This is a genomic window from Mycolicibacterium sp. HS_4_1 (genome assembly GCF_054515875.1).
This window is the reverse complement of record NZ_CM137261.1, coordinates 5458395-5514481: the sequence shown is the minus strand read 5'-3', so window position 1 is coordinate 5514481 and position 56087 is coordinate 5458395. Positions and strand designations below refer to the sequence as shown.

The window sequence follows — 56087 nt, the reverse complement described above, 5'->3', positions numbered from 1 at the left end:
TTGGCCGACGTGATTACCCAACCTCAGCTTTCGCTATTGGGTTGCTTATCTGTGTCCTGTTTCTGCTTGTAATAATGGTGCGAGCGCGGATGGGTCGTGCTAGTCGGCATCCGACTCTTGAGGTGGATGGGACTGTTTTCCGGTCACCCCGCACAATGACTCGGTGCCTTGAGCTATCGATCGTCGGTGCAATCGTGAGTGGAACCATTTTTGTTTGCTATGTCCCAAGCGGACGGCTAGCAATCGGAATCGGTGGCGCGAGGCAAATCTACTACCCAATTATTGTTGCCGGGCTGGTGTGTTGGTTTTCCTACCTTCTTCTGAGGGGGCGGTCGAGTGGTTGGGGGTATCTGAAACTGTCTCCCGAGGGCTTTGAGGTCGCAAACTCCGCTACCACGACCGCCAGTGGCGCGTGGGATGACGTGGTGGATGTCATTGACCACGCGCCGAAGGGCGCAGCACCGTACTGTCCGGCAGTGTTGGTGATGAGCGATGGTCCGCCTCAGGTCATCAAGAGCGTAGATGGTTACGGACCTTATGGAAGTGCGATCTACTGGGCGATCCGGCATTACTGGCTGCATCCGGAAAACCGTGGCGAACTCACAGATGGCCGGGCGATCGAACGGCTGCGGGCGCAGGATTTCGAGGTCGAATGATGCGTCGCGACCGGCGCCGCTGGTGGTTCGCGGCAGGCGGCCTGGGTTTGGCTGCCGCGGTGGTGGCTGCCGTGATTGTCGTGGTGCAGCGACCGATAGATGGCAGTCCGCAGGCTTTGCCACCGTTGCCCCCAGCACAGCAGCTGGGATTGCCGCAACAGTTGCTGCTGTCCCAGTCGATGCGGAAGCAACCGGTGGTCGGCTGGCGCGTGACGGCCGCTGAGTTGGGATTGCCGGCGGATTCCATGATCCGGCCGGAGGGCAACCTAGGGGACCGCGGCTTCTTTCTCGGTGTCTCGGGCGATGGGTGGCGAGTCGTCGGGGTCAATGTGGCGGATGGTCACCGGCTGTTTGCCCCAGTTCGGCTGGGTCCCAACGCACGTGCGGCCAGCACCCGGTGCTTCGTGAACGGGCCAGCAATGTTGCTGTGCGTGTGGGAAGCAGCAGAAGGACCGCGCCGAGCGTGGGTCGTCAACACCGAGACTGGGGCCGTGATGTTCGACGGCCCGACTGAGTTACGAGCATACGGATCAGGCCCCGAACCACGCTTGAGCCAGGTAGGTGGCTACGTGGTCGCCGCGGTGCCGGACAGTGGTGTTCATGGGGTTGGCCCGCATGCCGAGCTGACATGGTTTGTCCCGGGCGATGGTCTGCTCGGGGATTCTGCGGGACCCAATTCGGACCTTCAGCCGATGAAGTTTGCATCGCAAGGTGTTTTCAAGGCACCCGACGTCGTTTTCTCGGTCGCCGACGGCGTCTCGGTCAAGCCTTCAGCGGCGCGTGACGCATCAGTCGGAGGTGCCATCGTCTACGCCGGTGGGTTCGGGTTCAGCTACCACGATCAAGACGGCACGGACCGCGTTGCTCTGCTTGATGAATCCGGCCGGTTATTGGCGCAGATGGCCGGAGACCTTGTGAATACCTCGCCCGACGTGCCGATCGTGGAGGATGAGTCGCAGCTTCGAGTTGTCACGATAACTGGGCGGCAACTGCTCGAAATCCCCAAGCCGACGTTGCGGCTCTACGCGCGGCTCATCGGCACGACCCTGTACGTCGCCTCCGACAAGCGGCTTCGAAGTTGGCAGCAATTCGACCTGCGAACGGGTACCGAGGGAAAGGCCTGCGATGCCGAAGGCTTGTCCACCAGCTACATCGGCTCTGATGGCGCGATCGCCATCCTGACGGGCGAACCGTCATCGGTCGCCTATGGCATGGATATGGCGACATGCGAAACCGCGTGGGCCATGCCAGGCACAGGCTCCCCGGACGTGACTGTGCGCGAAGTATGGAGGGTGAACACCACGCTGTTGGGCCGTGGTGTGAATGACTTGTTTTCGCTTGTGCCGCAGCGTAAATGAGTAAATGAACTGAAACTAGTGAGAATCCCTGGACACCCTCGGCACCCTCGGCACGCTCGGTGGGGAACCTACGCCGTGACGGTGAGCTCGACGCGGCCGTCGGTACCCAGACTTTCCCGCTCGGTCAGCGCGGAGGTCTTGGCGACGAGCCGGACGCGGTCGGCGCGGAACAGGTCCTCGGAGTATTCGAAGGGCCGGCCGGTGGCATCCGAGGCGACACGCGTCATTGCCAACAGGGGAGTGCGCGTGGGGATTTCGAGCCAGGCGGCTTCGCGGGGGTTGGCGCTGACGACCTCGATGCTCTCGACCGACGTCACGGGTCTGAGGTCGTAGCGCACGGCGAGAATGTCGTACAGCGAGCCGCCGAGAGGCTGCTCCAGCAGGTCTGGCACCCGGTCGGCGGGGAAGTGCGCGCAGTCGACCGACAGCGGGAAGCCGTCGGCGTAGCGCAGCCGCTGCACGACGACGAGTTCGGTGTCCGGTTGGACCCCCAGGCGCTGTGCCTCGATGGCCGTGGCGCCGCGCAGGGCCGTGGAGAGCACGCGGCTGCGCGTGGTGGAATGCCCGCCCTGCTTGAGCCGGTTCGGCAGCCCGGACAGCTCGGCGACGTTGCGTTCCACGAGCACGGTCTTGATGAACGTGCCGCCCGCGCGCCCGCTGCGTCGCTCGAGGATCCCGGCGCGGCTCAGCGGCACCAGGGCACTGCGCAGCGTTGCACGGGACACTGCGAACTGCTCGGCCATCTCGCGTTCGGAGCCGAGGCGGTCACCCGGGCGAAGCGTGCCGGCGTCGAGCATGCTGACGATGCGGCGCCGCACATCCTCGGCTACCGGGCCGCCCTCGGACTCGTCCATGTGGTTCACCGTACCGACCTACTGTCACCCGGCGAGAGCGTCCAGGGATTCGGGGAGGATTTGCCCGCCGTCGACGACGATGGCCTGCCCGGTGAGATAGCGGGCCTCGTCGGTGGCCAGGAAGGCGGCGAGGTGGCCGATGTCTTCGGGAGTGCCCAGCGTCCCGGCCGGGATGGAGCGCGCCATGCCGGCGATGTAGTCCTCGCCCATCTCCTGCAGTCCCTCGGTGAGGATGTTCCCGGGCAGGATGGCGTTGACGGTGATGCGCTTGGCCGCGAGTTCGATTGCGGCCGTGCGCATGAAGCCCAGCTGGGCGGCCTTGGAGGCACCGTAGTGCGACCAGCCGGGGAAGCCGGTGATCGGACCGGTGATCGACGACGTGATGACGATGCGTCCGGCGCCGCTGCGGGTGAGCGCGTCGAGGCAGGCCTGCACGCTGTAGACGGTGCCCTTGACGTTGACGTCGAGCACTGTGGACAGGTCGTCGGGCGTCATGGTGGCCAGCGGTGCCTCGGGGAAGATGCCGGCGTTGGCGCACAGCACGTCGATACCGCCGAAGGCATCGACGGCGGCCTCGGCCATGGCCTGACAGGACCGGGGATCGGCGACGTCGACGGAGATGCCGATGACCTTGCCGGGCCCGAGCCCGTCGAGGCCGGCGACCGCGGTTTCGAGGTCGTGCAGCGACCGGGCCGCGACGGCGACGTTGGCGCCCGCGGTGGCGAAGACGGCGGCGATGCCGTAACCGATGCCCTTGGTGGCTCCGGTGACGACGACGTTCTTGTTGGCGAGATCGAACATGAGGCGCGTGTCCTGTCAGTCAGTGGGTGAGGGTCGGAGCGGCGGCAGGTCCCTCTACCCGGAACCACGACGGGTCGGTGAGGTAGGCCTGTGCCAATTGTGCAGTGCCAGCGGCGTATCGATGCCCGAGTGTCTGCGCCGGTCCCGATTCTGGATGGCTGCCGATCCAGGCCGTCAGCATCAGACGGCGCAGCATGACGAACGTGGGGATCTCGGCGAGGTCGGCGGCGGGGATGTCCCGGACACTGCGGTAGCCGGTGAGCCATTCGTCGATGATGCGCGCGGCGTCCGGGGTGTCCTCGACGAACGACACCACGGCACCGAGGTCGGCGAGATACCACGACCAGCCGCAGTCGTCGAAGTCGATGACGGTGATCTTGCCTTCGTGGACCATCAGATTCGACATCCGCAGGTCGGCATGGACCAGCCCGAAGCGATCGGGCCCCATGCCGTACTCGGTGAGGCGCTCGATGACCTTGCGCTCGGCCTCTTCGATGATCGTGGTGTCTTCGGCGCTGAGCGCCGGGGCGTCACGCCAGCTGCCCCAGCGACCGGCGGCGCCGAGCATCGTGTCCAGATCCCAGCGGAACCGCGTGAAGGTCTCGGGTCGCTGCCAGCGCTGGACGTGCTCGTGGAGCGTCGCGGTGATGGCGCCCAGCTCACTGAAACTGATGTCCGAGGCGTCGTCCTCGGCGATGGTGCCCTCGACGAACGTGAACATGTCGACCAGGCAGACGTCGTCGCCGATCCGGGCCTCCACCACGCGCCGGCCGTCGGGAGCGGGAATCACCTGAGGCGTCGTGATGGCGGAGTCGGACCGCAGGCTCTCCATCCAGTCGAGTTCGGATTCGATGGCCGCCAGCGAGTGGTAGCCGGGCCGGTGCACGCGCAGGACCTGGCGCTGCGTACCCGTTTCGGTCACGGTCTCGACCAGGAAGGTGCCGTTCTCCGAGTAGCTCAAGAGCGTCACGGTCGCCGACTCGAGCCGGTAATGCGGCAGCGCGACGCGGGCGAAGCGTTCGTAGTCGGCTAGGGCTAGGTCGCGGGCCATGTCGCTCATTGTGGCTCTCCTGAACTGCGGTGTGGGCACGGTCACGTTTTGGTCTGGTCTGTTGTACCCCATGCCGGAACGAAAGTGAACCAAATCTGAAAATTGGTAACACCGGTTTTACGCTGTGGAAATGCTGGGAGCGCGACGGCGGTTCCGTCACGAGTGCGCAGGTAGTGAAGGTATTGACCCGATCGGACCGGTCTGGTAGCAATAGCGCTGTGCCGATGGCCTGGGGGTCCATTGGTCCAATGGATAGCTCAACCACTGCTCGATAGAGCAGACCAAATAAATCAAAAACCGGCCACCGTCGGCCGGGCCCATCTCCCATCAGATCGGATCGGTTAGCACCCATGAGTGAGATCGACGATTACCCACGAACCGCCCCACCGACTTCGGTGCCGCCCGGCAGCGGCCCCGGTGTGCAGCGGCTCAAGCCCAACGCCGTCGGCTTGATCGGTGTGCTGTTCATGGCGGTGGCCACCGCGGCTCCGATCACGGCGATGGTCGGCAATGTGCCCATCGCCGTCGGGTCCGGCAACGGCGCTGCCGCTCCTGCGGGCTACCTCATCGCCACCATCGTGCTGGGGCTCTTCGCCGTCGGCTACGCGGCGATGTCGAAGCACATCACCGCAACCGGAGCGTTCTACGGCTACATCTCCCACGGTCTCGGCAGGGTCGTCGGACTGTCGGCCGGGTTCCTGACCGCGATGGCCTACATGGTGTTCGAAGCCGCGCTGGTCGGCATCTTCTCGTTCTTCTCCAGAGATCTGTTCGTCTCACTGTTCAACGTGCATTTGCCGTGGGTGTTGTTCGCGGTGGTGATGATCGTGGTGAATGCGGTCCTGACCTACTTCGACGTCAACCTGGCGGCGAAAGTGCTTGGCGTGCTGTTGATTACCGAGATCGTCATGCTGACTCTGATGGCCGGCTCGGTCGTCGTCACCGGCGGCGGCCCGGAGGGCTGGTCGTTCGGGTCGCTCAACCCGGTCAACGGGTTGAAGGGACTGGACGCCGTCGTCCCGAATCTGAGCGGTGGCGGCACCGTCGTTGCCGTGGGCTCCGCCGGCGTCGGCTTGTTCTTCGCCTTCTGGTCTTGGGTCGGTTTCGAATCCAGTGCCATGTACGGCGAAGAGTCCAAGAACCCGAAGAAGATCATCCCCATCGCCATCATGTCGTCGGTCCTGGGCATCGGCGCCTTCTACGTCGTGGTGTCGTGGCTGGCGATCGTCGGCACAGGTCCCACCAAATCCATTGCCCTGGCTCAGAATACGAACACCGCCAGCGAGATCTTCATGATCCCGGTGCGCGACCATCTCGGCGGCTGGGCCGTGACGTTGTTCCAGATCCTGTTGGCCACCGGCTCTTACGCCTGTGGCATGGCTTTCCACAACTGCGCAGCCCGCTACATCTACGCGATCGGCCGCGAAGACGTTCTGCCGGGCACCGCGAAGACGGTCGGCCGGTCACACGGCGTCCACGGTTCCCCGCATGTCGCCGGCTTCGTCCAGAGCGCAGTCGCCTTGGTGATCGTGCTCTGGTTCGCGGGCACCGGCCGCGATCCCTACGGTGACCTGTATGGCGTCATCGCGCTCCTGGGCACCGCGGCCATTCTGATCGTGCAGGCCTTGGCCGCGTTCTCCGTCGTCTCGTATTTCCATGTGCGCAAGCAACATCCGGAGACCGCGCACTGGTTCCGCACCTTGGTTGCCCCCGGACTCGGCGGCATCGGCATGCTCTACGTCATCTACCTGCTGATCAAGAACGCGTCGTTCGCGGCAGGTACGGCGAAGGACGACATCGTGTTCGCATCGATCCCCTGGGTCGTCGGCGGTACCGGCCTCGCCGGCATCGTCGTGGCGCTCGTGCTGCGGGCCCGGTCCCCACAGCGCTACGAACGGCTGGGCCGCGTCGTACTCGACGACGAACGTTGACGCCGGAGGCGTCCATCCAGCATCGCCGGCGCGTCGTCATTTAGCGTCGATCGCTTCTATCGCAAGGACAATGAAGATGGCTTTCTCCACAATCATGGACTCCAACAGCTATACCGGTGGGGGAGAACTCGACCCCACCACCGATACCATGGTCGAAAAGCGGCGATCGACGCTGGGCCCGTCCTACCGGCTCTTCTACAACCGGCCCGTCCACCTGGTGCGGGGCACTGGTGCGCACTTGTTTGATGCCGAGGGCAACAAGTACCTCGACGCCTACAACAACGTGGCCAGCGTCGGGCACTGCAACCCCCGCGTCATCGACGCCGTGACGCGCCAGATGGCGGAGCTGAACACCCACACCCGCTATCTGCACGGCGGCATCCTCGACTATTCCGAGCAGCTGCTCGCGACGTTCCCAGCCGAGATCTCGACGATCATGTACACCTGCACGGGATCCGAGGCCAACGACCTCGCCGTGCGGGTTGCCGAGCAGTACAGCGGTGGTACCGGGGTCATCGTCACCGAGGAGGCCTACCACGGCAACAGTGCGCTGATCTCGGCGATGTCACCCTCGCTGGGCGTCGGGGTGCCGCTGGGCACCAACGTCCGCACGGTGCCCGCGCCGGACTCCTACCGCATCGATCCGGCGGACCTGAGCCGCTGGTTCGCCGACCAGATCAGCGCCGCGATCGCCGATCTCGAACGGCACGGACACAAATTCAGTGCGCTGCTGCTGGATTCGATCTTCTCCTCCGACGGCATCTACGTCGACCCGTCGGTGCTGGGGCCGGCTGTCGAGGTGGTGCACCGCGCCGGCGGTGTGTTCATCGCCGACGAGGTCCAGCCGGGCTTCTCCCGCACCGGCGAGGCGATGTGGGGATTCCAGCGGCACGGTGTGGTGCCCGATCTGGTGACCATGGGCAAGCCCATGGGCAACGGCATCCCGGTTGCCGCGATGGCCGCTCGCCCGGAGATTCTCGATGTCTTCGCCCAGGAAGTCCCCTACTTCAACACCTTTGGCGGAAACCCGGTATCGATGGCGGCCGCGCAGGCCGTCCTGGACGTGATCCAGGGCGACGGGCTCGCCGAACATGCCGTTGCCGTGGGCGATCAATGGCGATCGGAGCTGCGGGCCCTGGCCAGGGACTACCCGTTCCTCGGCGACATTCGCGGTACCGGGCTGTATACCGGAATCGAGATCGTCACCGATCCGACGACAAAGGAGCACGACAGGGACGCAGCACAGCGCGTCGTCGACATGATGCGGGAAAACCGCGTTCTGATCTCCGTCTGCGGCGGGCATGGCAACATCCTCAAAGTGCGCCCTCCTCTGGTGTTCTCGATGTCCGACCTGGACTGGTTCATGACGGTGTTCTCGGCCGTCGTCAAGGAGCTCGCGTGAGCGCCTATCGCGAAGCGTTCGACGCCGCAGCCGAGCGGCCCGATGAGTTCTGGCTCACGGCCGCCCGCGCCGTCGACTGGACCGTCCCGCCGACCCGCGCCCTCGACGAATCGGCGGCGCCGCACTACCGCTGGTTTCCCGACGGGCAGCTCAACACCTGCTACAACGCCCTCGACCGGCATGTCGAGGCCGGCAACGGGGACCGTACCGCGCTCATCTACGACTCGGCGATGGTCGGTGTACAACAGTCCTTCACCTATGCCGAACTCCTCGATCGCGTAGCGCGCTTCGCCGGAGTGCTTGTCGCACAAGGGGTCACCAAGGGCGACCGCGTGGTGATCTATCTGCCGATGATCCCCGAAGCGGTCATCGCGATGCTGGCCTGCGCGCGAATCGGCGCCGTGCATTCGGTGGTCTTCGGCGGGTTCGCGGCCAAGGAGCTTGCCGCGCGCATCGACGACGCCCAGCCGGTGGCCCTGCTGACCGCCTCGGGTGGTCTGGAGCCCGGACGCACCGTCGAGTACCTGCCCGCCGTCGCCAAAGCGCTGACGCTGACCAGCGCCGCGCCGGCCACGGTGATCGTGAAGAACCGCGGCGAGATCGCCGGCGACGCCACCGATTATCCGGGCTATCTGGACTGGGATGAGCTGGTGGCGGCTGCCGAACCCGTCGCCGCCGTACCGGTGGCCGCCACCGACCCGCTCTACATCCTCTACACCTCGGGCACCACCGGTAAGCCGAAGGGCGTCGTGCGTGACAACGGTGGGCACGCCGTCGCGCTGTCCTGGTCGATGAAGAATGTGTACGACATCAGCGCCGGCCAGGTGATGTGGACCGCCTCGGACATCGGATGGGTTGTCGGCAGCTCGTACATCGTCTACGGGCCACTGATCGCCGGTGCCACCACGGTGCTCTACGAAGGCAAGCCCGTGGGCACCCCCGACGCCGGTGCCTTCTGGCGGGTCATCGAACAGCACAAGGTCGACGCGCTGTTCACCGCACCGACGGCGCTGCGCGCCATCCGCAAGGCCGACCCGAACGCGACGATGCTTGCCGAACATGACATTTCGACGCTGCGCACCCTGTTCGTCGCCGGTGAACGGCTGGACCCCGACACCTACGAGTGGGCGTCGACCGTCCTGCAGCGCCCCGTCGTCGACCACTGGTGGCAGACCGAAACCGGTTGGGCCATCTGCGCCAACCTGCGTGGGCTCGAACCGATGGCCATCAAGGCCGGTTCGCCGACCGTCCCCGTGCCCGGCTACCGCGTCGGCATCGTCGACGCCTCCGGTAACCCCGTCGCGGCCGGAGTCGAGGGCAACATCGTCATCAAGCTGCCGCTGCCGCCGGGCACCCTGGCGGGGTTGTGGCAGAACGACAAGGGATTCGTGCAGTCCTACCTGTCGGCGTTTCCCGGCTACTACCTGACGGGCGACTTCGGCTACGTCGACGACGACGGATACCTGACGGTGCTGGGCCGCACCGACGACGTGATCAACGTTGCGGGCCATCGGCTTTCGACCGGGAGTATCGAGGCGGTCATCGCCGGGCACCAGGCCATCGCCGAGTGTGCCGTCATCGGCATCCACGACGACCTCAAGGGACAACGCCCCAGTGGCTACGTGGTCCTGAAGTCCGGTGTCGATATCGGCCATGACGTGCTGCAGCAGGAACTCGCCGGGATGGTCCGCGACCAGATCGGCGCCGTCGCCACCTTCCATGACGTCACGGTCGTGGGCGCCCTGCCCAAGACCCGGTCGGGGAAGATCCTGCGAAAGACCATGCGGCAGATCGCCGAAGGGGCCGACTACGCCGTCCCATCGACCATCGAGGACAGCTCGGTGATCGACGCGCTGATCCCGGTGCTGCGGCCGAGCTAGTACCCCGTGGCGCAGCCCCTTGCGCCGAAACGGTATCCCCGCAGGCGGCTACTCGTACTTTTCCTGCTGGAATGCCGTTTCGGCGGGACGGGTAAGTTGGCGGCAATGTGGGGTTCTGTGGCGGTACTGGCGCTGCCGATCGCGTTCGATCCGGTGCGTCTCGGCGTCAATTTGTTGCTGATCTCGCGGCCGCGCCCGGCGCAGAACCTGCTGGTCTACTGGGTCGGCTGCGTGACCGCGAGCGTCGTGCTGCTCTTGCTCCCGCTGCTGGCGCTGCACTTCACCGATCTCGCGTGGGTACACGATCTGGCCAACCCGCGGACCAGCGCGAGCGCCACGATGCGGTACATCCAGGTGATTGCGGGCGCGCTGCTGCTGGCCATCGCGGCCATGGTGGCGGTGCGGACAGTGACGCGCAAGCGTGCGCCGGACGATGACGTTTCGCCCATCTCAAAGTTTTTGCAGCGTGGGCGGGAAGCTCCGCTGGAGGGCGCGTCGGCGGCTCAGCGGCTGCTGGCCCGCGCCCATCACGCGTGGGAGAGCGGCGCGCTGTGGGTTGCCGCGGTGGTCGGCTTCTGGGCCGGCCCGAACCCGTCTCTGGTGCTGTTCGCGCTCACGACCATCCTGGCGTCGGGCGCCGCGATCGGTACGCAGCTCGGTGTCGCGATGGTGTTCATCGTGATGAGCCTCGCCGTGGTCGAGATGGTGCTGGTCTGCAACGTCGTCACTCCGGCGAAAACCCAAGTGGTGCTGCGGAAAGTGCACGACTGGGCACGCGGCTACCAGCAGCAGATCCTTGTGGCGATCATGACGCTCGTCGGCCTGGCGTTCGTGGCCAAGGGCACCGGGTTGCTCTCGTAGTTCCCGCCGCGCGGGTCAAGCGCGACGGGGTGCGGCGAGGCGCTCGCGGCGCAGCAGGTCAACCTCGGGGAGGTCGAGGGGCGGTAGGTCGCCGACCACCTGGGACAGCAGGTAGTCGGCCAGCTCCGGGTTGCGGGCCAGGCATGGGCCGTGGAGGTAGGTGGCGACCACGCTGCCCTGCACGACGCCGTCGTAGCCGGAACCCGCGCGATTGCCGGCGCCCTTCTCGACGCGTGCCAGCGGCTGGGCCAGCGGACCGAGATCGGTTCCGCCACGGTGGTTTTCGAAGCCGGTGAGCTTCTGGGTGAGGCCGTCGATCACCGGCACCGAGGTCACTTCGCCGATGGTGCGCTCGGGCTGTGGAGAGGTTGTGACATCCAGGAGCCCGACGCCGTCGACGCGCTCGCCCGACGACGTCTCATACCAGTGTCCGAGCACCTGGATGGCAGCGCAGATGGCCAGCACCGGGGCGCCGCGTTCGGCCGCGCGCTGAAGCCCCGGGTACTGCAGCAGGTGCCGGGTCGCCAGGCGCTGCGCGTAGTCCTCGGCGCCGCCGAGGGTGTAGAGGTCCATCGAATCCGGCACCGGGTCGTTCAGCGTGATCTCGACGATCTCGGCGTCAATTCCCCTGAGCCGCAGGCGCTGTCGCAGGACGACGGCGTTGCCGCCGTCGCCGTAGGTGCCCATGACGTCGGGTAATACCAGGCCGATCTGGACCGATGCCTTTTTGCTCCTCGCGTCCGCAGTCACGCCAGCTCCCTATTCAGCTGCAGGAACGCCGTGTAGTTCGCGATCACCTCGACGTGGCCGGGCGGGCACGACTTGATGGCGGCCACGGTGTCGTGTACCAGCGTGTGGTCGACGCCCGCATAGCCCAGCCGCACCGCGAGATCGGTACCGCGCTCGCCGGCCGAGACGATGGGCGCCGGGAAGTCCACGAAGTGCTCGAAGTTCACGTCCCACAGCCAGGACAGGTCTTCGCCGTCGGGCACCTGGCCGTTCACCGAAATGACCGCTCCCGCAACATCACTGGAAACCATTGACAGCGCCTCCTGCCAGCCGGCGGGATTCTTGGCCAGCAGCATGCGCACGGTGTGCTCGCCGACCTGCAGGGTGCGGTACCGTCCCGCGACCTCGTCGACCGTCGACACCGCCGCCACCGCGGCGGCGGGCGACGCGCCCAGGGCGACCGCCGCAGCCACGGCCTGCGTGGCGTTGCCGCGGTTCACCGTGCCCGGCAGAGCTAGCATCATCGGCGCGGTAAAGCCTTCCGGCCCATAGATATTCGTTTCGTCGTACCACCACTGCGGGGTCGGCCTGGAGAAGTCGGTCCCGGTGGAGTGCCAGTGCCCGTTCTCCCGGACGATCACCTCGCCGCTGCGCGGGCAGCTCACCGAGTCGCCGGACCAGCCGCCGCCCGCGGCGACCCACACCACGTGGGGACAGTCGTACGCCGCGGAAGTCACCAGGACGTCGTCGCAGTTGGCCACCACGACGGCGTTCGGGTGCCGCGCCAACCCGGCGCGCAACGTGCGTTCGATGTGGTTGATCTCGCCGACGCGGTCCAGCTGGTCGCGGGACAGGTTGAGCAACACGATCACCGAGGGGTCCACCGCGTCGGATACGTGCGGCACGTGCATCTCGTCGACCTCGAGTGCGGCCAGCTCAGCCTTGCGTGAGCCGGCCAGCGCGGCGATCAGCCCGGCGTCCATGTTGGCGCCCTCGCTGTTGGAGGCCACGGGGCCGATGGTCGCCAGCGCGGCGGCCGTCATCCGCGTGGTCGTGGACTTGCCGTTGGTGCCGGTGACGACGACGGAGCGCCGTCCGGAACCGAGCTGTCCGAGGATCGACGGGTCCAGCTTCATGGCGACGAGCCCGCCGATCATGGCGCCGGCTCCGCGGCCCGTCACCCGCGACACCCACCGGGCGGCGGCGCCCGCGCCCAGCGCGACACGTCCTCGTGCGGTGATCATCCCCGGAATTCTAGGAGGACGGCCCCGAATGTGACGACACGTGTGAGGGCGCCCACTTACGGCAGCCGGATACTCGGCCGCTTGCGCACGATGCCGTCGTCGAGCATCTGCTGGAAGTGGTCGGTGACGGTCTGGTCGATGGGCCGGTACACCAAACCAAGCTCGCTCTGGCTGCGGCTGGCGTCGAAGACCAGGGGGTAGCCCACGTTGGTGTCGACGAAATCGCGCGTCAACCCGATGACCGGTGCGACGGCCTTTACCGCGACCTTGGGCACGTTCAGCCACGGGAACGGATAGAGCACGCCGAACTTCGCGCGCAGAATCTGGCCGATCTCCAGCAGGCTCAGCGAGGCGGCGTTGACGAGGTAGCGGCCGTGCGCTTCGGGGGTGTAGCCGGCCCGCAGGTGGGCATCGGCGACATCGCGGACGTCCACCACGCCCATGGTCAACTCGGGCGCACCGGTCAGCATGGTGCCGTCGGCGAACTGCTTCATGGTCGCCAGGCTCGCCGAGTCGCTGGCACTCGTCAGCGACGGGCCGAGCACCAGGCCAGGGTGGATGGTGACCAGGTCCCAGCGGTCCTGCGCCTCCTGATAGCGCCACGCCTCCCGCTCGGCCACGGTCTTGGAGTACGAATACGGCTGGTGGTCGACGCTGCTGGTGGTGTTCCACTGGTCCTCGGTGAACACGCCGCCGGGGACGTCGCGGGATTCGCGGGCGTCGCCGTAGATGGCGACCACGCTGCTGGTCAGCACCACGCGCTTGACGCTCTCGGTGCGGTTCACCGAATCCAGCACGTTGCGGGTGCCTTCCAGCGCCGGCCGGACGAGAGACTCGGCCGGGTCGGTGACGCCCTGCAGCAGGAACGGCGACGCGGTGTGCATGACGAGCTCGCAGCCGGCCATCGCCTCGTCGAAGCTGCCGGTATCGAGCAGGTCCGCTTTGAAGAGCTTGAGCTTGCCGGGATGGTCGGCCGACAACTTATGGAGGTGCTCCAGGCCGGTTGGCTTCTGCGGATTGCGTACCGTGCCGTGCACCGTGTGCCCGGCTTCGAGGAGGTAGCGAACGATCCAGCTGCCGATGTACCCGCTGGCACCCGTGACGAGTACCGGCGCGTTCGGGTCGATCGTGGTCATGCCCGTGACGATAACCGCGACCGCCTCGCCGAGGGCGAGCATCGCCTGATTCGGGCGGCGACACGCTGCGGGGCCCACCAGATATGGCTCGACTTGTCAGCGGTCCGTGCCATCCTTGCCACGTGGGCGAAACCAACCTCGGCTGGGGCCGACCGGCCACCGAGCCGGGCGCGGGTTGGGCTGTCGTCGATGTGGAGACGTCGGGCTTCGATCCCGGCCATGCCCGCGTCATCAGTGTCGCGGCGCTGGCCCTCGGGGATGACGGGAACGTCGAGCATTCCTTCAGCAGCCTGCTGAACCCGGGTGTGGATCCCGGCCCCACCCACGTGCATGGATTGACCTCCGAGATGCTGGCGGGCCAGCCGACCTTCGGTGACGTCGTCGGTGATCTGGTCGAAGTGCTGTCCGGCCGCACGCTGGTGGCCCACAACGCCGGTTTCGACTACTCGTTCCTGGCCGCCGAATGCGAACGCGTCGGCGCCGTGCTGCCCGTCGACAGCGTCATGTGCACCGTCGAGCTGACGCGCCGGCTCAACCTCGGGACCGAGAACCTGCGCCTGGAGACCCTGGCGACCCACTACGGCGCGACGCAAATTCGCCCGCACGATGCGCTGGACGACGCCATGGTGCTGGCCCAGATCCTCAAACCGGCGCTGGCCGCGGCGCGCGAGCACCGGCGCTGGCTGCCGATCCGCAATGTGGGGCGCAAGCGCTGGCCCAGCGGCGCCATCACCCATGACGAACTCCGGCCGCTGAAGGTGCTGGCGTCACGGCTGCCGTGTGCCTATGCCAACCCCGGCCGGTTCATGCCGGGCCAACCCTTGGTGCAGGGCATGCGGGTGGCGCTGTCGGGCGAGATGGTGCGCACCCACGAAGAAGTGATCGAGCGCATCGTGCACGTCGGGCTGTCGTACTCCGACAGCGTCGACGCCCAGACGTCGCTGGTCATCTGCAACGATCCGGTGCCTGCTCAGGGCAAGGGCTACCAGGCCAGGGAACTCGGGGTGCCGCTGGTTTCCGACACGGACTTCATGACGCTGCTCGGCCGCGTCGTCGGCGGGTCGGATGTCGAGGAGTTCGTCGACCGGACGCCGGCCGGCGATCAGTTCATGTTGTTTTAGCCCGCTTTTCCCCACGCTTGGCTCAAGGCCGCTCCGCCGGGGCATCTGACGACTTCGATCTCCCCAAGTCACCGCATTCAGACCCGCAGCGACATACTTCGGTGGTGCGAGAGCCGAGCGACGGCTCTTCGCGACGCTGCAGACACAGACCTGGTGATCGGAGTTACCTCTTGATTTTGCTCCATTCGTCGGCGGTGGAACTCGCAGCGGGTATTCGCCGCGGCGAATACACCTCACGAGAGGTGGTCGACGCGCACATTGACCGGATCCGGGCGGTCAACCCTGTCATCAACGCCGTTGTGGCCGAACGCTTCGACGCCGCGCGCGCTCAAGCTGATCAGGCCGACCGCGAAATACGGGCTGGGACGAGCACCGATGATCGTGCCCTGCTTGGGGTTCCGTTCACCGTGAAGGAGTCATTGGCGGTCGCCGGGATGCCCAACACGGCAGGTGTGGTCGCTCGCTCCGAGTACCGTCCCGATGCGTCGGCGACGGTGGTACAGCGTGTGATCGATGCCGGCGCCATCAATCTGGGTGTCACCAACACGTCCGAAGGGTGCATGTGGATCGAAAGCACCAACCGGGTGTACGGCCGCACCAACAATCCGTACCAACCCGGGCGCACTGCCGGCGGCTCCTCGGGCGGTGAGGGTGCCGTGATCGGGGCGGGAGGTTCCCCGTTCGGCCTCGCGACGGACACGCTGGGTTCGATCCGGGTGCCCGCGGCGTGCAGCGGCGTCTTCGGACACCGCCCATCGACGGGACTGCTGCCGCTCACCGGGGCATGGCCACCTCCGCACGGAGTCGCAAGGATGTGCTCGAACGGTGTGCTGACGCGCCGAGCCAGCGACTTGGTGCCGCTGCTGCGGATCATGGCGGGGCCGGATGGGATCGACCCGCTGACCGACGACATGCCGATCCATGACCCGGTTTCCGACCTGACGGGCCTGCGTGTCGTTCTCCTCGACGGCGGCTTCGCCCCCGGCTGCGGCCGCGATGTCCTGGCGGCCCGGGACCGCGCTGCCCAGGCACTTGAGACTGCCGGGGCGCGGGTCGAGTCCGTACACGTCAAACATCTGCGCCATGCCGGATTCCTCGCGGCGATCCACCTCGCCGAGGAGACCGGGGTGACCTTCCGCGAGACCCTTCACGGGGAAGGGGCTAGCCCGCTGGCACCGCGGGAAATGCTCGCCTACCGCGGAAACCACACCCCAGCAATGCGACTGCTCCTTCTGGGCGAGATGTTCGCGTCGGCATTGCCTCGCCCGGTCATCAGGCGTTTGACCGCGATGACACGGGAACTGATTGACACCGTCACCGAAGTGGTCGGTGATGGCGTCGTGCTGCACCCGACGATGTCGACCGCCGCCCCGCGGCATAGTCGGACGACCGGACGACCGTGGAAAACCAATGCGGTAGCGCCCTTCTGCCTTGCAGGTCTGCCCGTCACCCAGATTCCACTGGGACATTCGCCGCATGGGATTCCCAACGGGGTGCAGGCGATCGGTGGCCCTGGCAACGATCACCTCACCATCGGAACGGCAGTCGTCCTGGAACAAGCCTTCGGGGGGTGGCGGCAGCCGGAATCCCGGTAACGATGGTGTGCCGCTTGCGCGGGTGCCCCTGGCTAGCCCGCCATGCGGCGGCTGAACGTGCCGTGGAACCCGATCGGCAGGTGGTGCTCCAGATGCGCGGTGGCCAGCGGCCCGTCCTCGATGGTGCGGGCGTCGAAGATCACCAGCTGCGAATGATGGCTCCGCAGATCGTGATTGAGCACCAGTAGCCAGCCGTCGTCCTCGGCGGCAGTGCGGGAGCGGGGTACGAACAACGGCTCGCCGGTCTGGGCCAGCCCGAAATCGAAGGTGCTCTGCACGCCGGTGCGGTGGTCGATGCGCGTCACCGCGTTGTAGTGGCCGACGTCCTCGGTGGCCCTGCAGGCGTAGGTGACATTGTGTTCCTGTGTCGAGCGGCGCCAGTCGTACTGCGGGAATTCCATTGGCGCCGTATCTGATAGCACCGTCTCGGTGATGCGTCCGGACGTGCTGATCCGGAACCGCGACAGGTGTCCGCGGGGCCACTCGTCGATGGTCAGATGCGCGCGGGGATCGGTGGGGTCGGCCGGCTCCTGCCAGGCCTGTCCGAGCTTGCGCCAGACATCGGGCTCTTCGAACCGGAAGAACTCCACCACAGTGTCGGAGCCGTCTTCGAAGGCATTGGTGACGTGGACGTGGGTCAGCGCTTCGTGCTCGATGATGCGCGGCTTGGCGCCGTCGCGGGGTACCAGGGCGAAGCGCGTCGACCCGTTGCGGGCCTGATGGTCCAGGGCCTGTGCCAGGGATCGGGTGCGCAACAGCGTCGGGATGTTGGGCCGCAATGGATCCAGGACGAACACCATGTGGTTCTCGGTGAGCGCGAAGTCGTGGTTCCACACCATGTCCCACAGCTTCAGCGAGCTGATCTGGTGGCTGCGGCCGGCACGATCCACCTTGAAGCACCGCAGCCGCGGCGTGGGCAGCAGATCGAGGCCGAAGTTGTAGACCTCGCCGGTGTGCGGATCCCATTTGGGGTGGGCGGAGAAGGAACCGAGGTAGCCCAGCCGGTCGCCGTCAAAATGCTTGTACCCCAACGTGTCCAGCGAGTCGGGATCGATCTTGTAGGGCGGCCCGCCTTCCCACATGGCGAGCAGGTCGCCGCAGATGGTGGCCATGTTGGTGTTGCCGGTGTTGGCCGGCGGGAGCAGATTGCCGCGCAGCGTGGGGGCGTTGGTGGTGATGCCGCGCTGGCTCATCACGTCGCCGCCGCGGTACTGCTTGGTGCGCACGTAGCGGTTGGTGAAGCGGACGGTCTTTCCGTCGAGGACGAACCGGGACACCATGCCGTCGGCATCGAACATGGTCTTCAACACGGTATCGCCGACCTCGAACTTGCCGGGCCCGATGCGGAACAGCGTCCCGGTCAATTCTTCCGGCAGGGCGCCGTCGATGCGGGCGACCTGGTAGTCCATTTCGTCGTACAGGGATGCGAATGCGCGGCCATGGAGCTGCTTGAGTGTCGGTCCCGCGGGCACTGTGGCGGTCATGAATCCCCCATCTGATGACGTGTGTCCTCAGTTTTGATCCGCGGGGTCGTCGCTGTCAAGGGTTCGCGACGAACGGTCGCTCGGCGGGGCGCTGGCGAGTTATCCGCCGAACAGCAGATACAGACCGGTGAACGTGTAGCCGACCATCACCAGCATCATCGCCAGCTGGCCGGTGAGCTGATGCCGCTTGGGCAGCACGCGCAGCGCGCAGTCGTGCGCGGCGACGACGCCGGCGATGTGCCCGGCCACCACGAACAGCACCTTGGTCGTGGCCAGGACCGATGGATGCATGGACAGCAGGTAGTACACGTGCGCGTCGTGCCGGCCGAGCAGCAGGAACACGGTCTGCTGACCTTTCTCGACGAGGTAGGTCAGGTAATGCGCGAACACGTAGCCGATGACGATCGGGATGAGGGAGTGCGCCATCAGGCCGGGCAGCTGCCGGCGCCGGGCCCGGTCCACCCCGCCGGTAGCGCGGGCGGCGAGGCTGAACGACAGTGCCACGGTCGTGACAAACACCGCCAGTCCAACGGTTTTCATCGCGGTGACTTGCCACCCGCCATGCGTATGCGCTTCGACGAAACCCCGCCACGCCGGCGTCGCCGAGAAACTGTCGAAGGCCGTCGAGCCGAGCAGCACCGCAAGCACTGTCACCGTGGCGGGCCGAATCGGCAACGTGGGCAGGTGGTTGAACGGATTGCCGACGGCGATCTGCCCATCGGCGCCCCGCCGCGCCGGAGCGCACCGCGAAGCCACGACGCTGTACACCTCGAACGGGTCGGCGTGCGAGCACCACCGGGTGCCGCACGCCGCGGCCCCGGCCAGCGTCACCCCGAGATAGCTCAGCAGCCAGATTCGCACGGCGACAACCGAACCCGGATCGGGACTGGCCAGCTCGAGCCAGACGAACGCGAACAGGCCGGCCGCCGCGGGCCAGTAGCCCAGCCGCGCGGGATACGCGTCCCGGCTCAGTCGCAGCAGCCGGGTGATGGTCCGCACCGGAGACAGCACGCGCCACACCGGACCGAAAAGCACTGACAGCGCGACGATTCCGACCCACAGCAGCACGTAGAACACACCTGGCAGCGGGTTGCCGGAACCGGGCGGTCCGACGGCCGAGGCCACCGCGACCCAGGCGGCGAACGACAGGGCCAGCAGCCCGACCGTCCACCGGGTGGCGGGAGCGTCCACGGCCGTTGTCACCCACCGCGGCAAGGCCCGGCCTGGCGTTTCCGGATCGAACCGTGGCTTGCGCCAGGCCAGTGCCACCACTGCGAAGGTGAAGGTCAGCGCCCACGCCGCGCCGATGAGGGCGTACGTCAGCGGGATCGGAAGATCACTGGACCCGCCAAGTCCGTGCGCCAGGACAGTTGAGGTCACCGCGTCGGGACGCACAACGTCTACTGCACCGTGATGGTGGCGACAGTCTTGTCCAGGTGGTGCAGTTCGACGTCGACCTTGCCCGGTACGTCCACCGTGAACTGGAACTGCTGGTCCTTCTCCGCCTTGATGTCGAAGGTGTGCTCGGGGTTCGAGTGCACGTGCAGCTGGTCGGGGACGTCACTGTTGACGCGGACGATGATCGGCTGGGAGAGCTTGGCCTGCACCTGCTGGTTGATCGGTGTCGCGGTACCGCCCGCGATGGTCACGTCGATGTAGACGCGCGCCGGCGGGGCCTGCGGATTGCTCAGTTGTGTTGTGCCCGTTGCGGTGGCGCTGGAAGAGCTGCCGGACGCCGACTCGTTCTTGCCGCAGCCGGCGAGCGCCAGCGCCACGACGCCGGCCACGGCGAAGGTCTTCACAAAGGTCACGGGGAACCATCCTCATCAGTCGAACCTGTTGTCTCCGAATCGGTTTCGTCGCCGCCGGAGGTTGAGCTGCCTGATTCGTCCTGGCCTTGGGACCGCCTGTCCCGCATGGCCACCCAGGCCACCACGCCGGCCACGACGAACGCCGGGGCGAACGCCGGCAGTGCCAACAATAGCGAGTGATCGGCCAGATGGGTCACGGCTGTCCGACGGGTTCCCTGGTCTCGGTGGTGCTGAACTGCTCGCGTGAATTGATCCGTCCCGCACCCCAACTCAGCAAGGCGATCAGGATCAGCGAGCACACCAGCACGATCATGGACGCCGCCGGGTACAGCCACGACGGGACGTCGAGGTTGCGTTCGCGCTGCAGAACCTTGATCTCTTCCATGAAGTCACGGGTCGTCGAGATCGCCGGTGTCTCCTCGGCGCCGATACCGGGATCGGCGGGCAGATAGACCGGGACCGCGGCCATGGTCCGGCCGTCCTGCACGCGCAGCACGGTTTTCCAGGTGCCCCACACCGGGATCGGCCGGGTCGACCGGTAATGGCCGGGACCGACCTGCTGGAGGTGGTCGACCACCAGGCCGCGCTCGTGGTCAAGCTTGCCCTGCCAAGCCATCAACGTCACCCATTCCGGGTCGTTGCCGATCAGGTTGGTGGGCGTGATCTGAACATCGGCGTTGACCAGGCGCTGACCCTGCGGGCTCGGCGCGTCGGTGAGGGTGAGCTGCGCGCGGGCGTGTTCGGGAACGGTGATGTGCAGGCCGTTGGCCACGCCACCGGCGATCACCAGCACCGTGGCGACCACGATGCCGATGCCGACCGGGCGTGCGGGCAGGCGCTGGCCGGTGAGCACGAGGGCCAGCAACGCACCACACATGCCCATGCCGATCGCGACTGGCGTCGACATCGTCAGCGCCTCACCCCACATGCTGTTCGGCCACGGGGTGCGGAACATGGCGTCGACCCAGAAGGACTCCAGCCACATGCCGACGGTGCCGACGCCCAGGCCGGCCACCGCGCCGAAGAGGATGGGCCGCTCGGCCAGCGGCGTCAGGCCGATCAGTTCCACCACGATCGCCGAGCCCAGGTAGAGCGCACACCAGCTGTAGGGAGAACCGAGGACGGGCCCGACCATCAAGGCAACCAGGCCGCGGATGAACAGCGCGAAGGCGATGGCGCCGAACGTGGCGTAGCGACCCAGCGTGAGGCGGGTGGCCACCAGCGACATGGCGGCCGCTGCGGCGATCAGCATGGGGTGCAGCACCAGCCGGAACTGTTCGACACCGAAGTCGTATTCGACGGGGAACACCGACAGGCCGATCACCAGACCGCCGAAGGCGAAGTACGGCAACACTTTGTTGCGGGCGGGCGGTGCATCGGCGCCCATCGCGATATCGCCCTCGCGTTCCAGCAGCAACATCGCCACCAGGGACAGTCCGGCACCGCCGATGAGCATCAAATGTGTTGGGCCCCAGAGCGTGACGTCCTGGCCGAAGATGCGGTGCCAGATGTCGTCGAGGGGAAAACCGATCAGCGCGTACAGGCCGCAGCCGGCCATCAGGATGCCGCCGACGGGCGCGTACCAGGTTTTGGTGATCTTGATGGCCGCCGGGCCGGGCTTGTCGTACGGCAGGATGATCGACAGCGATCCGGCGATGAACAGCAGGAACAGCCCGACCAGGATGAAGTAGTGCGCGGGGTTGGCCAGCGGGCCGGCATCGCGGCCCTTACCGATGTGCAGGCTGACATCCCAGATGAAGCCGAACATCGCGCAGATGATCGTGGAGATGAACAGCAGTGAGGGCAGGGCCACCCAGCTGGGCCGGTTCATCTTGCGGCCGGCCGCCTCGGCCAGGTCCTGCAGCCAGGTGATGCGGCGCTGCCGATGCAGATAGCCGATCCACAATAGGCCCGCGGTGATGATGCCCGTTGCCACGGACATCCCGATGACTTGGTCGAGGGCAGCGCCCCCGCCTTCGGTTCCGGCTGCGGCCACCACGGTGACCTGCCCGGCGAGCTGTGCTGCCATGTTCCACCCCACTATGTAGATGAACCCTGAACCTTACTCGTCGGTAATATTGCCAGAAGACCGCGTTTGAAACGGGAGTCCGTCTTCCTTCTCCGGATTTTGACATCATGTGGCAGTCGGAGGGAGGGGTTGCGCCAGATGGCTGACGACGGATCGCGCACCGGTTCGGGCACCGCGTCGCAGCGCAAGTACTCCGGCAGGTCAGCGGAGGAGCGACGGGCGCAGCGGCGTCGGCTGCTGCTGGACGCGGCCGAGGCGCTGTGGCGCGAGGGCGGGCTGTCCGCGCTGAGCGTCCGCGCCGTCTCGGCCCGCGCCAAACTGACCGACCGCTACTTCTACGAGCAGTTTGCCGGCCTCGGTGCGCTGATCGGCGCCGTGATCGACGACGTGCTGGAAGGGCCCTTCGCCGCCATGCTGGGCGCCCTCAATTCACCACCGTCGGTCAGCGTGAGTACTCGGCTGACGCTGGCCCTGGCCGCCTTCATCGAGCACGCCGAGAACGATCCGCTGGCGGTGCGGATCTTCCTGACCGATGCCCGGCACATCGAGTCCGTCGCCGAACACATCCGGGTCGCCCAGCATCGCGTGGCCGCCGCGGTCCTGGCCTTGCTGCAGCCCAACAAGGATGCCGATCAGGAGAGCTTCGATGCGGCACTGTTCTGCGTCGGCGGAGTCGCGATACTGCTCAATGAGCGGCTGCTCGATCCCGCGAAAACCGTTACCGCAGAAGACTTTGCGGGACAGACAGTCCGGTGGTGTGCCCGGATCTTCAGTGCCGTCGAGGATCCGGGCACCCCCGAAAGGTGATCAGGACAGCGCTTTGGCCTTGAGTGCGTCGAACTCGGCCTGGCTGATTGTCCCCGCGTCCAGTAGAGCCTTCGCGTCGGCGATTTCCTGGGCCAGAGAATGGCCCGCCGCCTCCCGGATATAGGCGTCGGTCTCCGACTTGGCCGCGGCGGCCGCTTCACGCGCGCGCTCCGCCATCCCGGGCCCACGCGCGATCAGATAGATCAGAGCCGTCAACCACGGGAACAAGATCAGGAAGACAACCCAGATCGCCTTGGCCCAGCCCGATGTTTTGTGGTCACGCCAGAGCAGATCGCCAAGGATCTGGAACAGCACCAGCAGGTACGCGATCCAGGCGAAGATGATCAGGAAGTGCCACAGAAAATCCCAGCTAGATCCCCAGTTCATGGTTTCCCTCCGTGTCGGCGGCCGCGCAGAAGCTACGCGACCGTCAGTTAATCACGAGCGGCACGGTTCACGGCAGATACCACGGCCCGCAGCGACGCCGTGGTGATCGACGGCGCGATGCCGACACCCCACACCGACTTGCCGCCGATCGAGGCCTCGACGTATGCCGCGGCTTGGGCCTCCTCGCCGGCGGACATGGCGTGCTCGGAGTAGTCCAGTACGTCGACGTCGAACCCGACGGCGCCCAGGGCGTCGATGAAGGCCGCCAGCGGGCCGTTGCCGGCGCCGACGATCTCGCGCTCTTCACCGTCGATCTTGACGATCGCGGTGATGGTGTCGGTGCCGCCGTCCTCTTCGGATGCGTCGACCTTCTGGCGCATGCGCTCCAGCGGGGTGATGGGCGTCAGGTACTCCTCGTTGAAGACGTCCCACATCTCCTTCGGGGAGACCTCGCCGCCCTCGCCGTCGGTGATCTTCTGGATGGCCTGGCTGAACTCCATCTGCAGCCGGCGCGGCAGCACCAGCCCGTGGTCGGCCTTCATGATGTACGCGACCCCGCCCTTGCCGGACTGCGAGTTCACCCGGATGACGGCCTCGTACGTGCGGCCCACGTCTTTGGGATCGATGGGCAGGTACGGCACCTGCCACAGGATGTCGTCGACGTCAGTGTCGGCGGCATCTGCGTCCACCTTCATCTGGTCCAGGCCCTTGTTGATGGCGTCCTGGTGGCTGCCCGAGAAGGCGGTGTACACCAGGTCACCGCCGTAGGGGTGGCGCTCGGCGACGGGCAGCTGGTTGCAGTACTCGACCGTGCGTCGGATCTCGTCGATGTTCGAGAAGTCGATCTGCGGGTCGACACCGCGGCTGAACAGGTTCAGGCCCAGTGTCACCAGGCAGACGTTGCCGGTGCGCTCACCGTTGCCGAACAGGCAGCCCTCGATGCGGTCGGCGCCGGCCAGATAACCCAGCTCGGCGGCCGCGACGCCCTCGCCGCGGTCGTTGTGCGGGTGCAGGCTCAGGATGATCGAGTCGCGCGGGGCCAGGTGCCGGTTCATCCACTCGATCGAGTCGGCGTAGACGTTCGGGGTGGCCATCTCGACGGTCGCCGGCAGATTCACGATCAGCGGCCGGTCGGGGGTGGGCTGGACTACTTCGGCCACCGCGTTGCAGACCTCGACTGCGTATGCCAGCTCGGTGCCGGTGTACGACTCGGGGGAGTACTCGAAGCGCCACAGCGTGCCCGGGTGTTTCTTGGCCTCCTCGACGCACAGCTTCGCGCCGTCGGTGGCGATCTTCTTGACGGCCTCGCGGTCCGCGCGGAAGACCACGCGCCGCTGCAGGATGGACGTCGAGTTGTAGAAGTGCACGATCACGCGCGGGGCGCCGTTGCACGCCTCGAAGGTGCGCTCGATCAGCTCGGGCCGGCACTGCGTCAGGACCTGGATGGTGACGTCGTCGGGGATGGCGCCCTGCTCGATGATCTCGCGGACGAAGTCGAAGTCGGTCTGGCTGGCCGACGGGAAGCCGACCTCGATCTCCTTGTAGCCCATGCGGACCAGCAGGTCGAACATCCGGCGCTTGCGCTCCGGGCTCATCGGGTCGATCAGGGCCTGGTTGCCGTCGCGCAGGTCGACCGCACACCAGCCGGGCGCGGCGGTGGCGACCTTGTCGGGCCAGGTGCGGTCAAACGGAACGTTCGCGGTACCGAATGCCGGGCTCCCGCCCGGCACCTCGTCGGCGAAGCTGCGGTACCGGCTGACGGGCATCGCGGAATTGCGCTGGGTGTTCCAGGCCGGCTGGCCTTCGCGGCGCGGGCCGGCCGGAGTGGTGATGGTGCGTACCGACGAGAAGGAATCGGCAGAAGAATCGGGAGAGTAAGTGGTCACGGTGGTTTGCTCCGGTCTGTCTGGATGGGACCTAGAAGGTCAGGACCGGCGCATCGTCAACCCCCGCGACGGGAGGCCGGTCGGATCAGACCCCGTCGCGGCGTCCGAGGAGGAGCACCCGCGCGTTAAACATCACTGCCGAGTTTACTCCGGTCCAGTAGTTCCCCAAAACCCGGTCGAACCCTCTCGTGCCAAGTTCCTGGCCAGGTGTAATGGCCGCGGCGCCGATTGTGCCGATACAGTTCGTCCGTGTTGACGAGATGGTTGTTGAGCCTGGACCGGAGCTGGAAGATCGGCATCGCGGTCGCGCTCACCGTCGTCGTCGGCCTCGTGGTGTGGCAGACCGAGTTCCGCGGGCCGACACCGGAGTGCAAGCCGGTGCGCGACATGCTCGACTACAACAAGGCGCAGGCCGTGCAGATCGAGTCGAAGATCGACAAGAACGGCAACGGTGTTCCGACCATCGCCGAGGAGACGGCTTACCGGGCCTGGGCGGACGGCATGGCCGAGCGGGCGCAGAAGGTCACCGGTGACAAGGTCGCGGCTCACGCGGTGCAGCTGGCGACGCTGGCGTCGCAATTCGCCTCGGCGCTGGACGCCTACCGGATCGCGGCGCAGGGCCGGGCGCCCGGCGCGCCCGCGCCGACCGAGGCCTACCAGCTGTCAGCGATCAACGCGCAGATCACAGAGCAGATGAAGGCACTGACCGACGCCTGCCCGGCACAGCGGAAACTGACCGACATCTTCTAGACGGGCCAGTTCAGGACGACCTCGTCGAGCGGTAGCCGTTCACGAGGCCGGCCGTCGCGCTCGGCGATGTCGGGACCGGCCTGCGCGTAGTCACCGAGGGTGCCGACGGCGATGACCATCAGTGGGTGCAACGTCCCGGGCAGGCCGAACGCCTCGGCGGCGCCCGGCACGTCGAAGCCGGCCATCGGATGCACGATGAGGCCGCGGGACACTGCCTCGACCGACAGATTCGCCATCGCGGAACCGGCATCCACCGCGCTGTACAGCGCGGTTTTCTCGTCGGGTCCCGCGTCGGCGCACAGCAGGATCAGCGCCGACGCGGCATGGGCGTAGCTGTTGCCGCGTCGCAGCAGTCCGGCGAGAGTGACGAACGTCTCGTCACCCCGAACCCCCACGATGAACCGCACGGGTTGGCGCCCGCCCCAGGTGGCCGCCCACCGCGCCGCCTCCAGCAGTGCCGCCAGATCCTCATGCGGCAGTTCGGCATTGGGGTCGAAAGCACGTGGGCTCCAGCGGGCGGCGATGTCGGGATGGATCGGGACCGACGTCGCGGCGAGTCGATCAGACGCGCGATGCACGTCTGCCAAGCTACCGGGCAACAAAATCGGCTTCGCCCCTCCCTTATCCTTGTGGGCAGCATTGATGCGAATGCAAGCTGGCCAATTCAGAGAAGGAAACGCGAACAGTGGCGCTCGTCGTCCAGAAGTACGGCGGATCTTCGGTGTCGGACGCCGAGCGAATCCGTCGAGTCGCCGAGCGGATCGTCGAAACCAAGAAGGCCGGCAATGACGTCGTCGTCGTGGTCTCGGCCATGGGCGACACCACCGATGATCTGCTGGATCTGGCCCGTCAGGTTTCCCCGGCGCCACCTGCCCGCGAGATGGACATGCTGCTCACCGCGGGTGAGCGCATCTCGAACGCGCTGGTCGCCATGGCCATCGAGTCCCTCGGCGCGCAGGCCCGGTCGTTCACCGGCTCACAGGCCGGCGTGATCACCACCGGCACGCACGGCAACGCCAAGATCATCGACGTCACCCCGACCCGGCTGCGGGAAGCCCTGGACGAGGGATTGATCGTGCTGGTCGCCGGCTTCCAAGGCGTCAGCCAGGACAGCAAGGACGTCACCACGCTGGGCCGCGGCGGCTCGGACACCACCGCCGTGGCGCTGGCCGCCGCCCTGCACGCCGACGTCTGCGAGATCTACACCGATGTTGACGGCATCTTCACCGCCGACCCGCGCATCGTGCCCAATGCCCGCCACCTGGACACCGTCTCCTTCGAGGAGATGCTGGAAATGGCGGCCTGCGGAGCCAAAGTGTTGATGCTGCGCTGCGTGGAATACGCCCGCCGCTACAACGTTCCGATTCACGTCCGGTCCTCGTACTCCAACAAGACCGGCACCATCGTCAAAGGATCGATCGAGGACATCCCCATGGAAGACGCCATCCTCACCGGAGTCGCCCACGACCGCAGCGAGGCGAAAGTCACCGTTGTCGGCGTGCCCGACGTTCCGGGCTATGCCGCCAAGGTGTTCCGCGCGGTCGCTGACGCCGACGTGAACATCGACATGGTGCTGCAGAACATCTCGAAGGTGGAGGACGGCAAGACCGACATCACCTTCACCTGTTCGCGCGAGAACGGCCCGGGCGCCGTCGAGAAGCTGACGTCGCTGAAGGACGAGATCGGTTTCTCGCAGGTGCTGTACGACGACCACATCGGTAAGGTGTCGCTGGTCGGCGCCGGCATGCGCAGCCACCCGGGCGTCACCGCCAAGTTCTGCGAGACGCTGGCCGCGGCCGGCGTCAACATCGATCTCATCTCCACCTCCGAGATCCGAATCTCGGTGCTGGTCAAGGACACTGAGCTGGATACGGCTGTCGCGGCGCTGCACGAGGCCTTCGGCTTCGCCAGCGAAGAGGCCGCGGTGGTCTACGGCGGGACGGGGCGCTGACATGGTCGCGATCGGTGTCGTAGGGGCGACCGGCCAGGTCGGCCAGGTCATGCGCAAACTCCTCGAGGAGCGCGACTTCCCGGCGAGCTCGGTGCGGTTCTTCGCCTCGGCGCGGTCCGAAGGTAAGAAGCTGACGTTCCGCGGCCAGGAGATCGAGGTCGAGAATAGTGAGACCGCCGACCCGTCGGGCCTGGACATCGCGTTGTTCTCCGCCGGCGCGACCATGTCGCGGGTGCAGGCGCCGCGTTTCGCGGCCGCCGGTGCCATCGTCGTCGATAACTCGTCGGCGTGGCGCAAGGATCCCGATGTGCCGCTGGTGGTTTCGGAAGTCAACTTCGACCGGGATGTAGCTGGCCGTGTCCTCCCCAAGGGCATCATCGCCAACCCGAACTGCACCACCATGGCCGCCATGCCGGTGCTCAAGCCGCTGCACGACGAGGCCGGCCTGATCCGGCTGATCGTGTCGAGCTACCAGGCAGTGTCGGGCAGTGGCCTGGCCGGTGTGGACGAGTTGGCCTCGCAAGCCCGCGCGGTGATCTCGGGCGCCGAGCAGCTGGTGCACGACGGATCGGCGCTGGAGTTCCCCGCGCCCGTGAAATACGTTGCGCCCATTGCCTTCAACGTCATTCCGCTGGCCGGCTCGCTGGTTGACGACGGCTCGGGTGAAACCGACGAGGACCAGAAGCTGCGCAACGAGAGTCGCAAGATTCTCGGCATCCCGGAGCTCGCCGTGAGCGGCACGTGCGTGCGCGTGCCGGTGTTCACCGGACACTCGCTGTCGATCAATGCCGAGTTCGCGCAGCCGCTTTCGGCGGAGCGGGCCCGCGAGCTGCTGGCCGACGCGGCCGGTGTCTCGCTGGTCGACGTGCCGACGCCGCTGGCCGCCGCCGGCGCCGACGACTCGCTGGTGGGTCGCATCCGCCAGGACCCGGGTGTGCCCGACGGTCGTGGCCTCGCGCTGTTCGTCTCGGGGGACAACCTGCGAAAAGGTGCGGCACTCAACACTGTTCAGATCGCCGAACTGCTCGCCGCCAAGTAGATATCCGCCAAATCGACGAAATGGTTGCTGCCACCAGGGTGTCAGCAACCATTTCATTGTTTTCGGCCCTGATTGTCGCGGCGCCGATCGCGCGGGCCGATCCGCCTGCGCCCGTGCCCACACCGGTACTCAAACCGCTGACGGTCGGTGAAGTGACGCGCATCGGTCCAGTGGCCGGAACCGGCACGCCGACAGCCGATTACGGCATCGGGGCCACCGATCTCTGTGAGTTCATGGAGTTCCCCAGCGGCATCCTGGAAATCTGCGGCGACAGCTTCGCGGGGCAGGGTGTCGGATTCGGCGGCTGGTACGCGCCCGTCGCGCTGCATGTCGACACCGACTCCGTCAATTCACCCGACGGACTTCGCTACCGCGGCGCCACGGGTATCGACAAGCCACTGCTGGCCGACCCCAAAGTTCCTGGCACGTCCCAACTTCCGGCCGGTGTGGTCAGCATCAACAGGGAAAACTACGTGCTGATCACCACCACCAAGGACCTGGTGCCCGCCAGTTCGCGGCTGGTGAAGGCCGACCCCGCGCGCGGGGCGTGGCCGACCGTGCCGGGGTCCGTGCGGCTGGCCAAATACGCCGGGGGAGCGCAGAGCCAGATCACGGGGTACTACGACCCGGTGCCCACCGCCGACTCGCCGCGTGGCTGGGTGTACATCGTCGCCAACAACTTCGACCGCAGCAGTCCGGCCTTCCTCTACCGCGCGATGCCGCAGTCGTTCACCGACCGGTCCAGCTGGCAGGGCTGGTCCGCTGCCGCGGGCTGGGGTAAGCCGCCAACCCCGTTGTGGGGCGACCGAATCGGTGAGATGAGCATGAAGCAGGTCGACGGCAAGACCGTGCTGTCCTACTTCAACGGCAGCACCGGCAACATGGAGGTCCGGGTCGCGAACACGCCGACCGAGCTGGGTACCGCCCCGGTCACCACCGTGGTGGTCGCCGGCGGCTGGCCTGAGCAGGCCGACGAACTGCCTGCGCCACAGGACAATCAGCTGGCCCAGCCGTACGGCGGCTACATCTCTCCGGGCTCGACGCTCGACGAGCTGCGGATCCTGGTCAGCCAGTGGAACACCACGCCACGCGATACCGCGCCGTACCGCGTCATCCAGTTCGCGGTGAATCCGGTCAAGCCGTAGGTGCCGTCAGCGCAGCACCAAGTCGACCCCGGCGCTGTCGAACACCTCAAGCAGCCCGGTCCAGGTGTGGGAGTCCAAGGCCTTCTTGACTTTTGAGCTGTCGGTCAGCACGAAGCGGAACGGCTCGTCGTCCGGGGTGCCGAAGTCGCCGCCGAGGCAGTCGGCCAGTGCGTCGAGATTGCTGCCGAAATAGCCGCCGGGGCCGCCCACCGCATGGCCCAACTCGGTGAAAAGGTCTGCGCGGGAACGGATGTGCGCGCCACGCACGGTGAAGGTCTTCACGCTCCTCCAATCTGGCAGAACGTCTCGTAGTGATCGCCGGTGTAGAAGAACTCCGGTGGGTTGGCCGGCGGCTCTCCGCCGGTGATGACTCTCCGCGTGCCGCGGGTCTTCGCGCCGGGCGTCGGCACCGTGTACTCGTGGTAGTAACCGCGCTGCTGGTTGGGCAGCCGGTGCTCGAAATTGCCGAACACGATGCCGTCCCGCGAGGAGGGGAACGGCCCGCCGTGGTGGATCAGATTGACGGTGGTGCCGGCCTCGGCAGGCAGCGACGACAGCTGGCAGACGGGCAGCCCGGACGTGCTCTTGGCCGTCGACGACGGCCCTGCCGACGGCGCATGCGACGCGGCCGTCGGACCCGGCCCGGTCAGCGTGGCGGACTGCCTGGCACACGCCGGGATGAGGGGCAGAAGCAACGCGGTGCCGCACGCGAAGACCACGGCGCGCAGGATGGTTCTGGACATCGCACCTTTTCTGCCGCGTTCTCGAAATCGGAGCATCGGCCGGCCCCCAAAGCCCGGCCGATGCTTCCGCTACAGAGGCCACGCTACCGCGCCACGCGCCTCATAGCTGATTCTTACGCGCAACCCAGCCACGGCTGTGGTTGATGGACGGATCATCGATGACATGAGTGACGACACCCCTAAAGCAAACCCCGAGACGCCGGACACCCCGACGGACTCCTTCCCGCCCGTCCCCGCAGCCACCGCGGTGGCCGCGCCGGTCGTCGAGCACAAGCCCAGCAAACTCAACAAGGTGCTGGCCTGGGTCGGCATCGTCGCCGGCATCGTGTTCATCGTTGCGACGATCTTCTTCTCCGGCTTCATCCTCGGCGCGCATTCCGGTGGCGGCCACCACGGTTGGTACAAGCACCACCGGGGACAGGACACCTCGGAATTCCGAGAGGGTCACGGTCCGCGCGGCGGCGGTATGTGGCACCCGATGTTCCCCGGCGGTCCGGGCTGGCAGGGCGGCCCGAACGGTCCCGGCTGGCAGGGCCCCGGCGGACAAGGCCAGGGCGGCCCCGGCATGCAAGCACCCGGCCAGCCCGGTCCGGCCCAGCCCGGACGCTGACCCCACCCAGTCCCGCATCAAGCGACAGGCCGTGCCCGATCAGGGTGCGGCCTGTCGTCTGTTCGGGGAACGTGGCCGGTCACTGGCATTATCGGAGTCATGACTGCGCGCCCGCTCTGGTTCACAGCCTGCGTCATCGCTGCACTGGTCGCTGCGCCCGCTGCGGCTGCCAAACCGTCGGACCCCGGTGTCGTGTCGTACGCAGTCCTCGGCAAGGGGTCGGTGGGCAACGTGGTCGGCGCGCCGATGGGCTGGGAGTCCACCTTCACCTCGCCGTACCAGGGCTTCTTCGTCGACCTCCCGGTGTGCAACAACTGGGGCGACATCGGCTTGCCCGAGGTGTACGACGACCCGGACCTGGCATCGTTCAACGGTGCCGTGACACAGACGTCGGCCACCGACGACAGCCACTCGGCCAAGCAGGCCGTGGGAGTGTTCGCGACCTCGGAGGCTGCGGCACGCGCGTTCCACCGGGTCGTCGACCGCACCGCCGGATGTTCGGGGCAGACCACCGCGATGCACCTCGAGGACGGCCGCACCCAGGTCTGGAGTTTCGCGGGGACGCAAGCCGGCCCGACGGACGAGGCGTGGGTCAAGCAGGAGGCGGACACCGATCGCCGCTGTTTCGTGCAGACCCGGCTGCGCGAGAACGTTCTGCTGCAGGCGAAAGTCTGCCAGTCCGGCAACGCCGGTTTGGCGGTCAACGTGCTGGCCGGAGCCATGCAGAACACCCTGGGGCAATGACGGTGTCCTGGGTGAGCCAGGTATCGCACAAATATGGCGCAGACTTTTGTCGGTGCCCCATGGCATCGTCGGACGAACACGTAATGCTCGGGACGCGTCTGAACTAGGCAATCCAGACTTGGTCCGGGAACACCAACCAACGGATGCGGGGGCCACCCCGATTCTTCGGAAGGGGATGTTCAGATCGGCACCGCTACTGCCGTGCGCCGTCCGCACGCCGAATACCCGCAGTTGTCGAGCGCGTACGGCGCCGCGCTCCTGGTCGGCGGGGTTTGCCTGCGGGACGGGCCGGTGGGGCGCGTCGGTCTCGAACTCGAGGCGCACTGCTTCGATCTGTCGGACTTGTCGCGGCGGCCCGCTTGGACTGAGTTGACCGAAGCGGTCGCGGCGGTGCCGCAGTTGCCCGGCGGCAGCGCGATCACGATGGAACCCGGTGGCGCCATCGAGCTGTCGGGGCCACCACTGGACGGTGCGGGCGCCGCGATCGCGGCGATGCAGGCGGACCAAGAGGTACTGCGGGAATCATTGCGGCGCCACGGGTTGGGCCTGTTGCGGGCGGGGGTGGATCCGCTCCGACCGCAGGCCCGCGTCAACCCCGGCGGCCGGTACCGGGCCATGGAGGAGTTCTTCGCGGCCGGCGGCACGGGTGCGGCCGGGGCGGCGATGATGACCTCGACGGCCTCGCTGCAGATCAACGTGGACGCCGGCCCGCGGGACGGCTGGGCTGACCGGGTTCGGCTGGCCCACGCCCTGGGCCCGACCATGATCGCCGTGTCGGCGAGCTCGCCGATGCTGGGCGGAGAATTCACCGGTTGGCAGAGCACGCGCCAGCGGATCTGGGGCCAGCTGGACACTGCGCGCTGCGGGCCGATCCTCGGCGCCAGCGGTGACGACCCGGCGAGCGACTGGGCGCGGTACGCCCTGAAGGCGCCGGTGATGCTGGTGCACACGCCGGAGGCGCAGCCGATCACCGAATGGGTGCCGTTCGCCGACTGGGCGGACGGGCGGACGCTGCTCGGTGGTCGCCGGCCGACCGAGGCCGACTTGGACTACCACCTCACGACGCTGTTCCCGCCGGTCCGGCCGCGGCGCTGGCTGGAGATCCGCTACCTCGACGCCCTGTCCGACGACCTGTGGCCGGCGGTGGTGTTCACCCTCGTGGCGTTGCTCGACGATGCCCGGTTGTCGCAGACTGCTTGGGAGGCAACAGAATCGGTGGCCACCGCGTGGGATCAGGCGGCCCGGGCGGGGCTGGCCGACCCGCGCTTGCGCGCCTCGGCCGTGCGATGTGTGCAAGCCGCCGCCGAGGTCGCACCGGCCGACGTGGCGGACTCGATGGATCGGCTGCTGCGACAGGTGACGCAAGGGCGTAGCGCGGCCGACGATTTCGCGGACCGGGTCGTCGCGCATGGAATCGATTCGGCCATCACCGGGTTGGCACATGATGACCGGCTGAAAGGTGGGGTGTGAGTACGCGCGAGCTGTTGGCCCGAGGGTTGGCCAGAGCCCGGGACCGGACGCTGGCCCTGGTCGAGTTCGACGACGCCGAACTGCTGCGCCAGTACGACCCGCTGATGAGCCCTCTGGTGTGGGACCTCGCGCATATCGGTCAGCAGGAAGAACTGTGGCTGTTGCGTGGTGGCGACCTGAACCGGCCCGGGCTGCTGCCGCCGGAGGTGGACGGCCTCTACGACGCGTTCGTGCATTCGCGCGCCAGCCGGGTGTCCCTGCCGTTGCTGCCGCCGACCGATGCACGCGCCTTCTGCCGCACCATCCGGTCCAAAGCCCTTGACGCCCTTGACCGCCTGCCTGACGAGCCCGCTGCCGAGTTTCCCTTCGCCCTGGTGATCAGTCACGAGAACCAGCACGACGAGACCATGCTGCAGGCATTGAACCTGCGCAGCGGCCCACCGCTGCTGGGGCCGGGCATGGTGTTGCCGCCCGGGCGCGGCGGGGTGGCGGGCACCTCGGTGCTGGTGCCCGGTGGTCCGTTCGTGCTCGGCGTCGATGCCGCCGATGAGCCGTTCGCACTCGACAACGAGGGACCCGCGCACGTCGTGGACGTGCCGTCGTTCCGGATCGGGAGGGTGCCGGTCACCAACGCCGAGTGGCATGAGTTCATCGCCGACGGCGGTTATCGGCAACCGCGGTGGTGGTCCGCGGCCGGCTGGGAGCATCGGCAGCAGGCGGGCCTGGCGGCACCGCAGTTCTGGAGTGCCGACGGCACCAGCCGGGTGTGGTTCGGCCATGTCGAGGAACTGCCGCCCGACGAACCCGTGCAGCATGTCAGCTTCTATGAAGCCGAGGCCTACGCCGCGTGGGCGGGTGCACGGCTGCCCACCGAGGTGGAGTGGGAGAAGGCCTGCGTCTGGGACCCGGCGACGGGAGCGCGGCGCCGATTCCCTTGGGGGGCAACCGAACCCGACGAGTACCGGGCCAACCTCGGCGGCGGCGCGCTGCGTCCGGCGCCGGTGGGGGCCTACCCCGACGGCGCCTCGGCCTACGGTGCCGAACAGTTGCTCGGCGATGTGTGGGAGTGGACCACGTCGCCGCTGCGACCGTGGCCGGGTTTCACGCCGATGATCTACGACCGCTATTCGCAGCCGTTCTTCGAAGGCGCCGGCAGCGGTGACTACCGGGTGCTGCGCGGCGGCTCCTGGGCGGTGGCAGGTGACATCCTGCGGCCCAGCTTCCGTAACTGGGACCATCCGATCCGTCGGCAGATATTCTCCGGCGTGCGGCTCGCCTGGTCCGTCGAGAGCGAGGGCAGCTGATGTGTCGCCACCTGGGCTGGCTCGGTGCTCCCGTCTCGGTGTCGTCGCTGATCCTGGAACCCGCGAACGGGCTTCTGGTGCAGTCCTATTCGCCCCGGCGGCAAAGGCACGGGTTGCTCAATGCCGATGGCTGGGGCGTCGGCTTCTTCGATGGCGTGACACCGCGACGCTGGCGCAGTGCCGCCCCGTTGTGGGGCGATGCGTCGCTGGCATCGGTGGCACCGGCGCTGCGCAGCGGGTGTGTGGTCGCCGCCGTCCGCTCGGCGACGGTCGGGATGCCCATCGAGCCCTCGGCGTCGGCGCCGTTCACCGATGGTGAGTGGCTGTTGTCGCACAACGGCGTCGTCGACCGCGCGGTGCTGCCCGTGTCCCGGGCGGCGGAATCGACCGTGGACAGCGCGATGCTGGCCGCCCACATCTTTACCCGGGGGCTGGACAGTCTGGCGGACACCGTGCGCGAGGTCGGGGAATCCGACCCGTCGGCGCGGCTGAACATCCTGGTTGCCAACGGTTCCCGAATGCTGGCCACCGTGTGGGGCGACACGTTGTCGGTGCTGCGTCGCCCCGACGGGGTGGTGCTGGCCAGCGAGCCCTACGACGACCACCCGGACTGGCAGGACATCGGCGACCGTCATCTCGTCGAGGTGACGGCCGCCGGGGTCGAGGTAACAGCGCTGCTATGAACTGGAGAAGAGGACCGCAATGACACCGAGTAAGACGGCACCCCTGCTGATCAATCAGCTCGCTGCCGACTGGGCGCCCCGGGCGCTGCGACGCGATGTTCGGGAGGGCCTGTCGCTGTCGCCGAAATCGTTGCCGCCCAAGTGGTTCTATGACGCCGTCGGAAGTGATCTGTTCGACCAGATCACCCGCCTGCCCGAGTACTACCCGACCCGCACCGAGGCGCACATCCTGCACGAGGCCGCCGGCGCCATCGTGGCAGCCTCTGGCGCGGACACGCTGGTCGAGTTGGGCAGCGGTACGTCGGAGAAGACGCGGATCCTGCTCGATGCGTTCCGTGACGCCGCTGCGTTGCGCCGGTTCGTGGCGTTCGACGTCGACGAGAACGTGCTCAGCGCGGCGCTCGCCCAGCTTTCCGACGAGTACGACGGTGTCGAGATCAGTGGGGTACGAGGCGATTTCGAACAGCACCTGGGCGAGCTACCCGTCGCCGGCCGTAGGCTGATCGTGTTCCTCGGGTCGACGATCGGCAACCTGACGGCCGGTCCGCGGGCCGAGTTCCTCGAGAGCTTGGCCGGTGCAATGCGGCCGGGCGACACGCTGTTGCTCGGCACCGACCTGGTGAAGGACATCACCCGGCTGGTGGCGGCGTACGACGACAGCGCCGGAGTTACTGCGCAGTTCAACCGCAACGTCCTGGCGGTGGTGAATCGCGAGCTGGACGCTGATTTCGATCTCGACCGCTTCGAACATGTGGCACGATGGAACACCGAACACGAACGTATCGAGATGTGGCTGAGGTCCGTTGCCGCGCAACGGGTTCAGATACGCGAGTTGGATCTTTCGGCGGAGTTCGAGGCGGGTGAGGAGATGTTGACCGAGGTGTCGTGCAAGTTCCGCCCCGAGGGCGTCGCGGCCGAGTTGGCGGCCGCTGGACTGCGTCAGACCGACTGGTGGACCGATCCGGCAGGGGACTTCGGCCTGTCGCTGGCGGTCAAGCCGGACCTGCGGACGTGAGCGGGGCCGACCCCGCCGTCGCGCACCTGTGGCGCGCTGCCCGGCCCAAGCCGCTGGGTCTGCACTTCGACAACGCTGCCTGTTCGCGGCAGAGCTTCGCCGTCATCGACGCCGCTGCCCAGCACGCCCGGCTGGAGGCGCAGGTCGGCGGTTATGTCGCCGCGGAAGCGGCGGAGCCCGTGCTGGAGGCCGGGCGGGCCGCGGTGGCCACGCTGACCGGGATGTCCGCCGGCGACGTCGTATTCACCACGGGTTCGGCCAACGCGCTCAACCTCCTGCTGAGCAGTTGGGACGGTGAAAAGACCGTCGCCTGCCTGCCGGGCGAGTACGGCCCCAACCTGGTGATCATGGAAGCCAACGGATTCACGGTCCGGGAGCTGCCGGTCGACGATCAAGGGCGGCTCGACGTCGAGGTGGCGGTCGCGGTGATGCAGGACGACCCGCCGGCGCTGGCCCATCTGACGGCGCTCGGCAGCCACCGCGGCGTGGCGCAGCCGTTGTCCGAGTTCGTCGCGGCATGCCACGCGCTCGGCGTGCCGGTGGCGGTAGACGCGGCTCAGGCGCTCGGTCACCTGGACTGCGCCGTGTCGCCCGACGTCATCTACGCGTCGTCGCGCAAATGGCTGGCCGGGCCGCGCGGCGTCGGGGTGCTGGCCATACGTTCGTCGGTGTCGCACCGGCTTCGTCCGCGCATTCCGCTGCCGGAGTGGGGCACACCGTTGCCGGTCTTGAAGCGACTGGACCTGGGTGAGGCCAATATTGCTGCCCGCGTGGCCTTTTCGATGGCGCTCGAGGAGCATCTGGCGGCCGGGCCGGAGCTGGTGCGGACCCGGCTGGCCGAGGTGGGACGGCACACCCGAACTGCGCTGGCGGGCTTGCCCGGCTGGCGGGTGGTCGAGAATCTGGATGAGCCCACGGCCATCACCACGCTGGAGCCGACTCGCGGCGCCGATCCGAACTCCGTGCGCACCAAGCTGATTGCCGAACACCGCGTCGTCACCACCGTGGCGGGGATCGAGCGGGCGCCGTTCGAGATGAAGATTCCGGTGCTGCGGGTCTCGCCTCACGTCGACGTCACCGCCGAAGAATTGGAGTCCTTCGCCGGTGCGCTGACTGCGGCATCGGCCTGAGCGGAGTCGTCAGGCCTTGTGCGCCGTGAGCAGGAACGCCGGCATCTTCAGGCGGCCCTTCTCGTCCAGGGCATGCGGCGGCATTTCGAAGGTGGGCCGGCCGGGACCGGCGGGCAGTCGGGCGGGCATGCTCGCATGGATGAAGGCCGGCCGAATGTCGTCGATAGCCCAGTACTTTCCGACGGCCTCGCGCAACTCGTCTTCGGTGACCTCGTTGGGCTTCTGTTCGGCCCCCGCGGGGAAAGCGCCTTTGGCGAACACCAAAATGAAGTACGTGGCGCCCGGCGCGGCCGCACGGAACACCACCTGCTGGTAGGCGTCGCGGGCTTCCACCGGCAGCGAGTGGAACAACGTCGAATCCATGATGGTGTCGAACCGGCCGTCAAAACCCGTGAAGGTGGTGATGTCGTCCTGGACGAACGTGGCGTTGGGCAGATTCCGTTCGGCGGCAGCCTTTTTCGCAGCGGCGACCGCGGTGGGCGTGAGTTCGATGCCGACCACGCGGTAACCCTCGGCGGCGAGTGCGAGCGACAGTTCGGCGTAGCCGCAGCCGGCGTCGAGCACCTCGCCGGTTACCTTGCCGGCGGCGATCAGTGCCGCCAACTCGGGCTGCGGTTCGCCGATGTTCCACGGCGGTGGCCCGTCGAATCCGCCTTCTTCGCGATAGGCGCTGTCCCAGTCCATCACCTCGTTGGAGTCCGTCATGGCTCCAACGTACGCCGCGGATTCGGCCGCAAATCTAACGTCGGGTGGCGATTGCGATTTGTGGTGTGCACAGGCCGCCGCGCAGTTCGATGTCGACGCCGGCGTGGTCGGCCAGTGCCCGCAGTGCCGCCGGGCTGTAGGCCCGCAGCGAACTGATGACGCCGTCGTGCACGAACGGTACGAACGGAGCCAGCGGCAGCATCGCGGCCAGCCGCATCAGGTGCAGTGGCGCCGGTGGCCGGGGTAGGTCGATGATGAGCAACTTGTCGGCCACGCGGGTGCCCTCTGCGAGGACCCGGGCAGCGGCAGCCGGGGGCAGGTGGTGGAATGACAACGCGAAAACGGCCAGGGCATAAGCACTGTCGGCCGCGTCGATGGCGGTGGCGTCCATGTCCCGCACCGTCACCCGAGGATCGGAACCGAGGTCACCGGCGGTGATGGCCGCGACCGAGTCCGGCTCCAGATCGGTCACCGTCAGAGTGGCCGTGGGGTGCATCTCCAGCACCTTCTTCGACAGCCCGCCATGGCCGGCCCCGAGCTCGAGTATCCGGGGATCGGGGACTTCGGCCACTTCGTCCATGACGATGAGGGCGAACCGTTCATGCAGCCCGAACCAATTGCCGGTGAGCTCCAATGCCCGCACCACACTGCGTTTGATCGCCGGGTTGATGTCGTCGCGGTCGAGATACTCGGGCTGGCCGGTCTGCAATGCGCGGTCCAGGCAGGACGCCTGCGGCCCGCCGCGGGGCATCCGGTCGATGTCGGTACTCACCCGAGTGCCGCTGTCAGGGTCGCCGGCACGTCGATGTCGGCCACGGCGAGGTTCTCCTCCAGATGAGCGACGGACGACGTACCCGGGATCAACAGCATGTTGGGCGCTGCGGCCAGTGTCCAGGCCAGTGCGACCTGTGCGGGTGTCCGGTCGAGTTCGCTTGCTGCCTTGTGGATTTCGGGATGACCGAGGACGGGGTTCTCCGGCACGAATGCCGACCCGAGCGGGAAGAAGGGGACAAACGCGATACCGCGTGCGGTGCAGGCGTCCAGCACCGGCTGCGAGGACCGGTCGAGCAGGTTGTAGGCGTTCTGGACGCACGCGACATCGGTGCGGTCCAGAGCGATCTCGAGGTGCTCGAGGGAAATACTGCTGAGGCCGATTCCGCCGATCAGCCCCTCGTCACGGGCCGCGATCATCGCGTCCAGCTGGCGGTCGAACAGCTCTCGGTCGACCTCGCCGGGCGCGCTGGGATCGCCGTCCGGACCCATCACGCGCAGGTTCACCGCGGCCAGCCGGTCAGTACCAAGGGTTTCCAGATTCTGCTCGATGGCAGCGCGCAGCTCGTCGGGTTGCTGCGCCGGTAGCCAGCTGCCGGTCTGGTCCCGGCGCGCACCAACCTTGCTGACCAGCGCGAGGCCCTGCGGGTACGGGTGCAGGGCCTCGCGGATCAGCTGGTTGGCGACGTCGGGGCCGTAGAACTGCGCGGTGTCGATGTGGTTGACACCGAGCGCGACGGCACGTTGCAGCACGGCGATGGCCTGCTCGTGGTCACGCGGTGGACCGAACACGCCGGGGCCGGGCAGCTGCATGGCGCCGAACCCGACACGGTGGACTTGGTATTCGCCGAGCGTGAACGTCGTCATGTCGCCAGGCTATCTCTAGTCGGACTCTCCGAGAATCTGGTAGATCTCGCGACGGGCGTTGTTCACGATATCCAGGATGCGTTGCTGCTGTTCGTCGTTCGCGGAATGCAGCGACTGGCCGACCGCACCGAACAGCTGGCCGAGCGCGTTGCGCAGGTTCAGGGCGGCCGGGTCGGCGCCTTCGGCGATCTCTTCCCAGGGCGCCATCTCGATCGCGTCGGCGACGGTGCGTCCTTCGGTGGTGAGCTCGAAAGTCTTCTTGCTGCCCCGGCTTTCGGTCGGCGCGATCAGGCCCTCGTCCTCCAGCAACTGAAGGGTCGGGTAGATCGAGCCGGGGCTGGGCTTCCACAGGCCGTCGCTACGTGCGGCGATCTCCTGCGTCATTTCGTAGCCATGCATCGGCCGCTCGGTGAGCAGCTTGAGGATGGCGGCGCGGACGTCGCCACGCCGGCTGCGGCCACTGCTGCGTCCGCGGCCGCCGTGACGTCGACCGCGGGGGCCGCCCGGCCCGAAGGGGCCGGCACCGAAGCCGGGTCCGAATCCTGGGCCGAAACCGAAACCAGGGCCGAAGCCGGGTCCGAAGCCGAAACCGGCGTCGCCGCGGTGTTCCTGCAGGTGGGCGCGGAATTGTTCGCGCATCTCACGACGTCCGTGGCCGCCGGGGCCGGCGAACCCGCGATGCGATGGGGTGAAGCCAAAGCCTGGATCGTCGAACGGGCGGCCGGGCGGGGTGAATGGGGTGTCCATAGATGTTTTCTCTCTTTCGGCGGGAGGCACCTTCCGCGCCTCCGATGCATTAACGATATATCGGTAACTATCGGAAGGCAACAGCTCGCTGAGAGTTGGCTGCGCGCAGCCCGCGCTGGGTGTGGTCGCGATTAAGGTGTGGCGATGGCGGTGAAGTGGCTGGACGGTCCCGAGGATCATGACTACGACGCAGCGGCCGATTACCTGACCATGCTGGCCTCCGAGGGCGAGGTGGCCAACGTGGTGGCGGCGCTGAAAACCGCGAAGACGACGACGCGGAAAGCGAAAGACATCCTGCGCGCGGCGCAGCTGCCGTTGTTGCCGGAGTCCAACGCCCATGTCAGGGCGGACCTGAGCAAGATCAGCGACGGCAAGAAGCTCTCACCAATCCTGTTGGTACGCGGCGATGTTCACAATGGTGCCCCATTGCAGATCGGCGACGGCTACCACCGGGTGTGTGCCAGCTACCTGACCGACGAGAACACCGACATTCCATGCCGGCTCGTGACATGGCAGTCCTGACCGCTGCGCAGACCGGCTGACAGATGGGCGACTTCGGATTCCATGCCCTGGCGCTGCTGGCCGTCATCGGACTGGCGGGACCACTGCTTGCGGCGGTGCCGAAGGTGCGGGTGCCAGTCATTGTCGGCGAACTCGCGGCCGGAATCGTGGTGGGGCGGACCGGGTTCGGCATCATCGATGCGGGTGACCCGACGTTCTCGCTGCTGGCAGACATCGGCTTTGCGCTGGTGATGTTCATCGTCGGCACCCACGTGCCGGTGCGCGACACGTCGTTACGCGGTGACCTGCCCAGAGCGCTGTTGCGTGCGATCGTGGTGGGCGCGTTCGCGGCAGCGTTCGGCACCGTCGTCGCGCAACTCTTCGGCACGGGCCACGCTCCGTTGTACGCGGTACTGATGGCCTCGTCCTCGGCCGCCCTGGCGTTGCCGGTCATCCAGTCACTGGGCCTGTCGGGACCTCCGGTGCTGTCCGTCACTGCCCAGATCGCGATCGCCGACGCCGCGTCGATCGTGTTGCTGCCGTTGGCGATCAATCCAGCCGGCGCACCGCGCGCGGCGCTGGGCGCACTGGCGATCGCTGGTTGTGCCGTACTGCTGTACGTCTTTCTGCGGTATGCCGCCAACCGGGGCTGGCTGCTGCGGATGCACAGGTACTCGCACCGCCGGCACCTGGCATTGGAACTCAGGATCAGCCTGATCGTGCTGTTCAGCCTTGCGGCGCTGGCGAAGTCGACGCACGTGTCGATCATGCTCGCGGGTTTTGCCCTGGGCCTGTGCCTTTCGGCCGTCGGCGAGCCGCGTCGGCTGGCACGCCAACTGTTCGGCATCACCGAAGGGTTCTTCGCACCGCTGTTCTTCGTCTGGCTGGGCGCCTCGTTGGAGGTTCGGGAACTGGGCGAACACCCGGGTTTGATCGGGCTCGGCGTGGCGCTGGGTGTCGGGGCGGTGCTTGCGCATCTCAGTGGCCGGCTGTTCGGGCAACCGCTGTCGCTCGGGGTGCTGGCGGCGGCGCAATTGGGTGTGCCGGTGGCTGCCGCCACGTTGGGGACCCAGCAGCATCTGCTGGGTCCGGGAGAGCCGTCGGCGTTGATTCTCGGCGCGTTGGTGACCGTCGCAGGGAGCTCGGTCGCCGGCGTCATTGCCAAGCGTGGGCAGCAAACAGTCGCGCCCTGAATCGCCCGGTGCCATCCGGCTCGACGCGCTGTCTCAGCATGTGGACGCCAGCCGCGAGAGGGATGCTCCTGAGGGAGCGTCTGCGGCTATGACTGACGCTCGCGCAAGTTCCGCGTAGCGAAATTTGCTGGACGCGCAATTTCTCGACGAATTCACTTTGCGGTCCACAGCGGATTCCGCCATGTGACGTGCGTCTCTCGACCCTGTGAAGTGCCTGTGACGTGGTCGACGCTGATTTGGGCGGTGCAACTGGCCAAATTTGCTGATTCTGTAGAAGGGCTAACTTGCCTGCTAAAGCAGCAATCTAACGCAATTGACAATTTCGTCAGGTGTCAATTTTCATTAGCTGAAAAATGCCCCGGATGGTCAAAAACACCCATTTACAAGGGGTAAGTTTTTGCCTCACACGGGTGTCGCGATAACTGGGAGGATCTAAATGCAGCTCACAATGAAGCCGTATCTCACTGCGGGCGTTGCCCTCGCAGGAGCAAGCGTGATTGCTGTGGCGCCGGTGGTGCCACAGACCGCAACGCATCTGCCGGCAGTTCCGCATGTCCAGGTCGCCGATGTGCAGTTGACGGCATTGGTCAACCCGATCGTGGCGCTGGGGAACATCTACAACGCCCTGGCCGAGACGGTCGGGCAAACCAGCTACATGGTGGAGACCACGGTGAATCCGTTGGTGCGCCAGGTGGTGCTCGATGCGAACTACGGTGTGCAGCAGGGCATGCAGTTGATCGGCAACATCACCGGCGCGACGTTCACCCTCGGCGGCGCGCTGCCGGGCACGCTCGCCAACGTGGTGGGCAACCTGGGCACCCTCAATGTCAACGGTGCCATCGACTCGCTGGTGGGAGGGCTGCTTCCGGGCGGCCTGCAATTGATCACCGGAATCAACGGTCCGGTGCAGAACATCCTGCAGCAACCGCTGGCGGTGGGTGAGGCATTGGTGCCCGCGGTACTCGATTCGGTTACCGCCTTGGTCGCCGGTTTGGCGATTTCGACCGTCGGAATCGGATGCGGGTCGTGCACCGGAACCACTCCGGTGGTTCAGCAGGTGGTCAACAGTGTGACGGGAATTCTGCAGTCGGTACTCACCCTGAATCCGGGCGCCATTTACAACGGCGTGCTCAACAATGTCGTGAGCCTGGTGCAGAACATTCAGAAGAATGTCACGGATTTTGAAACCGGGACCGTTCCCTACATCGTGAATCGGATCATCACGGCGCTGAACGTGAATCCGAACGCCCCTGGCGGCGTCACCGTGCCCGCTGCCGCGGCGCCGGTTGCGGCACTGGCGGCGACCACGACGGCCGAGACCACGAAGACGGCGACGGAGTCCTCCGCTGCCGGGTCGGCTGACGCGGTGACGACGACGAAGAAGGCGGCCGCGGCAACCGCGGCGAGCTCGACCGAGGCGGCACCGGCCACCGATACGGCAAAGGCCACGTCCACCAAGGCTGCCACCGATACCAAGGCTGCTACTGACAGCACGGCCTCGGCTACGGACACCAAGGCTGCTACGGACACCAAGGCTGCTATGGATACCAAGGCTGCTACGGATACCAAGGCTGCTACGGATACCAAGGCCACCGACACCAAGGCCACGGACGCGAAGGCTGCTACGGATACCAAGGCCACCGACACCAAGGCCACGGACGCGAAGGCTGCTACGGATACCAAGGCCACCGACACCAAGGCCACGGACGCGAAGACCACGACCAAAGGCGCCGACGCTAAGGGCACCGGCACCGGTAGCACGGCCACTGGTACCACGGGCACCGACAAGGTGACGACGCCAAAGGACAGCGCGCCCAAGACCAAGAAGGCGCAGAACCCTGTGTCCCAGGTGGCGAAGTCGATCGCCAGTGCGGTGAAGGGTGCTACCAAAGCGGCGCCCAAGGGCACGTCCGACGGCAAGTAGTCGATTACCTGACTGTGGCCCCACTGCCGAAAGGCGGTGGGGCCACAGTGTATTCAGCGACTATTGCTGCCCGCGGAAGGCGGCGGCCACGATCGCCGCGGCCGCCAGGGCCAGTGCCGCCGCAGTCGCTGCGGTGGCACCGATCCCCGAATCGAAGGCGATGCGCGCCGACTCCATGAGGTGACTGCCGAGTTCGGTCGGCAGGGTTCGGGCCACCGCGATGGCGCCGCCGATGCTCTCTCCGGCGTCCGCCGACTGTCCGGGCGAAAGCGCCCCGGGCAGTTCGACATTCGCACGGTAGAACGCGGTGAACATGGTGCCCAGCCCGGCGGTGCCGATCACGGCACCCAACTCATACGCGGTCTCCGACACCGCTGACGCCGCGCCGGCCTTCTCGGGCGGCACCGATGCCACGATGGTGTCGTTCGAGATCGTCTGCGACACACCGACGCCCAACTCGAGCAACATGAACGACGCGATGACCCCGACCACGGTCAGGTCGTGGCGGAACAGCACGATCAGCAGGAAGCCGGCGGCCACCAGGAGCAGGCCGGTCACCATCAGCTTCTGCGGCGCGAACCGCTTGGTCAGCCGCACCACGGCAATGCCGGCGATCGTCGATGCTGCCGCGCCCGGAAGCATGACCAACGCGGCGGTCAGCGGGTCCAGTCCGAGCACCAGCTGCAGGTGCTGCGAGATGAAGAACAGGAACCCGATGAGGCCGACCATCGACAGGAAGTTGGCCAGAATCGACGCGGTGAAGGGGCCGTGGCCGAACAGTCGCATGTCGAGAATCGGTGTGGCACTGCGGTTCTGTCGGCGCACGAACCAGACGCCCGCGGCGATGCCGAGAGCGACGGCCGCCAGCGTCAGCGTCGAGATGCCGTCGTGTGCGGCGGTCTTGATCGCCCACACCACCGGCAGCATCGCCACCAGCGACAGCAGCACGCTGAGCGCGTCGACCGGGCCTGGATTCGGATCCCGTGATTCAGGCACCAGTTTGGGTGCCAGCACCAGTAGCGGCAGCAGGATCGGGACGGCGATCATGAAGACCGCACCCCAGTGGAAGTGCTGCAGCACCAGACCGCCGACGATCGGGCCCAGCGCCGAGCCCGCCGCGAAGCACGACGCCCAGATGGCGATGGCGAGCCGGCGCGACGTGGCCTCGGTGAAGATGTTGCGGATCAGCGACAGGGTCGAGGGCATCAGCATGGCGCCGAACACCCCGAGCGCGGCACGCGCCGCCACCAGATAGCCGGCGCTGGGCGCGAATGCCGCGGCAGCTGAGATGGCGGCGAATCCGACGGCGCCGATGAGCAGAAGCCGGCGCCGGCCGAACCGGTCGCCGAGGCTGCCCATGGTCACCAAAAGGGTTGCCAGCACCAGCGAATAGATGTCGACGAGCCACAACTGGGTGGCGGCCGACGGGCGGAAGTCTTCGGCGATGCGGGGCAGAGCGAAGGCCAGCACTGTGTTGTCGATGGAGATGAGCAGCACGGGCAGCATCAGTACTGCCAGCGCCCACCAATGACGCCCTGGGGTCCGGTTCGTCACGTCGTTCGTGACGAGACTGGTGGACATGGGAACTCCTTAGCTGTTCATGCGGCGGCTGTCCGAGCCGAAGTCAGCATGAAATGTGTTGAAGCGAAGCAAACTCGGGCGGATCAGGACTGATCCGGGGTGATGGTGCCGGCCGTCAGGCTGGCCATGATGGCGTCGACGATCTCGACCCGCGGCGCGATGTTCCGGCGCAGTGCCTCGTATCCGGCGTCGAGCAGGGCCCAGAAAACCAGGCGCGGCCACTCCGGTGGGCTGGTCTGCGGTCGTGCCGAAACCCGCGCCAGCACTTCGGCTATCGCCTCGTCGCCGGTATCGAGGATCGCGGACAGGTCCGGGTCGGCCACGATGGTCGGCTCGTTGTAGACGAAGGGCACGATGGGCCCGAGGTCCAGCTGGGATTCGACCACGCGGCGCAGCGCCGCGAGCGGGGGACCGCACGCGGGTTCGGCTTTGTCGATGGCGGTGTTGCTCATCTCATGGACGTACAGGGCGACGGCACGGATCAGCTCGGAGCGTTCGGCGAAGTACCGGTGCAACGTGCTGCGGCCCACGTTCGCGGCGGCGGCGATGTCGCTCAACGACGCTGCGGGGTTGGTCGCCAGAACGGAGGTGGCGGCATCGAGGATCGCCTTCCGGGTACGCGAACGCACACCGGTGTCGAACGATTGCAACTCAGCCATGCATCAAAGATAGCGCAATGTGGCCTAAAATGGGACATATGTGTCCCATTGCACCGGGCAGCGCTGATTGAACAGGCATTTCGCGCGGCGGTTGCTGCGGGAATCTGGTTCAACCCGGCGGCTCCGGGGTACTCGCACAGTGTCATCTGCAGCGTCAAAAAACTACACTTGACGGTATCTATTACTGATTTTGTTGGGTTGTTTCCGGAGGCGGGCCATGGCCACGTACAGGAAGATTGCATCGACAACAGCACTCGCCGCGGGCCTGGTGGCTGCGGTTCTGGGTATCGGTTCGGGAAGTGCGAGCGCCTCGCCGGCGCATGACCCGGGCCTGATCCCCATGGACCACGGTTGGGGCGGCGACGATTGGGACAACCACCACGGTTGGGGCTGGGGCCACCGCGGTTGGGGCGACGATCAGGGCTGGGGTGCTGGCCCCGGGTGGCCGCCGCCATGTGTGACCGTGCCGTTCGTCAGCATCTGCGCATAAGGCTTCACGCACGAGTTTCTCGGGTCGGTTGGCGACGCGGGCCGTCGACGCCTGGGCGGGTGATCGGCCGCAGCCGCTGAAACAAGAAGGCCCCGACCAGATTTCCCTGGTCAGGGCCTTGCTCACTTGTCGGGGTGGCGGGATTCGAACCCACGACCTCTTCGTCCCGAACGAAGCGCGCTACCAAGCTGCGCCACACCCCGTGTGAAGCTTCGACAGCCTATCGCACGGGTGCCCCCAGAAGCCAAACGGCCCTTTGCAGGTGAGGTAACCGCAGGTGGATGGGCGCAGCGGTGAAAATCACGTCCACCGGAGGGATGGAATTTCGCGCATCGTGGGTTTAATCAAGTGACTGTGGTGAACAACAGCCGAACACGAGAAAGCGAGGAACGATCATGACCGGATTGGGAGCCCTGCTCTACTGCGGATTTTTCGGTCTCGCAGCGCTGTGGCTGTTCTTCACCTCTGACTACCGCGCAGCCATGCGGATGGGTCAGTCCCAGCGGCCGGAGCGCTCGAATTCCGCCAGTGCCGCCACGGCTTCGCTGGAATCGAGCCCGCGGCTGCTGACCCACGCGTCGTCGAAGTAGGTGTCGGCGTAGCGGTCGCCACTGTCCGCCAGGAGCGTCACCACCGATCCACTCCGGCCGTGCGCCACCATGTCGGCCAGGAGCCCGAACGCACCCCAGATATTCGTCCCCGTGGACGGGCCTACCCGTCGGCCCAGAACCTTGCTCACGTGCCGCGCTGCGGCCACTGAGGCGGCATCCGGGACGCACACCATGGCATCCACCACCCCGGGCAGGAACGACGGCTCCACCCGAGGCCGTCCGATGCCTTCGATACGCGACGACGCGCCGGTGAACACGTCCCGGTCGCCCGTGGCCCACGACGGATAGAACGCCGAATTCTCCGGATCCACCACGCACAGCCGGGTGGCGTGGCGCCGGTAGCGGAGGAACCGCCCGATCGTGGCGCTGGTGCCGCCGGTGCCTGCGCCGACCACGATCCACTCGGGGATCGGATGGGCCTCGTCACGCAGTTGCGAGAAGATCGACTCCGCGATGTTGTTGTTGCCCCGCCAGTCGGTGGCCCGCTCGGCATTGGTGAACTGATCCAGGTAGTGGCCGCCGGTCTCGTGCGCCAGCCTTTCCGCCTCGGCATACACCTGAGACGACTGCTCGACGAAATGGCAACGGCCACCCTGGTTTTCGATCAACTCGACCTTGCTCGCGCTGGTCGACGTCGGCATCACCGCGATGAACTCCAGGCCCAGCAGCGCCGCGAAATACGCCTCGGACACTGCCGTCGAACCGGACGACGCCTCGATGACCGTCGTCTGCGGACCGATCCAGCCGTTGCACAACCCGTACAAGAACAGCGACCGGGCCAGCCGGTGCTTGAGGCTGCCGGTGATGTGCGTGCTCTCGTCCTTGAGATACAGCTGCACGTCGACGTCTGCGCTCCACGCGGCCGGCAATGGATAGCGCAGGAGGTGGGTGTCGGCGCTGCGCCGGGCATCGGCCTCGATCAGGCGGACGGCATCGTCGACCCAGCCGCGGTCGACGCTGCGTGCCGCCACCGGTGAGGTCACCGTGCGGAGACGGCCGGCTGCGTCACGTCGGCGTGGATGCCGCTGTGCCCGCCGCCGGTCGGTGCGGCCACCAGAGTCAGCAGCGTCACCTCGGGCCGGCAGCAGAAGCGCACGGGCGTATACGGCGATGTGCCGAGGCCCGCGGAGACGTGCAGCTGCGTGTGCGCGCCCCAGCGGGACGGGCCCTTCGCCCGGGAGGTGTCGATGTCGCAGTTGGTCACCACCGCGCCGTAGAACGGGACGCAGAGCTGCCCGCCGTGCGTGTGCCCGGCCAGCACCAGCTGGTAACCGTCGTCGGCGAACCGGTCCAGCACCCGGGTGTACGGCGCGTGGGCGACGCCCAGCGACAGATTGGCCGCCGGGTTGGGCCGCCCGGCGATGGTGTCGTACCGGTCGCGGTCCAGATGCGGATCGTCGACGCCGGCCACGGCGATGAGCTGGCCGTTGACCTCGATCTCGCGCCGGGTGTGGGTCATGTCCAGCCAGCCGCGCTCGGTGAACGCGGCACGCAGGTCCTGCCACGGCAGCGGCCGACCGGTGATCCGCTTGTGCTTGCTGAACAGATAGTTGGCCGGGTTCTTCGGCTTCGGTGCGAAGTAGTCGTTGCTGCCGAACACGAACACCCCGGGTACCGCCAGCAGATCGCCCATCGCCTGCACCACGGCCGGCACCGACTTGGGGTGCGAGAGGTTGTCGCCGGTGTTGACCACCAGATCCGGCTCCCAGCGGGCCAGCTCGCGCAGCCACGCCTGCTTGCGGCGCTGCGCGGGCATCATGTGCAGATCGCTCAGATGCAGCACCCGCAGGGGCGACGAACCGGGTGTCAGCACCGGCATGGTGACTTCACGGACCACAAATGCGTTGCGTTCGACCAGCGACGCGTAGGCGAGGCCTGCAGCCAGTGTTCCGGCGACGCTGACGGCGGCATTGCGGGCGATGGCAGACATGCAGGCAGCCTACTTGCTCAGTGCTGCAGTTGACCCGTTGTCGCTGGTCATCGTTAGAAAGCCCACAGGGTTGGCTTATGTGGTTCTGAGGTTTGGGCCGAGCCTACGGGGGTGGCGGCCCGAGCACCGGCACGGTGATGGGCGGCAGGCCCGGAATCTCCACGACCGTCGATCCGATCTGCACCGGCGGCAAGCCGTCAAGTCCCGGAATCCCTACTGGCGGTGGCGGCGGAGGCGGCGGCGCGATGCCGTTGCTGACCTGGATCGTGACGATGGATCCGGGGATGGTCTGGCCCGACGGGGAGCTGCCGACCACCTGACCCGACGGCGCGGTGCTGTTCACCCACGACGGCTGCGGGGCCAGTTGGAAGCCGGCCTCCTTGATGCGGTTCTGCGCCATGTCGAGGTCCATACCCGCGACACTCGGCACCTTGGAGCCCGGCCCGCCGTCGACGTAGCGCGGGTCGGTGGGCGGCATCACCACGCCCGGCGGGGTGAACTGCTTCATGGCGGTGAACCAGGTCCGGGCGGGTTCGTGGCCACCGTAGAGATCACCGCGGCCGCACTGTCGCAGTGGGAACGAACACAGATCGGAAGGCGTGCTGGAGTCGTCGTAGATGTAGTTGGCGGCGGCGTAGGCGCTGGTGAAGCCGAGGAACGCCGACGACCGGTGCGCCTCGGTGGTACCCGTCTTGCCGGACACCGGCAATGTCCAGCCCACCGACTGCGCGGCGCCGGCACCGGTGCCGCTGATGGCGTCCTTGCTCATCGCGTTGGCCAGCGTGTTGGCCAGGCCCTCGGGGACCGCCTGCTCGCAGGTCTGGGTGGTCACCGAGACCTCGTTGCCGTGCCGGTCGAGCACCTTGTCCACCGGGTTCGGCGGGCACCAGGTGCCGCCCGAGGCCAGCGTGGCCGCGACGTTCGACAGTTCGAGGGCATTGACTTCGAACGGGCCGAGAGTGAACGAACCGATGTTCTGCCGCTTGATGAAGTCGGACAGGCTCTCGTTGCTGTTCGGGTCGTACGGGCGTGCGGTGCCCGGGTCGGCGTAGGAACGCAGACCCAGCTTCACCGCCATGTCGACGGCGCGGGCGACGCCGATCTGCGAGATCAGCTTGGCGAACGCGGTGTTCGGCGACGTCGCCAGCGCTTCGGTGACGTTCATGCTGCCCCGGTAGCGCCCGTCGTTCTCGACGCACCACTTGTCCTTCGGGCAGCCCTTGGCACCACCGCTGCCCAGGCCCTTGGCCTCGAACCGGCCGGGCACGTCCAGCTGGGCGTTGATGCCCATGCCCATGTCCAGAGCCGCGGCGGTGGTGAAGAGCTTGAAGATGGAGCCCGCGCCGTCGCCAACGAGCGAAAATGGTTGCGGCTGCATGGTTTCCCCGGCCGAGGTGTTCAGGCCGTAGGTCCTGTTGCTGGCCATCGCCACCACCTGGTGGTTGTCCTTGCCGGGCCGGATGACGCTCATGACGCTGGCGATGCCGTCGATGCCGGGGGAGGCGATGCCGTCGATCGACGACTTGACGGAGTTCTGGATGTCGGGGTCGAGCGTGGTGCGGATCAGGTAGCCGCCCTTGGCAACCTGGTCCTTACTGATGCCCGCCTTCGACAGATAGTCGAGCACGTAGTCGCAGAAGAAGGCGCGGTCCGCGGCGGCGATGCAGCCGCGCGGCAGCTGGTTGGGCTGCGGCAGGATGCCCAGGGGCTCCGCCTTGGCGGCCCGCAGGGCGTCGGCCTCCTGGGGAACGTTCTGGATCATGGTGTCCAGCACCAGGTTTCGACGGGCCAGGGCGCCGTCGGGGTTGACGTATGGGTCCAGTCCGCTGGTGGACTGCACCATGCCGGCGAGGAGCGCGGCCTGCTGCCAGTTCAGCGCAGAGGCGTTGATGCCGAAGTACGTCTGGGCGGCGTCCTGGATGCCGAACGCACCATTGCCGAACGACACCAGATTGAGGTAGCGCGTCAGGATCTCGGACTTGGTGAAGGTCTTGTCGAGCGTCAGCGCCATGCGGATCTCACGCAGCTTGCGGGCCGGGGTGGTCTCGATGGCGGCCCGTCGTTCGGCGTCGCTCTGGGCGACCACGAGCAGTTGGTAGTTCTTGACGTACTGCTGCTCGATGGTGGATCCACCGCGCGTATCGGCGGAACCGGACATGTAGCCGGACAGGCCCGTCAGGGTGCCCTTCCAGTCCACCCCGTTGTGCTCGGCAAACCGTTTGTCCTCGATCGAGACGATGGCGAGCTTCATGGTGTTGGCGATCTGATCGCTCGGGACCTCGAAACGGCGCTGCGAATACAGCCAGGCGATCGGGTTGCCTTTGACATCCACCATGGTGGATACGGCCGGCGCATCGCCTTCGACCAGCTGGGCCGAGCCGTTCGCCACGACATCGGACGCCCGGTTGGACATCAGTCCGACACCCCCGATGAGCGGGAACATCATCCCGGCGAGCACCACGGCGGCGAGCAGACAGCACCACGTCATCTTGATGACGGTGACCGCGGTCGGCGGACGATTCTGCGGTCGCTCGGACATGGGGTACAGCGTAGCGACCGTCGTAGCCGGCAGCCGAGTGCTGGTCGATTACCACGTCATCGGGGCAACCAGGGGACTGCGACACGGGCAAAAATTAACGTTTGGACACACGTCCCAAAAAAGCGACCTCTGACCCATTGCGCAATAGGCCCCTGACCACCTAACTTGAACACACAATGCGATCTAGGTAACACTACTAGCCGCAATGTGGCGTAGATCGCATCAGCGATCTACTTGGGAGGACACGACCGTCGGGAGACGGTATGACGAAGGGATCGCTGGTGGCAGGTACACAGCCAGTATTTCGCGCGGCAATCGCTCCCCATGCCGGAAACGGCGCGATACAGGGCGTGGTCCAACCTGAAGCAGAAGCCCGAATCGCCTGGGTCTCCCAAGCCCGTTGCCGACAGGCCGACCCGGATGAGCTGTTCGTCCGCGGCGCCGCACAGCGCAAGGCCGCCGTCATCTGCCGGCATTGCCCGGTGATCGTCGAATGCGGTGCCGACGCCCTCGACAACCGAGTCGAGTTCGGCGTCTGGGGCGGCATGACCGAGCGCCAGCGTCGCGCCCTGCTCAAGCAGCACCCCGAGGTGGTGTCCTGGGCCGAGTTCTTCGCGACCCAGCGCAAGCATCGCAACGCGGTCTAAATCTCTTCTCGCGCAGCGTATTAACTGCGGTTTGTGGCGGTTTTTCGGCGGCTTCATCGCATGTCCGGCCTAGAAAATACCGGCGGTGACCCGATCTGCGGCCAGACAAGTCGAACCCCTTGCGGCTCAACGGCGGTCCGGTGCAGTTGAGTCCGGCATTGCAGGTGTCGTCGTCGGTGATCGCGATCGACGACGGGCGATGGCTGTTCGCGTCCGTCGACATCGCCCCGAGCCCGTGCATCACCACGGACATGGTGCGGGCCCGCTATCCGGCCTTGGCGACGTCGCCGGTGATCTGATCGGCGATGGCCCGCAGCGCCTCCAGATCGGACACCTCGAAGGGCAGTGACGGCACGCCCACCAACGCCACATGCGGGTTGGCCCCGGTGAACCGCGACAGCAGCCGCACCTCACGCTTGGAGATGACGGTGCGGTTCGCGTGGATCCGCAGCGTCGCCGCGGCCAGCGCGTCGGCGTCCTGGCCGGACTGCTCCAGCTTGCCGGCGGCCTCGTCGGCCGCATCGGCGGTCAGGTCGCACAGCATGGGGTGTGTGCGGTTGAGGATCAGGCCGGCCAGCGGCATCTGTTCCTGAGACAGCCGGTCGACGAAGAACGACGCCTCACGCAGCGCGTCGGGCTCGGCGGCAGAGACCACGACGAACCGGGTGCCGGGACGCTTGAGCAGTTCGTAGGTGCGGTCGGCCTTCTCGCGGAACCCACCGAACGTCGCGTCCAGAGACTGCACGAAACCGGCTGCGTCGGAAAGCATCTGCGAACCCAGCACGGTGGACAGGGCCTTCATCGCCAGGCCCATGGCCCCGGTGACGAGGCGGCCGATGCCGCGGCCCGGACCGAGCAGCAGGCGCCACAGGCGGCTGTCCATGAAGTTGCCCAGCCGCTTCGGCGCGTCCAGGAAGTCCAGCGCATTGCGCGACGGCGGGGTGTCGACGACGACCAGATCCCACTTGTCCTCGGCCAGCAGCTGGCCGAGCTTCTCCATCGCCATGTACTCCTGCGTGCCCGAGAGCGACGTGGCGACCGTTTGGTAGAACTGGTTCTCCAGGATCGCGTCGGCCCGGTCCTCGCCCGAGTACTGCAGCACCATCTCGTCGAAGGTGCGGCGCATGTCCAGCATCATCGCGTAGAGCTCGCCCGGCACCTCCGGCGCCAGCGGCACCCGCTGCGGGGTGTTGCCGAGATCCTTGATGCCGAGGGCCTGCGCCAGGCGCTTGGCCGGGTCGATGGTCAGCACCACGACGGTGCGGCCGTACTCGGCGGCCCGTAGCGCCATCGCGGCGGCCGTGGTGGTCTTGCCGACGCCGCCCGCGCCGCAGCACACCACGACGCGATTGGCGGTGTCGGACAGGATCGCGTGCATGTCCAGCTTCAACAGGTCATGGCCTGGCTTGCCGCTCATTTGGTGCCAACCCCTTGCTGCTCGAGCGCTTCGGCGAGTTCGTACAGGCTGCCCAAGTCAACCCCGTCGGGCAGGGCGGGCAGTTCGAGGCGGGGCACTTCGAGGGCGTCGAGCGCCTCGGCGCTCTCGGCGCGCGCCATCATGCGCGTCGCGTGCTGGATGGTCTCGGTGAGCAGTCCGGCGAAGTCGTTGTCGGACAGGGTGATTCCGGCGTCGGCGAGGCCGGCGCGCACCGCGTCGGCGTCGACGACGCCCTCGGCGGCCTTCGTCAGATCCTCCGTCGACAGGTACGCCGGGATGGTGCGGTTGACGATGACGCTGCCGATCGGCAGATCCAGCTCCCGCAGTTCCTCTATGGCCTCCAGGGTCTCCTGTACAGGCAGCGCCTCGAGCAGCGTAACCAGGTGGATGGCGGTGAGCTCCGAGTGCAGCAGCTTCACGACGCCGTCGGCCTGGGAGTGCACCGGGCCACCCTTGGCGAGATCCGAGACGGCCTTGGTGACGTCGAGGAAGCGGGAGATGCGGCCCGTCGGCGGGGCGTCGACCACGACGGCGTCATAGGGACGCTGTCCCTTGAGTTCCTTGGCGGTCTTGCCGCCTCGGACGACGACCTCCTTGATCTTGCCGGTGAGCAGGACGTCACGCAGGCCGGGGGCGATCGTGGTGGCGAACTCGACGGCGCCGATGCGCTTCATGGCACGGCCCGCGATGCCGAGGTTGTAGAACATGTCCAGGTATTCCAGGAATGCGGCCTCGGTGTCGATGGCCAGCGCGTTGACCTGCCCGCCGCCCTCCGCGGTCGCGATCTTCTGCTCTCCGTACGGCAGTGGCGGCACGTCGAAAAGCTGGGCGATGCCCTGGCGCCCCTCGACCTCTACCAGCAAGACGCTGCGGCCGCCGGCGGCCAGCGCCAGCGCCAGCGCGGCGGCGACGGTGGTTTTGCCGGTGCCGCCCTTGCCGGTGACGAAATGGAGGCGCGCCTGGTCCAGGCGCGCGGGCCAACCGGTATGGGGTTGGCCCGTGGATTCGGAGGTCACCCCAGCATGTTAACCATGCGGTACCCCTCGGCCGATAAGCTCGGCGGCATGAGCGAACCGACCCGGTGGGAGTACGCCACCGTCCCGTTGCTGATCCACGCCACCAAGCAGATCCTGGACCAGTGGGGCCAGGATGGATGGGAGCTGGTGTCGGTACTGGCCAACCCGAGCGGTGAGCAGCACGTGGCCTACTTGAAGCGGCCGAAGTGAGCGTCTCGGACCGGCTCGCCGAGCTCGGCATCGAGCTGCCGGAAGTTGTTGCGCCCCTGGCGTCGTACGTCCCCGCAGTCCGGACCGGAAACCTCGTCTACACCTCGGGGCAGCTGCCCATGCAGGGCGGCAAGCTGCCGGCCGAGGGCAAGGTCGGCGGTGATGTCAGTGCCGAGGACGGCAAGGCCCTGGCCCGGATCTGCGGCCTCAACGCCCTGGCCGCCGTACACGCGCTGGTCGGCATCGACTCGGTGGTGCGGGTGGTCAAGGTCGTCGGCTTCGTCGCCTCGGCGCCCGGCTTCAACGGGCAACCCGCGGTGATCAACGGGACGTCCGAATTGCTGGGCGAGGTGTTCGGCCCGGCGGGAGCGCACGCCCGGTCGGCCGTCGGGGTTTCCGAGTTGCCGTTGAATGCGCCGGTTGAGGTGGAACTCATCGTCGAGGTTGCATGAGCCATCCGGCGTATGGCGTGCTGAGGCCGGTGACGGAATCGGCCGCGGTACTTCTATGCGACAACCCGGGGATCATGACGCTCGACGGCACCAACACCTGGGTGCTGCGCGGGCCCGGTAGCGACGAGATGGTCGTCGTCGACCCCGGACCCGATGACGACGCGCACCTCGAACGGATCGCTGCGCTGGGCAAGATTCC

At 67.0% G+C, this 56087-nt stretch carries 56 protein-coding genes and 1 tRNA gene (1 of these 57 only partly in view); 29 read left to right on the top strand and 28 right to left on the bottom strand.

The genetic code is table 11. The features are described 5' to 3' along the window. Nucleotides 1–194 precede the first annotated feature (194 nt). Nucleotides 195–656 (top strand): hypothetical protein, encoded by a 462-nt coding sequence (locus ACX12F_RS26735; protein ID WP_459367260.1) that lies wholly within the window; start codon nt 195–197, stop codon nt 654–656. Beyond that, nucleotides 653–2014, top strand: coding sequence for a 9-bladed beta-propeller domain-containing protein (locus tag ACX12F_RS26730; protein WP_459367259.1), 1362 nt, complete (start codon nt 653–655; stop codon nt 2012–2014). The genes ACX12F_RS26735 and ACX12F_RS26730 overlap by 4 nt, the downstream gene beginning before the upstream one ends. A gap of 68 nt (nt 2015–2082) precedes the next feature. Here the strand turns inward: ACX12F_RS26730 and ACX12F_RS26725 are convergent, their stop codons facing one another. The 3 genes from ACX12F_RS26725 to ACX12F_RS26715 are packed head-to-tail and all read right to left on the bottom strand — an operon-like array spanning nt 2083 to nt 4720. Continuing rightward, entirely contained in the window at nt 2083–2868 is a 786-nt protein-coding gene (locus ACX12F_RS26725; protein ID WP_459367258.1) for a GntR family transcriptional regulator, read from the bottom strand. A gap of 24 nt (nt 2869–2892) precedes the next feature. Further along, nucleotides 2893–3669 carry a 3-oxoacyl-ACP reductase FabG gene (gene fabG / locus ACX12F_RS26720; protein ID WP_459367257.1) on the bottom strand — a complete coding sequence of 259 codons (777 nt, stop codon included), beginning with the start codon at nt 3667–3669 and terminating at the stop codon, nt 2893–2895. A gap of 19 nt (nt 3670–3688) precedes the next feature. Beyond that, complete coding sequence (locus ACX12F_RS26715) at nt 3689–4720, bottom strand: phosphotransferase enzyme family protein (RefSeq protein WP_459367256.1); 1032 nt, start codon at nt 4718–4720, stop codon at nt 3689–3691. A 350-nt stretch (nt 4721–5070) separates the two neighbouring features. Here ACX12F_RS26715 and ACX12F_RS26710 point away from each other — a divergent pair, with 350 nt between their 5' ends. From ACX12F_RS26710 to ACX12F_RS26695, 4 genes are all read left to right on the top strand, one after another. Further along, nucleotides 5071–6651, top strand: coding sequence for an APC family permease (locus ACX12F_RS26710; RefSeq protein WP_459367255.1), 1581 nt, complete (start codon nt 5071–5073; stop codon nt 6649–6651). Nucleotides 6652–6727: 76 nt separating this feature from the next. Then, nucleotides 6728–8053 carry an aspartate aminotransferase family protein gene (locus ACX12F_RS26705; protein ID WP_459367254.1) on the top strand — a complete coding sequence of 442 codons (1326 nt, stop codon included), beginning with the start codon at nt 6728–6730 and terminating at the stop codon, nt 8051–8053. Then, nucleotides 8050–9933 (top strand): acetate--CoA ligase, encoded by a 1884-nt coding sequence (locus ACX12F_RS26700; RefSeq protein ID WP_459367253.1) that lies wholly within the window; start codon nt 8050–8052, stop codon nt 9931–9933. Before ACX12F_RS26705 ends, ACX12F_RS26700 begins: the two co-directional genes overlap by 4 nt. 105 nt (nt 9934–10038) lie before the next feature. Further along, nucleotides 10039–10794, top strand: coding sequence for a GAP family protein (locus tag ACX12F_RS26695; RefSeq protein ID WP_459367252.1), 756 nt, complete (start codon nt 10039–10041; stop codon nt 10792–10794). A 15-nt stretch (nt 10795–10809) separates the two neighbouring features. Here the strand turns inward: ACX12F_RS26695 and ACX12F_RS26690 are convergent, their stop codons facing one another. Genes ACX12F_RS26690 through ACX12F_RS26680 form a run of 3 tightly spaced genes read right to left on the bottom strand, consistent with a single transcriptional unit; the run spans nt 10810 to nt 13903 of the window. Beyond that, nucleotides 10810–11481 carry a type 1 glutamine amidotransferase gene (locus tag ACX12F_RS26690; RefSeq protein WP_459370522.1) on the bottom strand — a complete coding sequence of 224 codons (672 nt, stop codon included), beginning with the start codon at nt 11479–11481 and terminating at the stop codon, nt 10810–10812. A gap of 59 nt (nt 11482–11540) precedes the next feature. Beyond that, complete coding sequence (locus ACX12F_RS26685) at nt 11541–12767, bottom strand: MurT ligase domain-containing protein (RefSeq protein ID WP_459367251.1); 1227 nt, start codon at nt 12765–12767, stop codon at nt 11541–11543. 56 nt (nt 12768–12823) lie between these two features. Further along, the gene (locus tag ACX12F_RS26680; protein WP_459367250.1) at nt 12824–13903 is read right to left on the bottom strand and encodes an SDR family oxidoreductase; all 1080 of its coding nucleotides are present in this window, start codon (nt 13901–13903) and stop codon (nt 12824–12826) included. A gap of 122 nt (nt 13904–14025) precedes the next feature. Between ACX12F_RS26680 and ACX12F_RS26675 the strand changes: the two genes are divergently transcribed. Together ACX12F_RS26675 and ACX12F_RS26670 are read left to right on the top strand one after the other, a co-directional pair. Continuing rightward, entirely contained in the window at nt 14026–15024 is a 999-nt protein-coding gene (locus ACX12F_RS26675) for a DEDDh family exonuclease (protein ID WP_459367249.1), read from the top strand. Nucleotides 15025–15194: 170 nt separating this feature from the next. Beyond that, the gene (locus ACX12F_RS26670) at nt 15195–16619 is read left to right on the top strand and encodes an amidase (protein ID WP_459367248.1); all 1425 of its coding nucleotides are present in this window, start codon (nt 15195–15197) and stop codon (nt 16617–16619) included. Nucleotides 16620–16651: 32 nt separating this feature from the next. Here the strand turns inward: ACX12F_RS26670 and ACX12F_RS26665 are convergent, their stop codons facing one another. The 5 genes from ACX12F_RS26665 to ACX12F_RS26645 all read right to left on the bottom strand — a co-directional run bounded on the left by ACX12F_RS26665 (nt 16652) and on the right by ACX12F_RS26645 (nt 21943). Continuing rightward, a complete protein-coding gene (locus ACX12F_RS26665; RefSeq protein WP_459367247.1) occupies nt 16652–18103 on the bottom strand; it encodes a carotenoid oxygenase family protein in 1452 nt (483 codons plus the stop codon). A gap of 99 nt (nt 18104–18202) precedes the next feature. Continuing rightward, complete coding sequence (locus tag ACX12F_RS26660) at nt 18203–19483, bottom strand: hypothetical protein (RefSeq protein WP_459367246.1); 1281 nt, start codon at nt 19481–19483, stop codon at nt 18203–18205. 20 nt (nt 19484–19503) lie between these two features. Further along, nucleotides 19504–19914 (bottom strand): hypothetical protein, encoded by a 411-nt coding sequence (locus ACX12F_RS26655; RefSeq protein ID WP_459367245.1) that lies wholly within the window; start codon nt 19912–19914, stop codon nt 19504–19506. After that, nucleotides 19911–20111, bottom strand: coding sequence for a hypothetical protein (locus ACX12F_RS26650; RefSeq protein WP_459367244.1), 201 nt, complete (start codon nt 20109–20111; stop codon nt 19911–19913). Before ACX12F_RS26650 ends, ACX12F_RS26655 begins: the two co-directional genes overlap by 4 nt. Beyond that, the gene (locus ACX12F_RS26645) at nt 20108–21943 is read right to left on the bottom strand and encodes a hypothetical protein (protein WP_459367243.1); all 1836 of its coding nucleotides are present in this window, start codon (nt 21941–21943) and stop codon (nt 20108–20110) included. The genes ACX12F_RS26650 and ACX12F_RS26645 overlap by 4 nt, the downstream gene beginning before the upstream one ends. A 138-nt stretch (nt 21944–22081) precedes the next feature. Here ACX12F_RS26645 and ACX12F_RS26640 point away from each other — a divergent pair, with 138 nt between their 5' ends. Further along, nucleotides 22082–22750, top strand: coding sequence for a TetR/AcrR family transcriptional regulator (locus ACX12F_RS26640; RefSeq protein ID WP_459367242.1), 669 nt, complete (start codon nt 22082–22084; stop codon nt 22748–22750). Here the strand turns inward: ACX12F_RS26640 and ACX12F_RS26635 are convergent, their stop codons facing one another. Next, a complete protein-coding gene (locus ACX12F_RS26635) occupies nt 22751–23137 on the bottom strand; it encodes an SHOCT domain-containing protein (RefSeq protein WP_459367241.1) in 387 nt (128 codons plus the stop codon). Nucleotides 23138–23184: 47 nt separating this feature from the next. Next, nucleotides 23185–25023, bottom strand: a complete 1839-nt coding sequence (gene leuA, locus ACX12F_RS26630; protein WP_459367240.1) for a 2-isopropylmalate synthase — start codon at nt 25021–25023, stop codon at nt 23185–23187. 249 nt (nt 25024–25272) lie between these two features. On the opposite strand from leuA, the gene ACX12F_RS26625 reads away from it, so the two are divergent. Beyond that, nucleotides 25273–25773, top strand: coding sequence for a hypothetical protein (locus ACX12F_RS26625; protein ID WP_459367239.1), 501 nt, complete (start codon nt 25273–25275; stop codon nt 25771–25773). Here the strand turns inward: ACX12F_RS26625 and ACX12F_RS26620 are convergent. Continuing rightward, complete coding sequence (locus ACX12F_RS26620) at nt 25770–26351, bottom strand: nitroreductase family protein (RefSeq protein ID WP_459367238.1); 582 nt, start codon at nt 26349–26351, stop codon at nt 25770–25772. The two genes, ACX12F_RS26625 and ACX12F_RS26620, sit on opposite strands and share 4 nt — an antisense overlap. A gap of 107 nt (nt 26352–26458) precedes the next feature. On the opposite strand from ACX12F_RS26620, the gene ACX12F_RS26615 reads away from it, so the two are divergent. Genes ACX12F_RS26615 through ACX12F_RS26605 form a run of 3 tightly spaced genes read left to right on the top strand, consistent with a single transcriptional unit; the run spans nt 26459 to nt 29908 of the window. Next, a complete protein-coding gene (locus ACX12F_RS26615; protein ID WP_459367237.1) occupies nt 26459–27724 on the top strand; it encodes an aspartate kinase in 1266 nt (421 codons plus the stop codon). A 1-nt stretch (nt 27725) separates the two neighbouring features. Next, nucleotides 27726–28763 carry an aspartate-semialdehyde dehydrogenase gene (locus ACX12F_RS26610; RefSeq protein ID WP_459367236.1) on the top strand — a complete coding sequence of 346 codons (1038 nt, stop codon included), beginning with the start codon at nt 27726–27728 and terminating at the stop codon, nt 28761–28763. 20 nt (nt 28764–28783) lie between these two features. Continuing rightward, on the top strand, nt 28784–29908 hold the full coding sequence (locus ACX12F_RS26605; protein WP_459367235.1) for a DUF4185 domain-containing protein: 1125 nt from the start codon (nt 28784–28786) through the stop codon (nt 29906–29908). A 6-nt stretch (nt 29909–29914) separates the two neighbouring features. On the opposite strand, the gene ACX12F_RS26600 is transcribed toward ACX12F_RS26605, so the two are convergent. Continuing rightward, complete coding sequence (locus tag ACX12F_RS26600; RefSeq protein ID WP_459367234.1) at nt 29915–30190, bottom strand: barstar family protein; 276 nt, start codon at nt 30188–30190, stop codon at nt 29915–29917. After that, nucleotides 30187–30651: a guanyl-specific ribonuclease gene (locus ACX12F_RS26595; protein ID WP_459367233.1), complete on the bottom strand. Its 465-nt coding sequence runs from the start codon at nt 30649–30651 to the stop codon at nt 30187–30189. Before ACX12F_RS26595 ends, ACX12F_RS26600 begins: the two co-directional genes overlap by 4 nt. A 163-nt stretch (nt 30652–30814) precedes the next feature. Between ACX12F_RS26595 and ACX12F_RS26590 the strand changes: the two genes are divergently transcribed. The 7 genes from ACX12F_RS26590 (at nt 30815) to egtE (ending at nt 37607) form a co-directional block, all read left to right on the top strand. Continuing rightward, a complete protein-coding gene (locus ACX12F_RS26590; protein WP_459367232.1) occupies nt 30815–31261 on the top strand; it encodes a hypothetical protein in 447 nt (148 codons plus the stop codon). A gap of 99 nt (nt 31262–31360) precedes the next feature. Next, nucleotides 31361–32005 carry a sensor domain-containing protein gene (locus ACX12F_RS26585; protein ID WP_459367231.1) on the top strand — a complete coding sequence of 215 codons (645 nt, stop codon included), beginning with the start codon at nt 31361–31363 and terminating at the stop codon, nt 32003–32005. A 201-nt stretch (nt 32006–32206) separates the two neighbouring features. After that, nucleotides 32207–33475, top strand: a complete 1269-nt coding sequence (gene egtA, locus ACX12F_RS26580) for an ergothioneine biosynthesis glutamate--cysteine ligase EgtA (RefSeq protein ID WP_459367230.1) — start codon at nt 32207–32209, stop codon at nt 33473–33475. Next, nucleotides 33472–34779 carry an ergothioneine biosynthesis protein EgtB gene (gene egtB / locus ACX12F_RS26575; protein ID WP_459367229.1) on the top strand — a complete coding sequence of 436 codons (1308 nt, stop codon included), beginning with the start codon at nt 33472–33474 and terminating at the stop codon, nt 34777–34779. The genes egtA and egtB overlap by 4 nt, the downstream gene beginning before the upstream one ends. Then, nucleotides 34779–35462: an ergothioneine biosynthesis protein EgtC gene (gene egtC / locus ACX12F_RS26570; RefSeq protein ID WP_459367228.1), complete on the top strand. Its 684-nt coding sequence runs from the start codon at nt 34779–34781 to the stop codon at nt 35460–35462. The genes egtB and egtC overlap by 1 nt, the downstream gene beginning before the upstream one ends. Before the next feature lie 19 nt (nt 35463–35481). Beyond that, complete coding sequence (gene egtD, locus ACX12F_RS26565) at nt 35482–36477, top strand: L-histidine N(alpha)-methyltransferase (RefSeq protein ID WP_459367227.1); 996 nt, start codon at nt 35482–35484, stop codon at nt 36475–36477. Then, on the top strand, nt 36474–37607 hold the full coding sequence (gene egtE / locus ACX12F_RS26560) for an ergothioneine biosynthesis PLP-dependent enzyme EgtE (protein ID WP_459367226.1): 1134 nt from the start codon (nt 36474–36476) through the stop codon (nt 37605–37607). Before egtD ends, egtE begins: the two co-directional genes overlap by 4 nt. 9 nt (nt 37608–37616) lie before the next feature. On the opposite strand, the gene ACX12F_RS26555 is transcribed toward egtE, so the two are convergent. The 4 genes from ACX12F_RS26555 to ACX12F_RS26540 are packed head-to-tail and all read right to left on the bottom strand — an operon-like array spanning nt 37617 to nt 40697. After that, the gene (locus ACX12F_RS26555) at nt 37617–38312 is read right to left on the bottom strand and encodes a class I SAM-dependent methyltransferase (RefSeq protein ID WP_459367225.1); all 696 of its coding nucleotides are present in this window, start codon (nt 38310–38312) and stop codon (nt 37617–37619) included. Nucleotides 38313–38346: 34 nt separating this feature from the next. After that, nucleotides 38347–39063, bottom strand: coding sequence for a methyltransferase domain-containing protein (locus ACX12F_RS26550; protein WP_459370521.1), 717 nt, complete (start codon nt 39061–39063; stop codon nt 38347–38349). Nucleotides 39064–39080: 17 nt separating this feature from the next. Next, on the bottom strand, nt 39081–39950 hold the full coding sequence (locus ACX12F_RS26545; protein ID WP_459367224.1) for an oxidoreductase: 870 nt from the start codon (nt 39948–39950) through the stop codon (nt 39081–39083). Between the two features lie 15 nt (nt 39951–39965). Then, the gene (locus ACX12F_RS26540; protein ID WP_459367223.1) at nt 39966–40697 is read right to left on the bottom strand and encodes a PadR family transcriptional regulator; all 732 of its coding nucleotides are present in this window, start codon (nt 40695–40697) and stop codon (nt 39966–39968) included. A 144-nt stretch (nt 40698–40841) separates the two neighbouring features. On the opposite strand from ACX12F_RS26540, the gene ACX12F_RS26535 reads away from it, so the two are divergent. The 3 genes from ACX12F_RS26535 to ACX12F_RS26525 all read left to right on the top strand — a co-directional run bounded on the left by ACX12F_RS26535 (nt 40842) and on the right by ACX12F_RS26525 (nt 44315). Beyond that, nucleotides 40842–41219, top strand: coding sequence for a hypothetical protein (locus tag ACX12F_RS26535; RefSeq protein WP_459367222.1), 378 nt, complete (start codon nt 40842–40844; stop codon nt 41217–41219). 23 nt (nt 41220–41242) lie between these two features. Then, nucleotides 41243–42391: a cation:proton antiporter gene (locus ACX12F_RS26530; protein ID WP_459367221.1), complete on the top strand. Its 1149-nt coding sequence runs from the start codon at nt 41243–41245 to the stop codon at nt 42389–42391. 436 nt (nt 42392–42827) lie between these two features. After that, the gene (locus tag ACX12F_RS26525; protein ID WP_459367220.1) at nt 42828–44315 is read left to right on the top strand and encodes a hypothetical protein; all 1488 of its coding nucleotides are present in this window, start codon (nt 42828–42830) and stop codon (nt 44313–44315) included. A 60-nt stretch (nt 44316–44375) separates the two neighbouring features. Here ACX12F_RS26525 and lfrA read toward each other — a convergent pair whose 3' ends face one another. After that, nucleotides 44376–45896 (bottom strand): efflux MFS transporter LfrA, encoded by a 1521-nt coding sequence (gene lfrA / locus ACX12F_RS26520; RefSeq protein WP_459367219.1) that lies wholly within the window; start codon nt 45894–45896, stop codon nt 44376–44378. Nucleotides 45897–45979: 83 nt separating this feature from the next. Continuing rightward, nucleotides 45980–46555 carry a TetR/AcrR family transcriptional regulator gene (locus ACX12F_RS26515; RefSeq protein WP_459367218.1) on the bottom strand — a complete coding sequence of 192 codons (576 nt, stop codon included), beginning with the start codon at nt 46553–46555 and terminating at the stop codon, nt 45980–45982. Nucleotides 46556–46772: 217 nt separating this feature from the next. Here ACX12F_RS26515 and ACX12F_RS26510 point away from each other — a divergent pair, with 217 nt between their 5' ends. Then, a complete protein-coding gene (locus ACX12F_RS26510; protein WP_459367217.1) occupies nt 46773–47045 on the top strand; it encodes a hypothetical protein in 273 nt (90 codons plus the stop codon). Between the two features lie 129 nt (nt 47046–47174). Here the strand turns inward: ACX12F_RS26510 and ACX12F_RS26505 are convergent. The 4 genes from ACX12F_RS26505 to ponA2 all read right to left on the bottom strand — a co-directional run bounded on the left by ACX12F_RS26505 (nt 47175) and on the right by ponA2 (nt 52125). Further along, nucleotides 47175–47248: transfer RNA gene (locus ACX12F_RS26505), tRNA-Pro, on the bottom strand. Between the two features lie 290 nt (nt 47249–47538). Beyond that, the gene (gene cds1, locus ACX12F_RS26500; protein WP_459367216.1) at nt 47539–48639 is read right to left on the bottom strand and encodes an L-cysteine desulfhydrase Cds1; all 1101 of its coding nucleotides are present in this window, start codon (nt 48637–48639) and stop codon (nt 47539–47541) included. After that, nucleotides 48636–49586 (bottom strand): metallophosphoesterase, encoded by a 951-nt coding sequence (locus ACX12F_RS26495; RefSeq protein ID WP_459367215.1) that lies wholly within the window; start codon nt 49584–49586, stop codon nt 48636–48638. Before ACX12F_RS26495 ends, cds1 begins: the two co-directional genes overlap by 4 nt. Nucleotides 49587–49689: 103 nt before the next feature. Then, nucleotides 49690–52125 carry a transglycosylase/D,D-transpeptidase PonA2 gene (ponA2, locus tag ACX12F_RS26490; RefSeq protein ID WP_459367214.1) on the bottom strand — a complete coding sequence of 812 codons (2436 nt, stop codon included), beginning with the start codon at nt 52123–52125 and terminating at the stop codon, nt 49690–49692. Between the two features lie 281 nt (nt 52126–52406). Here ponA2 and ACX12F_RS26485 point away from each other — a divergent pair, with 281 nt between their 5' ends. Beyond that, nucleotides 52407–52772: a WhiB family transcriptional regulator gene (locus tag ACX12F_RS26485; RefSeq protein ID WP_459370520.1), complete on the top strand. Its 366-nt coding sequence runs from the start codon at nt 52407–52409 to the stop codon at nt 52770–52772. A 140-nt stretch (nt 52773–52912) separates the two neighbouring features. Beyond that, complete coding sequence (locus ACX12F_RS26480) at nt 52913–53071, top strand: hypothetical protein (RefSeq protein WP_459367213.1); 159 nt, start codon at nt 52913–52915, stop codon at nt 53069–53071. Here ACX12F_RS26480 and ACX12F_RS26475 read toward each other — a convergent pair. Together ACX12F_RS26475 and ACX12F_RS26470 are read right to left on the bottom strand one after the other, a co-directional pair. After that, entirely contained in the window at nt 53038–54189 is a 1152-nt protein-coding gene (locus ACX12F_RS26475) for an ATPase BagB (RefSeq protein ID WP_459367212.1), read from the bottom strand. The genes ACX12F_RS26480 and ACX12F_RS26475 overlap by 34 nt on opposite strands. After that, the gene (locus ACX12F_RS26470; RefSeq protein ID WP_459367211.1) at nt 54186–55226 is read right to left on the bottom strand and encodes an ATPase BagA; all 1041 of its coding nucleotides are present in this window, start codon (nt 55224–55226) and stop codon (nt 54186–54188) included. Before ACX12F_RS26470 ends, ACX12F_RS26475 begins: the two co-directional genes overlap by 4 nt. A 48-nt stretch (nt 55227–55274) precedes the next feature. Between ACX12F_RS26470 and ACX12F_RS26465 the strand changes: the two genes are divergently transcribed. The 3 genes in view from ACX12F_RS26465 to ACX12F_RS26455 are tightly spaced (each overlapping or abutting the next) and all read left to right on the top strand, a layout consistent with a single transcriptional unit that may run on beyond the window. Next, a complete protein-coding gene (locus ACX12F_RS26465) occupies nt 55275–55436 on the top strand; it encodes a Sp36 family protein (RefSeq protein ID WP_090562576.1) in 162 nt (53 codons plus the stop codon). Then, nucleotides 55433–55888, top strand: coding sequence for a RidA family protein (locus tag ACX12F_RS26460; RefSeq protein WP_459367210.1), 456 nt, complete (start codon nt 55433–55435; stop codon nt 55886–55888). The genes ACX12F_RS26465 and ACX12F_RS26460 overlap by 4 nt, the downstream gene beginning before the upstream one ends. Further along, nucleotides 55885–56087: the 5' portion of an MBL fold metallo-hydrolase gene (locus ACX12F_RS26455; protein ID WP_459367209.1), read on the top strand. 604 nt of this gene lie beyond the right edge of the window; only the first 203 of its 807 coding nucleotides appear in the window; the start codon lies at nt 55885–55887; the stop codon falls past the right edge of the window. Before ACX12F_RS26460 ends, ACX12F_RS26455 begins: the two co-directional genes overlap by 4 nt.

What these genes read in the sequence shown, in the direction of transcription:
- ACX12F_RS26730 (WP_459367259.1), top strand. Translation starts at nt 653, where the DNA reads ATGATGCGTCGCGACCGGCGCCGCTGGTGGTTCGCGGCAGGCGGCCTG.
- ACX12F_RS26725 (WP_459367258.1), bottom strand. Translation starts at nt 2,868, where the DNA reads ATGGACGAGTCCGAGGGCGGCCCGGTAGCCGAGGATGTGCGGCGCCGC.
- fabG (WP_459367257.1), bottom strand. Translation starts at nt 3,669, where the DNA reads ATGTTCGATCTCGCCAACAAGAACGTCGTCGTCACCGGAGCCACCAAG.
- ACX12F_RS26715 (WP_459367256.1), bottom strand. Translation starts at nt 4,720, where the DNA reads ATGGCCCGCGACCTAGCCCTAGCCGACTACGAACGCTTCGCCCGCGTC.
- ACX12F_RS26710 (WP_459367255.1), top strand. Translation starts at nt 5,071, where the DNA reads ATGAGTGAGATCGACGATTACCCACGAACCGCCCCACCGACTTCGGTG.
- ACX12F_RS26705 (WP_459367254.1), top strand. Translation starts at nt 6,728, where the DNA reads ATGGCTTTCTCCACAATCATGGACTCCAACAGCTATACCGGTGGGGGA.
- ACX12F_RS26695 (WP_459367252.1), top strand. Translation starts at nt 10,039, where the DNA reads ATGTGGGGTTCTGTGGCGGTACTGGCGCTGCCGATCGCGTTCGATCCG.
- ACX12F_RS26690 (WP_459370522.1), bottom strand. Translation starts at nt 11,481, where the DNA reads ATGGGCACCTACGGCGACGGCGGCAACGCCGTCGTCCTGCGACAGCGC.
- ACX12F_RS26685 (WP_459367251.1), bottom strand. Translation starts at nt 12,767, where the DNA reads ATGATCACCGCACGAGGACGTGTCGCGCTGGGCGCGGGCGCCGCCGCC.
- ACX12F_RS26680 (WP_459367250.1), bottom strand. Translation starts at nt 13,903, where the DNA reads ATGACCACGATCGACCCGAACGCGCCGGTACTCGTCACGGGTGCCAGC.
- ACX12F_RS26665 (WP_459367247.1), bottom strand. Translation starts at nt 18,103, where the DNA reads ATGACCGCCACAGTGCCCGCGGGACCGACACTCAAGCAGCTCCATGGC.
- ACX12F_RS26645 (WP_459367243.1), bottom strand. Translation starts at nt 21,943, where the DNA reads ATGGCAGCACAGCTCGCCGGGCAGGTCACCGTGGTGGCCGCAGCCGGA.
- ACX12F_RS26640 (WP_459367242.1), top strand. Translation starts at nt 22,082, where the DNA reads ATGGCTGACGACGGATCGCGCACCGGTTCGGGCACCGCGTCGCAGCGC.
- ACX12F_RS26635 (WP_459367241.1), bottom strand. Translation starts at nt 23,137, where the DNA reads ATGAACTGGGGATCTAGCTGGGATTTTCTGTGGCACTTCCTGATCATC.
- ACX12F_RS26610 (WP_459367236.1), top strand. Translation starts at nt 27,726, where the DNA reads ATGGTCGCGATCGGTGTCGTAGGGGCGACCGGCCAGGTCGGCCAGGTC.
- ACX12F_RS26605 (WP_459367235.1), top strand. Translation starts at nt 28,784, where the DNA reads ATGGTTGCTGCCACCAGGGTGTCAGCAACCATTTCATTGTTTTCGGCC.
- ACX12F_RS26595 (WP_459367233.1), bottom strand. Translation starts at nt 30,651, where the DNA reads ATGTCCAGAACCATCCTGCGCGCCGTGGTCTTCGCGTGCGGCACCGCG.
- ACX12F_RS26590 (WP_459367232.1), top strand. Translation starts at nt 30,815, where the DNA reads ATGAGTGACGACACCCCTAAAGCAAACCCCGAGACGCCGGACACCCCG.
- ACX12F_RS26585 (WP_459367231.1), top strand. Translation starts at nt 31,361, where the DNA reads ATGACTGCGCGCCCGCTCTGGTTCACAGCCTGCGTCATCGCTGCACTG.
- egtC (WP_459367228.1), top strand. Translation starts at nt 34,779, where the DNA reads ATGTGTCGCCACCTGGGCTGGCTCGGTGCTCCCGTCTCGGTGTCGTCG.
- egtD (WP_459367227.1), top strand. Translation starts at nt 35,482, where the DNA reads ATGACACCGAGTAAGACGGCACCCCTGCTGATCAATCAGCTCGCTGCC.
- ACX12F_RS26555 (WP_459367225.1), bottom strand. Translation starts at nt 38,312, where the DNA reads ATGACGGACTCCAACGAGGTGATGGACTGGGACAGCGCCTATCGCGAA.
- ACX12F_RS26550 (WP_459370521.1), bottom strand. Translation starts at nt 39,063, where the DNA reads ATGCCCCGCGGCGGGCCGCAGGCGTCCTGCCTGGACCGCGCATTGCAG.
- ACX12F_RS26545 (WP_459367224.1), bottom strand. Translation starts at nt 39,950, where the DNA reads ATGACGACGTTCACGCTCGGCGAATACCAAGTCCACCGTGTCGGGTTC.
- ACX12F_RS26540 (WP_459367223.1), bottom strand. Translation starts at nt 40,697, where the DNA reads ATGGACACCCCATTCACCCCGCCCGGCCGCCCGTTCGACGATCCAGGC.
- ACX12F_RS26535 (WP_459367222.1), top strand. Translation starts at nt 40,842, where the DNA reads ATGGCGGTGAAGTGGCTGGACGGTCCCGAGGATCATGACTACGACGCA.
- ACX12F_RS26530 (WP_459367221.1), top strand. Translation starts at nt 41,243, where the DNA reads ATGGGCGACTTCGGATTCCATGCCCTGGCGCTGCTGGCCGTCATCGGA.
- ACX12F_RS26525 (WP_459367220.1), top strand. Translation starts at nt 42,828, where the DNA reads ATGCAGCTCACAATGAAGCCGTATCTCACTGCGGGCGTTGCCCTCGCA.
- lfrA (WP_459367219.1), bottom strand. Translation starts at nt 45,896, where the DNA reads ATGTCCACCAGTCTCGTCACGAACGACGTGACGAACCGGACCCCAGGG.
- ACX12F_RS26515 (WP_459367218.1), bottom strand. Translation starts at nt 46,555, where the DNA reads ATGGCTGAGTTGCAATCGTTCGACACCGGTGTGCGTTCGCGTACCCGG.
- ACX12F_RS26510 (WP_459367217.1), top strand. Translation starts at nt 46,773, where the DNA reads ATGGCCACGTACAGGAAGATTGCATCGACAACAGCACTCGCCGCGGGC.
- ACX12F_RS26495 (WP_459367215.1), bottom strand. Translation starts at nt 49,586, where the DNA reads ATGTCTGCCATCGCCCGCAATGCCGCCGTCAGCGTCGCCGGAACACTG.
- ponA2 (WP_459367214.1), bottom strand. Translation starts at nt 52,125, where the DNA reads ATGTCCGAGCGACCGCAGAATCGTCCGCCGACCGCGGTCACCGTCATC.
- ACX12F_RS26475 (WP_459367212.1), bottom strand. Translation starts at nt 54,189, where the DNA reads ATGAGCGGCAAGCCAGGCCATGACCTGTTGAAGCTGGACATGCACGCG.
- ACX12F_RS26465 (WP_090562576.1), top strand. Translation starts at nt 55,275, where the DNA reads ATGAGCGAACCGACCCGGTGGGAGTACGCCACCGTCCCGTTGCTGATC.